Source organism: uncultured Microbulbifer sp., assembly GCF_947489355.1.
Lineage (GTDB): Bacteria > Pseudomonadota > Gammaproteobacteria > Pseudomonadales > Cellvibrionaceae > Microbulbifer.
The window spans coordinates 1-49,891 of the sequence record NZ_CANLDD010000029.1 but is presented as its reverse complement, the minus strand read 5'-3'; the positions used below and the strand labels follow the sequence as shown (position 1 = coordinate 49,891).

Here is a 49,891-nt window from a genome sequence, read left to right as displayed (position 1 = left end):
GGGAGCCGTATGACGCGAGAGTGTCACGTACGGTTCTGCGAGGGGCTGGCGGTGAGACTCCGCCGGTCTACTCACCCGTTTCTGACGTCCAGTTTCCGCGGAGCCTTTTACCGGCTGTACCTGGTTCTAGACATCTTTACCCGCAAATTTGTTGGCTGGGAAGTGCATACAGAGGAATCCGCCAATCATGCCATTACCCTGATCCGCAAAGCTTGCTTCGCTGAGGGTATCATCAGGAACGGTTTGGTGCTGCATTCGAACAATGGCGGACCAATGAAGGACGCCACCATGTTAGCTGCCCTACAGAGGCTCGGAGTGGTGCCATCTTTCAGTCACCCTTCAGTGAGTGAAGATAACCCCTATTCGGAGAGTCTATTCTGTACAATGAAATACGGTCCAGGCTACCAGAGCAAGCCGTTTGCAGCTACTGAAGTAGCCAGAAAGTGGGTAGGTTGCTTTGTGTAGTGGTATAACAACGCGGGTCGCCATAGTGCTACTTGTTATGTAACACCGAATCAGCTCACAGTGGCGAGGAGAAGCCACTGTTTCAGCGACGACTAGTAGTGATGAGAGGGCCAAACAGCTTACACCGGAGCGCTGGTCAAGTCAGATCAGGAATTGGGAGCTTGTGGGCGAAGTATGGCTGAACCCCAAAAAGAAAACCAGAAGGCCAGCGAGCGAAAATCCATGGTCATCTGATCAGTGAGCGCGACAGCTTTGTTGACAAACACCGACATACGTAAAACAGGAGGTCACGTATAAATGGATAATTCGAATACCGATGGGTCTATGGCTATAGCATTGGTTTATGGCTCGAGCATAATAAGAGGCACTTTTTTCTCAATTATTTTTTTTACAATAAATCTATTGACTGGGTGTGGCGATCTTCCCGATGACGGAGATAATATTAAGCGCCAATGGGTCCTATCTATAACCCCTTCAAAGCAAACCAGTTATATTCGACGTCACTACTTTAACGGCAGGGTTAAATTTCACCAACAAGTCAATATAGGATTTGAGCAAGACGGTCAAATCAATGAAATGCTGGTTAATGAGGGAGATGTGATTGCGAAGGGGCAGCCTTTGGCCAGGTTAGATCGGAAAATCCTAGATGCACAATCAAAACAACTTAAGTCGAAGCAGGATGACTTAGAGTTTCAATTGGAGTTGGCAAATAAAAGCCTCGATCGCCAGAAATCCCTTCATAGCGTTGGTCATTCTGCGCTGCAAGCACTAGATGAATTTAAATCCAGACAGTATTCGTTACGTGCATCTATAAATCAACTACAGCAAGAGATCAATACCAATCAGATTCGTTTAGCTAAAACTACGTTGCTTGCTCCGTTCGATGCCGTTGTTACCCGTGGCTATATTGATACAGGGTCAGTGGTTAACCCAACCGTGGCGGTATTTCAATTATTGGAAACCGAAACTGTTGAGTTATACGCCGGGATACCTATTCGGTTAATCGATGAAATACAGATCGGTGATTACTATCCGGTAACGATTGCCGAGCGTGAATTAAGCGCAAGAGTCATTGCGGTGGGGGCACAGGTTGAAACTGCTACGGGAATAGTCCCGGTTCGTTTTGCTATCGATGACCCGTTATTACGTCATGGAGAATTGGCTATGATTCGTATCGATGAAGTTTACTCAGAGGAAGGGTACTGGATACCTATTACAGCAGTCACTGATGGTTTGCGTGGAACGTGGAAGGTGCTCACGTTAGAAGCAGGTAATTCCCCTAATTCATTAACGGATATAAAACGCATTGGTCAAGTTAATGTCACTATTCAACATATTTCAAATGATAAGTTATTTGTTTCAGGCGATTTGGAAAATCGAAAGATTGTACTCGATGGATTGCATAGGCTTGCTCAAGGGCAGTTAGTCGTAGTGACGACCGATAATCAGCCAAAGCCTGGATTATTACAACAATGATCGCTCGATTTATTTGCAACTACCGCTTCATTTTACTCTCAGTCGGTGTGTTGTTCATTGCGGGGCTAGGCGCATTGAAGTCTTTACCTCGAATGGAAGACCCGCGGGTTATCAATCGATTTGCTACCTTTCTTGTTGCATTTCCCGGCGCAACGGCAGAGCGTGTTGAAGCATTGGTCACCCGTAAACTCGAAAATAAGCTCAAAGAAGTCGCTGAAATTGCATTGATTGTATCTGACAGCCGCCCAAATGGTGCCGTTGTGACCATCGAGCTAGATGATGCTATTAACAACCCAGAGCCTGTTTTCTCTGTAATCCGAGATAAGGTAAAAGATATCGCTGCTGACTTTCCCGCAGAGGTATTACCCCCCAAATTTGAAGACCAGGCTTTTGCGGCACTTACCTGGATTGGCGCACTTCAATGGCGTGGAGCAGGTGAACCTGATCTTAATTTGTTAGCTCGTTACAGTCATGAATTGGAAAATCGTTTACGAAATTTAATGGGTACGGAATACGTTGAGACATTTGGCCTGCCGGAAGAAGAAATAATCGTTGACGTTGATCCAGTGAAACTTACCTCCATGGGATTGAATCTGCAAGATGTCGCTCGTGCAGTAGAAGGGGCGGATGCAAAAGTAGCGGCAGGCCAACTAGAGCATGCTCGTTATCATTGGCAAATAGAGGTGGCGGGGAAGCTTGATACGGTAGATAGAATTCAATACATACCCTTGGCAATTTCTTCCGATAGACATTATGCAGGATTTATTACTCGATTGGGCGATGTTGCCAGTGTTCATCGAGGTTTAAAAGAGCCACAACCTGAACAGGCAATCATTTATGGTAAGCAAGCGGTTGTTGTTGGTGCACGTATGCAGCCCACTATTCGAGTTGATCGCTGGACATTGACCGTAGAAGATTTGATAGAAAATTTTCGACATGAATTGCCTGAAAATATCATCATCGATCCACTGTTTAACCAGACTCAATATACAGAAACCCGCCTTCATGATTTAGTCATGAGTATAGCGGTCGGTTTTATTGTTGTTATTGTGGTGTTATTGCTTACACTCGGGTTAGCATCGGCGATCGTTGTGGCCCTTTCTTTACCCCTAACAGTTGCTTTTACGTTGTTTTGCATGCAGTTGCACGGTTTGGAAATTCATCAAATATCGGTTACGGGGCTTGTGGTGGCATTAGGAATTGTAGTGGACAATGCCATTGTTTTTTCAGATGCTATTAGCCGCTACCGAGCCGAAGGTTTATCTGTTAAAAGCGCTGTATCCAAAGCACTCTATCATTACTGGGTTCCTCTTGGAGGATCAACTATTACCACCATTCTGGCATTTATGCCGGTTGTTTTGATGCCAGGGCCTGTAGGTGAATTCGTTGGTCCGCTTGCCCTAACGGTCATTTATTCTCTTGTGGGTTCTTATCTTATTTCCCATACCATTGTGGTGGGTTTGGCAGGTCGTTTCTCAGCAGCACCTAAATCTTCTACAAGCATGTGGTACGACACAGGGGTGTATTCACGGACGGTAAAGTACGGCTTCATCAACAGTATGCGCTGGAGTCTTGCTCATCCTAAAACGCTTTGTGCATTGATTGTTATGCTTGCGGCAGTTGGTTTTGCCAGCGCTCAGCTATTGACTGAAAGTTTTTTTCCGCCAGCTGATAGAAATATGTTTCATATAGAGGTCTATAATTATCCCGGCAGCAGTCTGAAAGATACCCGGGAATTAACAGAGCGTATCAGTTCGGCAGTTTTTAATCATGAAAACCTTGCTGCAGAGGATATAACCAGTTTACACTGGTTTATAGGCAACTCGGCCCCCAAGTTTTACTACAATATGTCCAGTGGTAATGATGGCATGCCTCATTATGCCCAGGCAATGGTAACGACGACAGACTTTCGTGCAGCTAATCGGCTTATTCCAGTATTACAGGAAAAATTGGATAAGTATTTTACTCAGGCACAAATATTTGTTCGCAAGTTGGAACAAGGTCCGCCCTATGATGCACCAGTAGAATTGCGTTTGTTCGGTGAAAACTTGCATACTCTTCGTGATATAGGCGAACAGCTCAGAGCTTTTTTAGCGAGTACACCCTATGTGTTACACACCAAGAGTACCCTCAGTCCGGCGACACCAAAGATTACTGTGCAGATCAATGAAGCTAAGGCTTCATTAGCAGGTTTATCCCCGCGTGAAGTAGCACAGCAATTAGGATCTGCTTTGACAGGAGAGATTAGGGGGGCAGTACTCGAGGATACGCAAGAAATTCCGGTACGCGTTCGAGTCCCCACTGAGGATCGAGCCAGCCTGGAAACGATCTTTGCGCATTCATTGGGCTCAGCGCAATTGACCTCGACTCAGGATATTGCTGATTTATCACTTACTATTGACAACTTAGGTGATTACAAAGTTGTACCTTCACGTTCAAATATCAGTCGTCGTAATGGTGTTAGAATCAATACAGTTCAAGCTTTTATCGATAGTTCAGTATTGCCCAGTACGGTGCTGCAAAGTCTTGAATCAACATTATCTGCTGAAAATTTTATGTTACCGCCAGGGTATCGAATGGAGATTGCCGGGGAATCAGCTGAGCGGGACGAAAGTGTAAAAGAGCTGGAAACTTATGTCAGTGTTATTGTTGCACTATTAGTTATTGTATTGGTGTTATCCTTCAATAGTTTTCGTCTTGCAGGTTTACTATTTATCGTAGCTGCCTTTTCGGCATGCATGGGAATTTTTTGTGTATTTTTGGCTCAGTTTTCATTTGGTTTTATCGTCATCTTTGCACTAATGGGATTGATGGGGCTGGCCATTAACGGAGCCATTGTCATTTTGTCTGAATTAAGAAAGTCTGACTGTGCTTGTAGAGGGAATAAGACAGCAATTATCGAAGGAGTATCTTCCTGCTCTCGACATATCCTTTCAACGACGTTGACTACCGTTGGAGGTTTTATGCCATTGATTTTGGGTGGCGGTACATTTTGGCCTCCGTTTGCTATCGCCATAGCGGGAGGCACATTATTTACCACATTACTATCATTGTATTTTGTGCCCTCGGCTTTCTTTCTTATGGCCAGGAAGCAAAAATTTGAGCCCAATGATCAGGAAATATACGATGTTCCCTAGCCCGAATTTTGCATGATTCCAGACACAGAGCGGCGGAAAGTCTTATCATTACCGGTGTATACGGCAGTCCAATATGAAATTCCACAGTGACAGAATGCTACCAACCTGAACTCCGATTTTCATCTTTTTCCCGCCGTAAAATCACTGCAGATTTCACTGGTGGTGATTTGACCTCCAATGCTGGGTCTCTGCTTTTACGTGAGTGCGACCAGCGCCTTGGTTTGTCTCGCTCTGTGCCCGAAATCGTGAATGACCCGCACCGCCCAGCCTGTGTCGAGCACGGCACTGAACAGCTGGTGCGCCAGCGATTGCTGGCCATTGCCGCCAGCTACGAAGGCCTGAATGACCACGATCAACTGCATTTCGATACCGTACTCCGTGTAGGCAGCCAGCGTTTGGGCCCTCTGGCAAGCACGACCACACTGTGTCGCTCTGAACAACAGCAGGACCGCTCCATCGCCACTGGCCTGCACAAGGCACTCTTCGACCAGTTCGTGACTCACCACAAGAAGCCGCTTAAACGGTTGGTGTTGGACTTTGATGCCACGGACATCCCGGTGTACGGGGAGCAGGGGCAACGTTTCTTTCACGGCTATTACGACAGCTACTGCTTCATGCCGCTCTATGTCTTCTGCGGTCGGCATCTACTGGTGAGTTATCTACGCCATTGCGGCAGGATGCCGCCAAACACTGTTGGGCCATCCTCGCCCTGCTGGTAAAAGCACTACGTCAAGAATGGCCCAAGGTGGAGATTGTCTTCCGGGGAGGCAGCGGTTTCTGCCGCCATTAACACTTCCTCAGTGGCGAGCTGATTTTCCAGTGGAGGATTTAGCCATACCTCACTTACTTGATTCCAGTTCCTAGTATGGCGTGCCCATCGCTGTGGATTGCATCGTTTAGCCTCTTCATACACGGCATGGCGATGCTTCAATAGTGAACTTTTCTCGCCACTGTGGCGCTGATTCGGTGTCACATAGCGAACAGCACTGTGGCGGTGATGGTTGTTGTACCACTGCACAAATTTATGTACCCATTTCCTGGCTGATCCAATGCTTTCAAACGGCTTGTTCGGATAGCTTGGCCCATACTTTCATAGGCCCGCCGTTATCCGAGTGCAATACCAGCCCGCGCTTTATACTGCCCTCCGCAAGCTGGGCTTTGCGGATCAGTGTGCTGGCATGGTCAGCAGATTCCTCAGTGTGCACTTCCCAGCCAACGATCTTCCGGCTGAAGACATCAAGGATCAGATACAGCCGGTAGAGGGCGCCACGCATACTGGACGCCAGGAAAGTAATGTCCCAGCTCCAAACCTGATTGGGCCCCTCAGCCCGGTATCCCTTGGGTTTGGCGACTGTACTTGGTACTTCTGCTTTACCGCGCCGGTGCAGCTGATCCGCTTCACGTAATATCCGGTAAAAGCTCGACTCAGAGGTGATATACTAACAAGGTGGAAGGGAAGAATACTCTTATCTCGGGACCGTATGATGCATGGGCGCCGATTACGAGCGTACAGGGAGGTATTCACAGCGTGCCCCGAGAGGAGGGTATTCTTTGCTTCCGACCCGGTATAAGTCCCTTGGTCTGCCAGAAGCGGGACTATCTGTGATCGCGGCAGGCTTTGGTATTCCGGCTGGTTGCAGATATTCAGTACCTTTTGCCGCTCCTCGACACTGAGCTTGTTACTGGGAGTTCGCAACCGGGCGGTACTCTTACGTTGGTCCACGAAACTTCCTTTCTGCAGAGCTTTATTCCAGCGTTGCAGTGTTCGCACAGTGATATCCAATCGGCGCAGGCCTTATATCGGGTAGCTCCTGCGGCTAACGCTTCTTCGATCGAATCAATGGCCATCTGACGGTCTTCCAGAGCGACTATTCGTCCCCCGCTTTCCCCCAGATGGCTTGGGCCTTTTTTTGCAACACCAGTAATGCTGCGGCCTCGGCCAGTGCCTTCTCTTTGCGCTTGAGGTATTTCTCCAGCGCGCGGCTCTTCTTGCGTTCCTGCTGCAGTTCCCGACGCTCCTCTACAGACAAGCGGTCATGGCTGCTGGCTCCGGCGACGGCTGCCTCGCGCCAGCGCTGCACCTGCTCAGCGTAGAGCCCCTTACGGCGACAATACTCTGCCAGCTGTTCTTCATTCAGGGCCGCAGTCTCGATCACTACGGCTAACTTGTTCTCCCCGCTCCAATTCTCGGGGTTCTTCGGATCAGCTGGCACCGCTACGCCCTGGTTGCGAAATTGATTACGCCAATTGTACAGGGTTGGCTCGGAAACGCCGGTCTTCCGGCTGACTTGAGCTACTGACATGGCATTTGGCGGCATCATCATTTGGGCCGCTCGCTCTTTAAAGCCATCGTTATATCGTGACATTCTCCACTCAATTACCGTCCCCAAATACGCTATTGATTAAAAAGTGGACGCGACAACTATGCTGACATAGGCGGGGTGCAGGCGCAGCACCGTGAAGTACATTGCAATATGGTTATCCTGATGCCAGGGCAAGCCGATCACAAGTCCTTGCAGCTGCTCCGGGGTCAAGGTAAGGCGTTCGCCCTGCCAAGGTTTGTCCCAGATAAAGCCGCCCTGGTGCAGGCGACGGTCAGAGAGCCACAGACCAAAGCCATCGTGTACCAGCACCTTCGTCCGATTGCCGCGCTTGTTGGTAAACAGATAAGCGCAGTGAAACTTGGCCTCACCAAACACCTGGACGGCACGGCACGCATATCCAGCGGCTCGGTGGATATCCAGATATCATCGACCGTGGATCACGGCTGCAGGGCCTGGAGCCAGGGATGGCGCGGTCAATTTGGGCAAGTGGCCAGCGTACATTGATTACGGCCCCCCGTACTGGGTTTAGATGAGGCGGAGCTGCAGGGGCATTAATCCGGCACTGCGCGTGAAATTTGATCGGCCGTAATTTTAGTCGACTCATTAAGGCTCATTTCGCGAAATTGTAGATTGGCCAGACGGGCGTAGAGTTCGCAGTTGCGCAGCAGTTCCTGATGTGTACCAGTGGCGATGACCTGGCCCTGATCCAGCACGGCAATTTTATCTGCATGCAAAATAGTGGACAGGCGGTGCGCAATGATGACAGTTGTGCGGCCGTGCATTAGTTCCTGTAGTGCCAGTTGAACCTGGTGTTCACTCTCGGTATCCAGCGCACTGGTAGCTTCGTCCAGTAATAATATGGGGGGATTGTTGAGGATGGCTCGGGCCAGTGCAATGCGTTGGCGCTGGCCACCTGAAAGGCGAACACCCTGTTCCCCCAGATGGCTTTGGTAGCCCTCAGGCAGCGCGCTAATGAATTCGTGAGCGTGTGCGGCACGGGCGGCGGAAATGATCTCTTCATCGCTGGCATCGAGTTTACCGTAACGAATGTTGTAGCGGACATCGCCGGTGAACAGCGCCGGCTGCTGGGGTACCAGCGCCAGGTTTTCTCGCAGCTGCTCCAGGCTGAGGGTGCGAATATCGTGACCGTCTAGTTCAATGCGGCCCTGCTGTGGGTTGTAAAAGCGCTGAAGCATTTCGAATACAGTGGATTTTCCCGCACCGGAAGGGCCTACCAGTGCAAGGCTTTTGCCTGCTTCTATGGTGAGGGAGAAATTGTCCAGCGCGCGTTGATTGAGTCGGGTCGGGTAGCTGAAACTGATGTTGGTCATGCGCAGTTCGGGCTGCTTGCTGCGGGCAATAACAGCGGGTTCTTCTGGCGATGAAATGAGGCTGGGTGTATCAATAAGCTCTACTAGCCGTTCGGCGGCGCCCGCGGCTCGCAGTAAATCACCCCAGACCTCGGATATTGTCGCGAAGCCTGATCCAACCATGATTGCGTAGAAGACAAAGGCGCCGAGTTCGCCGCCACTCATGCGTCCGCTCAGCACATCCTGCCCTCCTTCCCAAAGCATGCCCGACATGCCAGTAAATAGCAGTAAGATTGCTCCACAGATGAGCAGTGAACGCTGCCAGATGCGTCGTCGTGCAATGGCAAAGGCGATTTCAACTTCGCGCGAAAACGCGCTGCTTTCGAAGTTCTCCCGGGTGTAACTTTGCACCACACGAATATGCTGAATCACTTCCCCTGCATAGCTACCGACACTTGCGATACTGTCCTGGCTTTCGTTAGAGAGTTTTTTAACCCGGCGGCCAAACACGAGGATCGGTAGCAAAATCAGCGGTACCCCGACGGTGATAATGAGGCTGAGCTTGAGATTCGTGATAAACATCATCACCAGCGCCCCTGTTGTGGTGAGGCTGCTGCGCAAGGCCATGCTAAAAGAGGAGCCAATAATGGTTTGCAGTAAGGTGGTGTCGGTGGTCAGCCGAGACATGATTTCGCCCGAGCGATTCGTCTCGAAGTAGCCCGGGTGTAACCGGACGATGTTATCGAAGACGGCTTTGCGAATATCGGCACTCACTCGCTCTCCCAGCCAGGACACAAGGTAAAACCGGATAAAAGTGCCCACAGCCATCGCTGTTGCGATCATAATCAGCAAAGTAATGGCGCTCTTCAAGTCGGCGCTGGAGTCACCGTTAAAGCCGTTGTCGATGAGTACTTGCACGCCCCTACCCATAGAGAGCGTCGCGCCCGCAGTGAAGAGAAGGGCAGCGATGGCAGCCACAACGCGCAGTTTGTAGTGGGCGAGAAAACCTAATACCGGACGCAGCGAGCCAACGCCTTGAGTCTTGCCTTCGCTCACAATGTGTATCTCCGTGTCTGTGGCAGATCAATAGTTTGGACTGATTGGGGCTTTATCACTGCTGTGGTCACTGCCGGTTGGAGGGCGTGCTAGTGTAATGACTTCGCTCGGCTATTGATACTCGTTTAATATTCGCTTGGTATGCGCTGAACTGATATTCCAGGCCCGGTCCAGAGGGAGCACACCGCATGACAGGGCAGTTTGAAGACATGGTCGTCATAGTTTCAGGCGACAGTAGAGAGCTGGGTCAGGCAATGTCCCTGGGTTTTGCCGTGGAGGGGGCAAGCGTCTGGCGGCGTTGGAGAAGAATCAACCATAGACGCCCACAAATTGAGAGGGTCGGCCTTAGGGCTGTTTTTTTCTCCTCGACAGGCCTATAGACCGTTAAGAAGGGTATATCCGATTAGCTTCTGACGTTGATTGACTCAGCTGTCTTAAATTTAAGCATAAGGAGGTCGCAATTGGTACGGATACCCGCTTAATAGCGGTTTGTAATCGATTCAGATACTGGCGGGAAGGTGGATTTTACAGTTTCCCAAGCTATGTACCCAGCGTATCAGCAAGCCGAGCCTGCCCAAGCGGCATAATTCCAATCAAATTGCCTCCGGCAAACCCAGGGTGATTCAGCCGGTGTCCTCCAGAGGCAATAGGATACGCTTTCCAGCAAGCTCCTGGTTTAGGGCAAAGAAAGGCATCTGGTGACTGCCTTTCCGATATCCCTCAAGCTTGGCTAAAAGCTTGGCCTTTTTATTTGGCTTGCTATCGACTGTTGGTTTAACCTAATTGGCCTAGAATTTTTCCGGGGATTGCTTAGCAACTGTGCTTGCAGCAGCTTCTACCGCTGCCAGCGCGTTAATAATGCCGTACCCGTAGAACCGGTTTGGGGATGCCGTATTATCGGCAGTATTGCGTAGAATATCCCGAACTTGAGACGCGCTAAGATTGGGGTTGGACTGGAGTAATAACGCAGCGACCCCCGCAGTTAATGGGCAAGAAAAAGACGTACCGTTGGCATACGAATAGCGGGTATTTGAGCTTGAACTGGCGACGCGTACGCTTGAACCCATCGCCATAACGTCCGGTTTGATTCGACCGTCAGCCGATAACCCGACCGAGCTAAATGATGAACGCGAACCTGACGAAGTCACCGCGCCAACCGCCAGGACAAAATGACCGTCGGAAGGCGCACCTAAGGTATTTTGGCTTGAGTTTCCACCATTACCTGCAGAGTTAATTACCACGATACCTTTTTCTGCTGCGAGGTCGGCACAAATTGTAACGATGGCGGTGTCACCGTCCATATCCGACGGAGAGTAGTCGCCGCCGGAGTCAAAGTCATTGTAACCTAGAGAGCTGGTAATAATTTGCGCACCGTTTGTATCTGCCCACTCAGCCGCTGCGCACCAGTTATCTTCTTCGACGTGTAATTCTGATTCGGTATTTTCGGTTTTGGCCAAATAATACGTCGCGCCGTACGCCGGGCCGATTAAATCGCCTGGGCTATAACCACCGACGGTGCTGAGAGTGTTGGTACCATGACTACCGTTGCCCATGCCGCCGTCACCCACATCTGGGTCACCGTTGACAAAATCCCAGGTGCCGGCGATATACATTTGATTAAAAGCTTCATGGGTTAATCGATTGAAGCCTGAATCAAAAATAGCCACGATGACTCCGCTACCGTTATAGCCCATATCGTGAACAGGGGGTACGTTGATTTGATTGTTCTGGGTAAAAGAATTGCCATAATCTAACGAAGTAGCCACCTCAGGTTGCGCCAACAGTGGCTGCTGCGTGTCTTTAAGTTGTTGCGGCGGGCTAACTGGATCGGGTTTACGCTTGATTGATTTCACCAAGGTGATTTTCTTAATGAATTTTAGTTTGGATAATTGCGCTAGCACTATCGGTGTGGTTTCTACGGAGACGGCATTAAGCGCTTTTAAGGGATGTCTTATTTTACTCACTTTAGCTTTGACCGAATTAAGGTACTCAGGATTGATCGGTATATCGGTCAAGTCGACCAGGTTATCGACGCCACGATTGACGATCCGACGCTGTAAAGCGCGCGATGAAAGAGACTGCTTTGCTGCTAACAGTTTTGCATCGAGATTGGCTCCTTTATCTTTAAAATAAATAAAGGCCGAAACTTGCTGTTGCGCTTTTTCTGTCGACAAAAAAGTTTGTATTTTGTGTGAGAGTATCTTTGAGTTGGTTTGTGCTGTCAGGCTCGATGGTAGAAAAACTAATAGCGCAGCTAGGCCGAGTAAAAATTTATTCTTACTTATATTGAGCTGGAACATTAGTTTAGCTCCTCCTTATAATAGTCAATTAAATTGGCTTTATATATCTGAATTTTCACATGCCTTTTTTGAATAAGATCCAGGCTAGAAAACTTTCACCCTCAATTAAGTGTTTATAATTCAGGTACAGGTAACTAAATAACATTTATACCTTAAACTATTATTGGAATGAGGTATGGCCGTAATAGATCAAAAGAGGCGTAAGGTAAGATCTAGGCAATCAATGAATGCCGAACACCTAGAATCGTGCCTTTGATATTAAACGGATATATTCTATTTAGTTAAAAATTGACATCTTCTCCATCCTCAAGGACGGCGATGCCCAGCCGCAAAACTTTCAGGCTACTGCCGGGTATCGTCGGACAATTATAGACGCCCATAAATTGAGAGGGTTGGCCTTAGGGCTGTTTTTTTCCTCAACAGCTCTTTAGACAGTTAAGAAAGGTATAACCGATTAGCTTCTGACGTTGATTTACACAACTGTCTAAAATTTAAGCATGAGGAGGTCGCAAAGGGGAGCCCTTTGGGTATATTTAGCCGCGCCGGCAAAGGGCAGAAGGTTTTACGGCTGTTGCGCTAATACGTTGCCGAATTGAGGTGTAATTGGGCTTAGCGCTTGGTGCGGTTAGCTTTTTATCTTTATGTGACTGGCGATCCTGACAGAAACTGGCGGTTTGTTTAACGGGTTATGGGCGATCAAATACGTTTTCCAAGCTATTTGATCGCCGCTACACTAGGGCCGCTGTTTTCTAGGAATACCCTTCATTTCTAGCCGTGAGGAATTTCTGATACTGGAACGCCGCTCCCAGCATACACAACCCCACCAGCATGCAGACCACAATCTTCTGTATCAGAGAAAAGTCCTGCATATCCCACAACACAATTTTCAATGCGCCAGCACCGTACAATAGCAATGACAACTTCAGAAGCTTGTGGGTGTCCGGTTTCAGGGTCTGGAATAGTAACAGTGTCGCGTGACCCACCAGGGCGAAAGATATCGCCGGTAGCCACATGGTTTCTAACAGTTGAGCCAGCACGGCGATATAAACCGGGATTGCTGTCAGGTGCAGTGCCCACAGGTTAAACAGCCGGCGACCGGGCCATACGGCTCGATTGGCGAAGAACCGGTGGTAAACCAGCAATGAGGCAATGCCCAGGGCGGTCAGATTATACAGCCCCAATAGTGGCGCCTTGCTGGAGCCGGCAATCACAGCGACAACTTGTAGCAACGTAATACACTCAAACAAACGCAGGCTCAGCCTGTAAAACGGCGTTAGCTGGTTGCGCAGCGGTGCCAGCCTCGGCTTAAAGGCATACAGGCTGGCGAAGTACAGCTGGCTCAGCAATAGGGTCAGACCAAAGTCCTGGCTCAGGGCGTAACCGATAATAAATAGCGTTGCGGCGAGATAGTAAAAGGCCAATGGAAAGATCGGTTTGAGTGCCTGGTGCAGGGCCAATTGCCAATCCGGGCCAATGGGCTTTCGCTGTAATCCCCGACCAATCCACATAAGGCCAGCCAGTGATGCCAGCCCCAAGAGCAGTCCACTTGTGGCCATACCCTGCCAGTGCCCAAACTCCCGCAGGACGCAAGCGAAAATGGCCACAAGGCTCGCGCCAGTAATCAGAACACGCAGTTCCTGCTGCAATAATTCCAGTCTTAGGCGGGTGTAGAGGAAGAGGGTAATGGCGCAGGATAGCCACACGGCGATGGGGAGGTAATCGCTGGCTTTATGGGCGACTGTCGGCAGGAAAAATAGCGGTAACAATGCGTAAAACAGCTTGCGCAATTTCAAAGACAGGGAGAAGCCGCTGGATTGCATATTCGAGCGATAATAAAGCACCGCAATCAGCCAAAGGCTGAGGAAGGCTTCCACACTGGCAATCTTTCCATAAGATATCTGGTCGTAGAAGTGGAAGTTACCCACAATGGATGCACTCACCAGCAACGGGATAAACAGCAGCAGGTAGTGACTGAGCCCCAACCACTCGCTAAATGCGGAGCCTGTGCGCTGTCCTCGCCAGATCAGGAAACCCATGGGTAGCAGGGCGAGCAACCACATGCCCTGGGGCCAGAGGATTGCGACTGACAGCAGGAAACTTGCGGATAAAAACAGGGCAAAGGCGTTATCTGCGAGAGCCGCTAAATAGTGCTCTGCTGGGGTGATCTGGTCGGAGCAATGGCGCAACAACCGGGTGAGTGCGAAGGCAGCGGCGCAGAGTGCCAGCCAGTTACCCCAGCCCGCGTCTGCGTTCAATGACAACAGCAGTGGTGCGGGAGCGACTCCACCGGCTACCCAGGCCAGAGCTTGCCACAGCATGGTCAGACCCGCGGCGGCGAGGGCGATGTAGCCCTCGCTGCGCACGCTGGTAAAACCAAAACGCGCCCCGAGAAAAATCAGCAACAGCCCTTCAAGGCACCATACGATCCCCAATAAAGCGGGGCTGCACAGCGCCAGGACTGCCAGGCCAGCCAATAATCCACCGTGTAGCAAAGCCATATTCTGGACTGCGCGAGCGAAATCACTGCAGGCGCTGTAACCAAACAGCCAGCGTGAATAAATGGCGAAGGCTACCCAGGGCAGAAGATTGAGCAGCCACACCAGGCCCAGCACATTGCTGCTCGGTGCCAAAGACCAGCTGATATGGATAAACAGCACCAGGTTCGAGGCAATAATAACTAAGCGACTTCGCTCCAGCCCTTTCGTGCTTAGCCCTCGCAGGGCGTGGTGGGCGAACCCGTAAAAGAAGCCGTGCAGTAGCAGCAGTGGCCCCCAGGTGGGGGCTGTTTCGTCGAGGTTTGAGATCGAAAACTCAAACATACCGGCACTCAGGGCCATGGTCACCATCGCCAGCTGCGGCCAGCGTATCCGCCTGGACAAATGTAGCATGGCGAGCGCGAGTGCGAATAAATAGCTGAGGTAAATAACTGCCGATGGGTCCAAATGATTCGTCACCAGCGGCATGGTGGCGCCCCCCAGCAGGGTCACCATGGACACTACCCGGGTTTCAAACAGCAGGGCGAGTAAATACGACAGCCCTGTTGTCACCACTAGCAAGCCCACCCCAATTGGAATAGGAACCAGCTGGTAATAGGGCCCGGCAAAGTAACCACACAGGTAGAGAAGAATAACCCCGAGCGCAATCAGCCCTGAACCATAGTCCGCCATATGCGGCATGCGCCGGCTGAAGGTCACACCGCCAAATGCCGTTGCGCCCGCAATCAAAAAGCCCAGGGTAACTTTGCCGGCCGGACCCAGGTAGGCGTTGAAAGAGAATTGCAGCAGGTAGGCAAAGCCAAGTACCAGCGCCAGAATGCCGGCTGCGGTCATAAAGAATACTGGCGCCTTGCCCTGGCGCTGGTAGTGACGATAAAAGCCCACAAGGGGCTCCCATACCCGATTGAGCGGTTCCAGAGCCGGTACCAATAGGCCAACCCCCTCCTGTAACCATTCGGAGGATACTGATGGTTTACTTTCTTTTTTTTGGGGGGGGCCGGGTTCGGGGGATTTAAGCGCGGGCGATGCCGCCGCAGCAGCTATGGCTGCCGGCTGAGTTTGCTCTACGGCCCGGCGGGCCTCGGGATGTGTGCCCATAAGAAGGGCCAGCTCATCTTCCAGCTCAGCAGTCACCTCGGGCAACGCTTCTTTTTGCGCTGCATTAGCCCGCTGCAGCTGCGCCTCAAGGGCCGATAGCCTGCGCTCAAAGGTATCGAGGCGGTGCTGGTTATCCTGTTCCAGTAAAGCCAGATCCGCACGAAGCGACAGTAGCTCACTTTCCATACTTACCCCATTTTAATATGGCTATTGGGAAACATAGACTTACCATTCAAAGCAGCGCTTTAGTTGGTTTCCCAGGAGGGGGAGGGTGGGGAGGGAAAATCGTTATCCCCTTTGATGATTTTCTCGCGAGTCGAGCATTGTACGGCTTTTCCAGCCACTAGTTAAGTGTTGTCTAGTTCTAATTTCTCGGCCATACGGTATCGTGTCAGTTCATTTAAGAGCCAGGTTTGAGACTTTTCCTTTGGCTGGTTTTCGCACTTGATATGGTAAGGCTGACCGCTAAAGGTGCTTTTGCTGGCGCTCAGTTCGATAAACGCCTCGGCGCTGTCAATTTTGCTGGAGAAATATTGATATTTTTTCTTCATATGCTCCACTGCTTCCAAGCTGCTGTGTTCGCTGCCGTTTCGGATGAATGTACAGCCAGAGGTGGATACAAATTGAATCAGATGTTTTATCTCCTTAGGTGCGCTATCTGCCTGTACTGAAAGAGGGGCTAGCATGGAGGAAATAAAAGCAAGGAAAATGGCCAAGTGTCTTGTCATTTTTCTATCCTTGGGCGGTGAAATTTTGCGAGGGGTGAATAGCGTTATAAATCAGCATTGCATTAAATTCCTCCCCTCATGGCCCCGAACAAAGTCAGCTGATCAGGGCTTTAGGTGCGTGACTACAGCCTCTAAACCTATAGTGTCGAGGCTATATACAGTATACTTTATTCTGGGAGACTTCAGGTACTTTTACGTACTACTGCCTTCACAGTGCACTGTACGCTTTTACGCTCGTCTTCCCCTACAATTTCCGAGGACTCGGTCAGTATCTTGGATACGGTGAGTTCAAAGGCAGAAATAACCTCCATCATTTCCTTTTTGCAATTAGTGATATTGACTGCATTAGAGATAGCTGAGTTATAGCTTATTTTGTGCGAGAAATTACGCTCATCTTCACCATTTCGGCTTCTTTTGATGCTTTGGTAGACCTCCTTGCCGGCATCTACGGTATCCCCAATAATGCCGTCAGGTTTTACTTCGAGCTTCATGCAGGAAGCGGTGGCAATGGCTAATACAATAATGGTAAAAACCTTGTTCATTTTTTCTTCTGACTGTGAAAGGAAAATAATTTTAAGTCTGAAGCAGTACTTAATTCCGTTGAGGGTTAGCTTTCCGAAAAAGCCCCTCACTATCCTCACTAAATAACTGTTTGATTGTACTTTGGCGTTTTTCAGGGTTAATTTTTTAGCTTCTTATGCAGATTCCCTTTAAAGTCAATCGATAGCCAGCCTTGTGTCGTCTATTTTTTCTCAATCTGGTCGAGTGGTGACCAGCCGGCCCGGCCCGATTGCGGCCAATTAAAGCGAAAAATCGGCGTCAGTACGAGATAGACCGGCAACCGTGCGAAAGACCAAGAGTGCTTCATTGTTTGCTTGCCCTCAAAATTGACCCACCTGGATGGCCGGATTATGGTCTAACGGGAGTTTCTTTTGCCAGCCTTCCCCTCTGCTTGTTGAGTGCCGGAAGCGATAACTGTCATTACCTGTTTCGATACGTTGGCAATGATGAGTGAGTGAATTCAGTCGAGGCTAGTTGGCTGGCACAGAGGTTTGAGCAATCTCGTTGCGGACCTTGTGTCGATAACAAAATCATCGCCCCCGCGCTTATCTTCAACCGCATCAGGGTTGTGGTAGGGGCTCATAAATCCCTATAGGAGCCAAGCTGCTTACTGAACTGCTTGGCCAAGTTGGCTTCTATGCCCTTGAGAGTTTCTGTATCGTGAACCAAGTTAGCCACGCTGTCGTTATCAACAGAATCCTCATTGAGGGTGATGATATCACTCAAAGTCAGGTGGCCAAATTCACTATTCCACTACACTTCGTTGAGTTAGCTTTCTGTCTCAGTTTGATTGCACATAAACCTTTCAAATAGCGAGATAGTCTCCGCTGAAAGATAGGGATGCTGAATTACGGAAATGCGGTTATGGAAAACTTCTTTGGCAGTCTCAAACAAGAGCAGATTCAGTGGTGACACTATCAAACCCGCTGCGAGGCCCAGCAGGGTGTGTTGCGTTACATTTCGATGTGGTGCAACATCCAGAGCCTGCATTTGTATCTGGGATACCAAAGCCCAAATCACTATGAATCAGAAATGGCGAAGATCAGAAAAGCGGCTTAACTCGGGTGTACAGAAATGCTGGACCACGTCAATTGTCGACAAAACAGGCGAAATCAGGCAGGTTGCAGCGGATAGGGCCCCATAGAAGCAATGGGGTCAGGATCCTAAATCATGTATTAGAAGAGGACGGTCAGGTGGTGTCTAAGTGGATGAAAATCCTGGCACTTGGGGCAGTATTGTCACTGGCAGGCTGCAGTGGGGCCAAGACGCCAGACTTGAGTGAGAAGAGCATCGCTGAATTGCAGGCGATGATGTCCGATGGACAACTCAGCTCAGTGCAGCTGGTGGAGTACTATCAGGCGCGTATTGCTAGGTACGATCATGGCGAAAAGGGCTTGAACTCAATTATTGTGGTCAATCCCGATGCCCTGGATATCGCCAGACAATTGGACCAGGAGCGTGTACAAGAAGGTAGCAGGGGCCCTCTGCACGGTATCCCGGTACTGCTAAAAGACAATATCGATACCGCCGATAAGATGCCAAATACCGCAGGGTCGCTGCTGCTGAAGGATAACCTGCCCAAGCGGGACGCCCCTCTGGTGGAAAAACTGCGTGCGGCGGGCGCGGTTATACTGGGCAAGGCGAATCTGAGTGAGTGGGCCAACTTTCGCGCGCATCCATCCAGCAGTGGCTGGAGTGCGGTGGGCGGACAGGTTCGTAACCCCTATCAGGAGGGTGCCAACCCCTGCGGCTCCAGCGGTGGTTCGGCCGTGGCCGTGGCCGCGGATTTGGTAGCCGTATCAGTGGGCACCGAGACCGATGGTTCGCTGACCTGCCCGGCAGCCATTAACGGCATTGTCACTATCAAGCCAACCCTGAACCTGATCAGCCAGGGTGGCATTATCCCTATCGCCCATAGTCAGGACACCGCCGGACCAATGGCACGCACCGTTGCCGACGCTGCCCTGTTGCTGGAATCCATGATCGACACTAAGTTGAACTACAGCTCAGCGCTTCAGAAAGACGGTTTGCATGGGAAGCGTATTGGCGTGGTACGCAATCTGATGGGCTACGACCAAAACCTGGACAACACCTTTGATGCGGAATTGAAAGCGTTGCAGGAACAGGGCGCGGAGCTGGTCGACAGCTGTGACATCGCCACTGTCGGGCAGTTTTCAGAGCCGGAATTCACCGTCTTGTTATCGGAGTTTAAGGCGGGCATCAATGCGTACCTGGAGCAGGCTGACCTGCCTGAGGTGCATAACCTGAAAGCGCTGGTTGAGGGCAATAAGCAGCTTGCGGACAAGGAGCTTGTCCACTTTGGGCAGGAGTTGTTCGAATACGCTCTGCAAGCCCCCGCATTGACAGATTCCGCCTATATACAGGCGCAGGAAAGTGCCAGGCGCCTGGCCGGTAAAGAGGGGATTGATGCCGCCCTCGATCGTTGCGATGTGGACCTGTTGATTGCTCCGACTGTGGGGCCGGCCTGGCAGACCAACTATGCGCGTGGCGATCAATTCGAAGGCTCGGCCAGCAGCCCGGCTGCAGTAGCCGGCTACCCACACATTACGGTGCCAATGGGTTATGTGGAGGGATTGCCGGTCGGGATCTCCTTTTTTTCCGGTGCCAATACCGAGTCGCTGTTGATCGGGGCTGCCTACAGCTATGAACAGGCAACCCATCACCGTACTGCGCCAACCCTGGAGTGGATCACCAGTGCCGCTGAAACTGAGTGAGCGGATGTGCGAAACACGGTGGAATAATGGTAAGTGCCTCGCCAGCCCCAGGCTTTCCAGGCCAGTCGATATGTCGTAGTGTACCCCCTTTTTAAAAGGGGTTCTATGAACAGACGAAGCTACAGACACAGTACGGGTCCGTGTGCGTTAGTACCCCGTCATGATGAGTACCCCTGCCCCCGGCAGGGCCTCAGACGAATCGACATTGGTTGGCTGAATCAACGCGTTGATCGCGGTCCCACACTGATCCCCAGTCAAGCCGTTATTGAGTAAGACCTGTACAGGTCGCGAACTTCTGTACTTCTCACCTGCCCCCGCATCGGAAAATAACTGCAGTTCTATCAGATAGGCACCGGTTGATGGATTGCCAGTGTGCCCAACCCCAGGGAGCGCACAGTCACCATCGGCGGCTTCCACACAGAAATCCAGGTGCGAATGAATGCTGCCGTCCTGCGCAGCCTGGTCGATTGGTGATTCGAGGGGGCCTTCGAGACCGCCGTACGACCATATCGTTCCCTGTTTGTAGAATGCCAATTCAACCGGATCGTTTCGCAAAAAAACTTCGAAAGGAATATTGCCGAAATACCGCACGCGCTCCCCGTTGACGGGGCCTATCCACGCCTCGATAGTTGGATCCCAGTAGCGGAGCGCTCCCAAAGCACGAAACCACAGGTTCTCGCCATCTAAAAGGCCGCCGGTATTTACCACCCAGCCAGGATCATCCGTTTTGTGTGGTCCACCACCAAAGTCACCAAAATTTGCCGGCACCACGATGTTGCCGGTATCCGCACTGAGCGGAAAAGTGCCCGCAGAGTCGACCAGGATTTTAGCGCCTACTGCAGCCGGTGGGACAATATCGATGAAGAGGTCAAAGTGTCCAAAGTCGTTACAGCTGCTGTATTGAGCGCTCACCTTCAGGCTTGTTGCGACCAGCAATAGCACGCCCACTAAGTTCCGTAACTGCCTATAGCAGCAAACCACGCATCGCATTCCCATCTTACCACTCCCAGCTGAGCCCCAGCTCCAGGGAACGACCTGGCTCCGGAGCAAAATTTCGAATAAATGATGTAGCATTGTGAATTTCCTGGTCACTCAAATTCATGCCTTTGAGGAACACGCTGGCGTTGTCAAGCCATCCCGTCAGCTTGTAGTGCAAACTCGCATTCACTTCAAGATAACTGTCGGTCTCTGTCTCGAAGGCACCGGGGTTGTTTTGCGCAGCCACATAAGTTGCTGTGATATCGAACAACCATTGCATCGAAGACCATTCAGCCCCTGCGCCAAGACGCCAGGGTGGCATTCGGGGAATGTCTTCATTACCAGTGCCGCTGCCACCAGCACCTTCTAAATGTCCCTCCACGTAGTCTACAAACCAGTCGACTTGCAAGGTACCGCGAGCGACAGAAACTCCAGGCCAAAACCATTGAACCTCGCCACCCTGTATCACTGCATCATTCTGTTGGTATTCATAAACGGGCAGGCACTCGGCTAGCCGAACGCAGTTAATGCGAAACAGTTGCTCGGCGAGGTCGTAGAAAATCCCTGTATTATTCTGATAGATAAACCCGTCCACTTCACTGCGAAATAGCCTGATTTGGGTACTGCCCAGGCCGTGCGACCAATCCCACCCCAATTCCAAGCTGTTAAACAGCTCTGGATCTGGAATGTTACCATCGGAGCGCAGCAGCAAACCGAGGTCGAAACTGCGGGTCGCCAAGTGTGGCCCCAATGACAAGAACTCATGGACATCTGGCGTACGCTGATGTCTGCCGAGTGCTGCGAACCATTGATGATTCTCCAGCTCATAGTCAACACCCAGCTGGAAACTGCCGGTCTTATATTCCATGGGCGCGTGCATGAGCTGATAATTATTCGGGCGAAGGGGAGCTGTTAGTTCGAGTTGGCGAATCTCCGTGATATCGAAACGCCCGCCCGCCTGAAAGGTCCAGGCCCCGTGCTGCCATTTTTCTACCAGGTAGATGCCAAAACTGGTCACATCCGAGGGGGGCACAAAGTTTTCATCGCCCGTAGAGGAAAAATAGCGATCAATGGCTTGTATCCCGATCACCCCCTCAAAGCCTGCAGCAAGGTTGTGCTCAAGACTCAGTTTAGCTTCGGTAACATCATTGACAAAGTGCGTACCCGAAAATCCGCTCTCCATTTCGAAATGTTCGTAGTTGACTGTCGCTATTTGCAGCTCTAGCTGCTGCAAAACGTTTTGCTGAAATCGGTAGCCCCCTCTAAAGTCGTAACGCTGTTGTTCGAGATCAATACGGATCAGCGGATCACCGTCTTCGCCCGCGCCGTGGTTGTGACCACTGTCTCGAGGTTCTGTATGACTTCCCGGTGGTATGCCGTAGTCGTATTTCATATTCCGGGCCGAAGCGCCGATGTACCAGTGCTCCTCGGTCAATGCGGCACCGATCGAATAGCCCTTCGCCTCAGCATCACTGTTGGCAATATAGCCACAGGTATTCGACTGACTTGCATCAAAACCCAACTGACGATTCACCTGCACGACATCAATGGCGCAAGCGGGGATCTCGACATCATCATGATTTCTGTTGTACCCATCAATATGAAAACCGAAGCGCTCATTCTCAATGTTGAACTTTGCAGCAGTGGTTGTTTGAGCGTGATCGTTAATAAGTTCTGTTCTCCACTCAATAGCACCAGAGTGTGATTGCCCTGATTTTGTAAAGGGGATACGCTGTGTATCCACATGTACGACGCCCCCTACCGCAGCATTACCAAACTCAATACTTGAAGCGCCCTGGAGTATCTCTATGCGTTCTGCTAGTAGGGGCTCTATGGCGACAGCATGATCTGGACTGAGCGATGAAGCGTCCCAGCTTCCGATGCCATCTTCTATGATCCTGACGCGTACGCCAGACAAACCACGCAATACTGGCAAACCAACACTGGGTCCAAAGGTGGCGTTGTGAACTCCTGGCTGGTTTGCCAATGTCTCTCCCAAGGTATTGCTGATCTCAAGGCGAAGTTCATCGCCAGCCAGGATTACGCCAGACTGACCGGTTCGAAACTGGTCATGGGCTCCCTGTTCTTTCTGGCCAGAGACAATGACCTCTTCGATCTCTTTATGTTCTTTGTCCTCGGGATCTTCTGCTAGCCCCGGCTGGGTGATAGCCAGAACGACGAACCAACCTGCTACCTGCCTAAACGCCTTCAGCACTTGATACCTCATGTATTTAGTTGAGTGAATGAGTTAAAGGGCCCGCAGGGCGGGCCAGATGTCTGTCAAGCAGACTGGAAGACAGGGGGTCGGTGATTTAAACCTCTTGTGCGCACCAAGCCCCCACGCGTAACAGTACAGAGAACATCATTATTGCCGCTGCACTACAGGAGAGGCATTGGCAAGGAAAGCGTCGATACTCGCTTCATAGGCCGCTTCATCTAAACCAAAGTTGAATGCGATGTAGTAGCTTTCAGATGCGCCATAAACTTGGTTGCTGCCCGTGCTGTCAAAGCCCAACAGCTGCATTTCAATCAGGTAAGCACCCATCGCTGCATCCGGGTTGATCTTATAATCGATATGTGAATGGAAGCCACCCACAGCATCTGCAGCACCGACAAAACCAGAGCTGCCAGCTACTACGCCTGCGGAACTAAACACAGTCTCTGCACCAAAAGTATCGATCACAGTCACCTGGTCAGCTGTCGTCGTCGTCCAGGCAGTGCCGTCCCAGAACTGCAAGGTAGCGACACCGGAGAAACCGATGATATCGCCGGGGTTCAACACGCCACTCTCTTCATGGGAAGCGTATCCCGGATTGTCTGTGGCAAAGGGGCCTTCATCGAAATCGAAGAAGTCGGCTTCAAACAACAATACCTCTCCATCGCTGGTAAGGACACCCCCTTCGGGGGCCTCGCCTTCACCAGATTCGTGCATATGGTCCTCAAGCTCGATAACAATCTGACCATTGTCAACGTCAAATACAACATCGTTGTGTTGCGCGTGGGACAGAACAGCCAGGGCGCCCAGTACACCTGAGGCAATCCACTTTAAAATACTTTGCATGAAAGATCTCCTTACATCCCTTATAAGAGTTAGTCGATAATTTATGAATTATTCAAACAACAAAACGTCGTACTTTTCGCAAGTGCTCGCTGGGACAACACTGTTCAGATACGATCCGTAGATGCTCTTGCAAGATTGCCCAGGCGGTAAAACTGGTATACTATATCATATCATTTTCTGATTGCCATCCTTGCTAAGTCACATTTTACTGTCTGTAAAGACACACATAAACCTGTAAGGAATGCATCATAGCTCGCAACAAGTTAAAGTTTCAGAAAGGTATCAGTTTGACCAAATTCCTCACCGCCATCTCAAATGGCTTCGCATGCTTCAAAGCCGTTACTAAGGCAAGCTGCACACACAATCAGGTTGTCTATGATGGTGACCGCGCTTGTGTCGAAGCGTCCGCGTTTTGTTGGGTGAATACAGTACTCGGTAATTTAAAGAGTGCCTTACGCAGCAGCTACGATGTATTCGGCCCTAAATATACGCAGTGCTATTTGACGAAATTTCACTGCCGATTTAACTGTATTTTCGATTTTTTGCACTCTTATTCTCCGGCCCACCTATGTGTCTCTGCGCACTCCATTATTGCCGGAAAGATTGCTGAAACTCGGTTTAGATGATAATTGGGTATTTTTTACAACTATTAATTTGAGCACACTATAAAATGTTCACTACCATCTCGAAGACTAAAAGGGTTTTGTTCCACCTTTCTGTTGCAGCATGTGCAGCCATATCGATTACTGCCTGCAGTGGATCCGAGTCTGGCGGAGAAGTCACTGTTGTAACTCCAGACACCCAGACGCCGCCGCCCCCAAGCGCACAAACCTATGTGGTGGATGACAGCCAAGCACTGCAGGATGCGCTGAATGAAGTGCGGGCAGGCGATACTATCCTTATCAGAGGCGGTCGCCAATACAGAACTAACTATCGCTTCCCCGGTGAAACCATACGAGGATTTACACTGGCCAACAGCGGAACGGCGGATGCCCCGATCCGTATTGCTGGTGATACAAGTAACGACACCTCTGCACCGGTTATTGATCAGGGCATTACCTCGACCGACGAAGACAGCGTGGTTGGCATTTACCTTTTGTGCGCCAGCCATGTTGTTATTGAAAACCTTGAGATCAAAAATGTACACTCATCTGGGATTTCATCATCGCTCGGCGACTGTGAATCCAACGGTATCAAGATCCGCAACACTCATATCCACCATGTATATGGCGACAGAAATGTTGGCGGTATAAGGTTGTCGCGTGCCAGCCAGGTGGCGATCAGCAACAATTTAATCCACGACATCTACCAGAGCGATAGGGAAAGTAACACTCCCATCGTTACCGCAGACAGCGGTGACATCACGGAGATAGCCATCAGGCAGAACCACTTCTCCAATTCCGACACCGGTGTTCGACTCCAGGCCCAAAACGATAAACACTTGTCAGGTATCCTTATTCAAGACAATCACTTCGAGCTGCTCGACAAGGCGATTGTCGGAACAACGAATTCACTGAATGGCGCCTCCACCGCAGACAGCAAGATGAGCGAACTGCAAATCCAGGGCAATTTATTCCTTGAAACAGCCAGTGCCATTAACCTGGACACAGGAAACACCAGTGAGCAGTCGCAAGATCTCAGTATCGCCAATAATACCTTTCACGATATCGAACGTATTGCAGTAAACCTCTCAGGTATTATAGATATCAATATCTACAATAATATTTTCAGCCATGTGGGAAGAGACCTTCTGATAACCCGCCCATCCAGCCAAGTGAATATTTCAACCGATATCAGCGAGATGGATTACAACCTTTTCTGGCACACAGACTACACTGCCTCAACGGGCCCCGAATGGCTACTGGACCTTGGAGGCGAAAATCCTCAAACGTTTAATAGCTTTAACGATTGGACGAGTGCTTTCACCGACACGCTTCATGCACATTTGCAATCTGATCCTGACCAGGTCTCGCAGTTTGTTGATCCTCTGTTTTCCGATCCAGAAAATGTGGACTTCACTCCACAGGGTAGATTTGCAATAAATGGTGGGCATCACGGAGAGACTTTAGGGGCATTCACAGACGTAAAGCGGCCAGGGCTAAGCAACGAAATTCCATAGCCACTGAGTGGCGACCTATTCCTTCGCTACAATAACAGCGCACGCGAGGTTCTTCCCAGCCTTACAAATGGTAGTTCAGTAAAAATTTTTTGAGTAGTGTGTAACGTTTTACTTTGTGACCGTAGAATTTCCCAAGTGATTGGTCATAAGATTCCGACCTGAGCTGAATTAGCTACAATAGCGTTCAAATTGAGCATTGCTGCTGAACGTTTGGCATTCCGATCCCTGTGGTCTATGTTGAAGGTTTATGGAATGCGTTCTGGGGGGACACAACCGTGAAGAGAAGGGAGTTTCTGCAGAGGGCGGGGCTGGCTATCGGCGCCGTCACAATGAACGGCACCGGCGCAGCGCAAGCTGCCCCAACGAGCATCGGTGCTGCCGCGACAAATTGGAACGCATTTCGAGACTTATTTCCACTGACCCGTGACTACATACAGTTGGCTACATTTCTGCTGGCTTCGCACCCGCGCCCGGTTGCCGAGGCGATCGAAACGCATCGTAGGGCCTTCGATGAGAACCCTGCCGACTATTGGCACCGCCACTACAAGACCATCGATGGCAAGATCACCGACAGTGCGGCGCGCTACATGGGCGGCATCGGCAGTCACATCGCGCTCACCGACAGTACCACCATGGGCCTGGCCATGGTTTACAGTGGGCTGCAGCTCGCCCCCGGTACGGAGGTACTGCAAACCACCCACGACCATTATTCCACCGACTTATCGCTGCAGCTGCGCGCCAAGCGCACTGGGGCCAGCGTTCGTCAGATCTCGTTGTACGACGATCCGGCCCTGGTGTCGGTGGACGGCGTCTGCAGCCGATTGCACGATGCCATTAAATCCGAGACTCGGGTCTTCGCCTGCACTTGGGTGCACTCCTCTACCGGCGTCAAGCTGCCGATCAAGGCCATGTCCACCGTCATCGACGAGATCAATTTCAAGCGCGACAAGGACGATCAGATTCTGTTCTGCGTGGACGGCGTGCACGGATTCGGCGTCGAAGATCAAGATGTCAGCCAGCTGGGTTGCGACTTCTTTATGGCCGGCACCCATAAGTGGATCTTCGGCCCGCGCGGCACTGGCGTCATCTGGGGCAACGAGCGCGCCTGGTCTATGGCTCGCCCCGTCATTCCCAGCTTTAGCGAGAGCTACAGCGTCTGGTTGGGCCAGACCACGCCGGATAAGGTGCCGGTAGGCCAGCACATGACCCCGGGCGGCTTCCATTCTTTCGAGAGCCGCTGGGCTTTGCCCGCGGCCTTCGACCTGCACCTCGCCGTGGGCAAGGCGCGGGTGCAGAAGCGCATCCACGATCTGAATACGCAGACCAAGCAGGGACTTGCCGAGCTGGACCACGTCAAGCTCTACACGCCGATATCACCGGAACTGTCATCCGGCCTGGTATGCTTCGATGTTGATGGCGTGCCCCAGGTGGAGGTTGTCAAACGCTTGCGCGGCAAAGGGATCATTGCCAGCGCTACACCCTACCGCAACTCCTACGCCCGCTTCGCGCCGAGCCTGCTCAACGCATCTGCAGAGATTGACACGGCCGTGGCTGAGGTGAAGGCGATGGCTTGAGCTGCATACGTGTTTCACTCTCGCCCCTCTGTGCGAGAGCGAAACGCTATATCCGAGTTCAATAGGGTTACCGTGGACTTCTTGTCGCAGTGAGGGTAAGTGTGATTTCGCTAGCAGTGAATCACCCTGGGTTTGCCGGAGGCAATTTGATTTGAGTCATGCCGCTTGGGCAGACTCGGCTTGCTGATAATACAGCTTTTCGTATTCGGCTGGAGGCATATCGCCAATTGGCCTGAGAATGCGGCGATGGTTAAACCAATCGACCCAGGTCAAGGTTGCGCGTTCAACCTCATCCAGCCCTTTCCAGGGGCCTGTTCTGTGGATGACCTCCGCCTTAAATAAGTCGCTTATGAAGCTTTTGCTTCAATGGGATTTTCTGAGAAGAAAGGAATATTCGACTCGAATGTTTTCCCTAACTCACTTGCCTTGACTGGCTGCTACGGTGGTTTTGCCGGCCTCCTGTGTCAGCATAGTTGCCGCGTCCACTTTTTAATCAATAGCGTTTCATTCATGCCCCAAAAAAATCGTACACCCAAGATAACCGATTTAGAACATAAATCGAACAGTTTGGCAGTGCACTGAATAACTACATTCATTATAAGTCAAAATTTTTTTATTAAATATTGTTCATAGATTTCCTGCCAAAGTGATTGTTGTTATACGATGTAATTTGAAATAGCTTACTCCATAAGTATACTTCAGTGCATTTTTCCCCATATGCGCAAGGGGAGATTTTTTGCTAATAAAAAGGTATGAACTCTGTGTCCCAAGGTGTTAAAGCATTCTCCAGCACTTGGCTGTCTGGATTGCTTTTTTTCTTACTTTTTTTGTCCTCTCTGGCCTTTGCCAATATTTCAGGTCCTTCAACCAGTTCTACTGGGAGAATTGACCTTACCTTCAAAAAAAATTCTTCGAGGCAGGACGGTGAAATTCGGATTTATAGGAATGGGGTTTATCGCTCAACCTATACGGTTAGACCTTCAGTGGGTAGCGCAAATTTTTATTTTGGAAGTGGAAGCTACCGATTTGACTACTATACTGGTACGAAATGCGAACTGAGTGGACCGGATGGCTTTTGTACAGATCCAGGCTTTTTTAGAAAGATAGGTAGCCATACAGTATCGGTACAATTGGCAATCCCCGGGTCAATTAGTTTAGGGGCCACAAATACATCTGGTAGTTATACGGTGAGCTGGGAGGCAGCATCCGCAGCTCCAGACAAATACGAGCTTTGGGAGCGCAAGGATAGTGGTTCCTGGAGCAGCGTCTATGCCGGATCCTCTCGTGCCAAAGCGTTTTCCGGACGTTTAACAGGAAAGTATGAATACCGAGTACGTGCGTGCTTCATAGACTGCAGTAGCTATACTTCCATAAAGCCCATCACAGTGGTGAGAACGCCGGGTTCAATTACTGTACCGGCTTCGAGTACAAATGGTAGCGTCAACATTTCCTGGCAGTCAGTTTCCGGGGCGTCCAAATACAGTCTGCATGAGCAAAAGAATGGCGGTTCTTGGAGTGAAGTTTACAGCGGTACTTCTACTGGCAGAACGATTAGTGGGCGAGGAACAGGAACCTATCTCTATCGAGTTGCCGCGTTTGAAGGCAGTACCAAAGGTGCCTATAAAACTTCCTCTACTGTCACTGTCTCACGTGCGCCATCTGTGCCTAAGAATTTTGTCTTGCCAGGCAATAGTTCCAGTGGAAGTTATACAGTCAGCTGGGATGCAGCTTCCGGCGCAACGAGATATCTTTTGGGGCAATCTGGCAGTGCCACTGGCAGTTGGTGGCTTACGGGTACAAGCAAGACGTTTATCAGCAATAAGAACAGCAGTTATACTTACCGAGTAAAATCTTGCAAGACCTATAATGGAGTTGAGTCTTGCAGCGCCTGGTCAAGTGCTAAAACAATAACGGTAGAATTGGCAATTCCCGGGTCAATTAGTTTGGGGGCCACAAATACATCTGGTAGTTATACGGTGAGCTGGGGGGCAGCATCCGCAGCTCCAGACAAATACGAGCTTTGGGAGCGCAAGGATAGCGGTTCCTGGAGCAAGGTCTATGCCGGATCTTCCCGTGCCAAAGCGTTTTCTGGGCGTTTAACAGGAAAGTATGAATATCGAGTACGCGCGTGCATCATAGACTGCAGTAGCTTTACTTCCATAAAGTCCATCACAGTGGTGAGAACGCCGAGTTCAATTACTGTACCGGCTTCAAGTACAAACGGTAGCGTCAATATTTCCTGGCAGTCAGTTTCCGGAGCGTCCAAATACACCCTGCAAGAGCAAAAGAATGGCGGTTCTTGGAGTGAAGTTTACAGCGGTACTTCCACTGGCAGAGCAATTAGTGGGAGAGGAACAGGAACCTATCTCTATCGAGTTGCCGCGTTTGAAGGCAGTACCAAAGGTGCCTATAAAACTTCCTCTACTGTCACTGTCTCACGTGCGCCATCTGTGCCTAAGAATTTTGTCGTGCCAAGCAATAGTTCCGGTGGAAGTTATACAGTCAGTTGGGATGCAGCTTCCGGCGCAACGAGATATCTTTTGGGGCAATCTGGCAGTGCCACTGGCAGTTGGTGGCTTACGGGTACAAGCAAGACGTTTATCAGCAATAAGAACAGCAGTTATACTTACCGAGTAAGATCTTGTAAGACCTATAATGAGGTTGAGTCTTGCAGCGCTTGGTCAAGTTCTAAAACAGTCAATATCACACTTCCTGGTTTGATGGCACGGTCTGCCTCGAATGATGGCAGGGTGGTCTTATTATTTAATACCGGGTGGAAGAACCTTGGCCAGTGTGTCCTGAAGCGTAACGATATATCTGTCAGTCAGGCTACTTTTGTGGACGGTTCAAGCTTTACAGACTTGCTGTCTGAGAGTGGGGACTATCGTTATACCTATACTTGTCACAAGTGCCTGCAAGGCCAGTTCCCCAATTGTGAATACTCCGAATTGGAAGGGAGGGTCTCTGCAACGGTGACAGTTGTTATTGCGCCCAGTAAAGCGACTCTCTCTATTGCTAGCACAAAATCCTATGACGGCAAGGCCAATCTGACTTCCAGCAGCAGCGGACCCATCCAATCAGTGCGTTGGCAAAAGCGCAAAGCAGGTAACGCCTGGCCTGCGGACAGTACCTACAATACAACGGGAGCCGTTGGGTATACAGCGACCGGTTTGACTGATGGCAATTGGGAATTCCGCTGTAAAAACTGCAACAGCGCCGGCTGTAGCACAAACTGGAGTTCTCCAGTTGGGATTGCTGTTTGGAACCAGCCGGTGCCAACCGCGCCGGTTTTGCAAGCTATCCAGAACAGCAGCAATGGTGATGTCCAGTTGAGCTGGAGTGATCGTTCCAGTGAATTTGTCTACAAATACAAAATCTATGAAAATGGTAACCTTTCAAAGACGATTACCACCAGTTCCTCCAATCCCACTGTACGTTCGGGCACCACGCTCAAACGCAACGACGGCAGCTACCGGTATCATCTGGTTGCCTGTAATCTGCGCACCTGCTCCGGTTCCGGTAATACACAGTCGGCGATTGTGGCCAAAAGACCGGGCACCCCAGGCAACCTGAATTTGTCCCCGCTCTTTTCCCGCACAGGCAGTGTCGATTTGAGCTGGGGTAGCAGTAGTGGTGCATTGGTACGCTATGAAATTATTGCCGGTACGGCAAACTCGGTCAGTGGCACAGTCTCCTGGCAGGAGTCAGCCGTCACCAGGCATACAGATCTGGAAGACCTGACTCAGGGCTTTCTGCTCGACAGCGGATTTTTTGCTTATAAGGTGCGGGCCTGCAATCAGGTTCTCAGTTTTAGTAGCTGCTCTGCAACAGTGGCTTCGGAGATTGTTGAGGTGGATCTCTCCTCGCCGCCGGTCTCTGTGGAGACACCTCCGCACAGCGCAACGGCACCGGAAAATACCAGCCCGAGTGTGCTCGCATCCGATCGTGTCGGTGTGCTGCCGGGCGAGTTCAGGGTCAGCGAATCCGGCGCGGCGACCTATACAATTCCGCTCCAGGCCGGTCCCGCCTCCGGTGGCAGCACCCCGGGACTTAGCGTGACCTACAGCAGTTCCGCCAGCAATGGCCCTCTGGGGGTCGGTTGGGGTATCAATGGACTGTCCGCAATCACCGCCTGCCGCAGAACTTTTGAGGAGGATGGTGCCAATGGTAGTGCCTTTGATCGGTTCTGTCTGGATGGCCAGCGCCTGAAACTGGTGTCCTCCGGCCAGTACGGCAGCTTCGGCAGCGAGTATCGCACCGCTGTGGATGGCTTTGTGCGGGTAAGGCTGGTTTCCAGTACCGTCGACAGTGGTCAGGGGTTTGAGGTGTACCGTAAGGATGGCTCTATCTCCTATTACGGCATGAACGCGGATGCCCGGCAGGAAAAGGAGTGGTACATCAATGCGCAAGAGGACAGCGCGGGCAACCGCATTGCGTACACCTACCTGAAAGACACCGCGATTGGTGAGCATCTTATCGAAACTGTTGAGTACTCCAGTAACAGCTACGATGCCCCGCTAAACCGTATCAGGTTCCAGTACGACACAAGCCGCGCGGATACAATCCACGGCTACCGTTTTGGGCAGAAGCGCGCTTCCACCAGAAGGCTCACCACCATTATCTCCAGCGCTGATTCCGTAGAGTTGAGACGTTACAATTTCTCCTATAAGAGCAGTGCCACAGGACGCTTGCTGCTCGCAGCAGTTGAAGAGTGTGTAAACAGCAACTGCCGCAGACCCACGATATTTACCTATGCGGAGTCTGAAAGAGCGGGGTTGGTCAGTGGTACGGCTAACCCGGCTATATTTCACTCCGGTTACGAGGGTGGCAAATACGCCGATATCAATGGGGACGGGCGCACAGACCTGGTGTTTATCCGCTATGACGGCAGCCACGGCAAGCGTTACATTCGCATCGCGTTGGGTACCGCACAAGGGAGGCTGGCCCTGCAGTCTGCCCAGATGCGGATTCGTGCCAACGAGCGAAAGGAATGGCACCTGCTGGACTATAACAATGATGGCAAGGATGACCTGTTGCATGCGCCCATTGAAGACGATGGTACTCACTGGCAAGTTAACTTTTCCAATGGCACCGGGTTCAGTACCACCGATACCCCCACAGCCATCAGCTACCAAGCAGACCAGTTAGGACAAATGCATGATTTCAATGCCGATGGTCTGCCGGATTACCTGAAGCTGGATTCATCTTTAACCGTGCAAGGAACACCCCGGTTAAGAATCAGGAAGCTACTCAAGGACCACTCAGGGCGCCTGTCTTTTGATACAACGGAAGAAGTTCGTTCTCTTGATGTGCCTATTTCCAGCCCGCCAGGTGGCAAACAATTTCTATACGCCCGTACAACCAGTGTCCAGATTCGGGATAAGGACGTAGTGGCAGATTTTAACGGGGATGGCAATGCAGATATGACTGCTGTTGTTTCCAATACCTGGAGGTGTGTCGAACCCTCTGCCGACTGTTATCAAGGCATCAAAGAAAAAACTGATTATCGATTTGTTGTCTTGATTTCCTCTGAGCGGGATCAATACGTCACAGCATATTCCCGTGAATTTACAGCAAATCCGAACCCGGTTTCACCAATTGTTGCGGACCTAAATAGCGATGGCCTGCCAGATTTCCTGTTGCGATATCATGTCGGTAGCAATTGGGAAGTGTTTTATAACAATGGGGAGAACTTCGTTGTATCGCACAGCCTGCCTTCAGAGGTGGGTGACAAAATCCAGCTGTACGACTGGGATATGGATGGCCTGGTGGATATTCTCTACCCCAATGCCAACGACAAGGAGAAAGAGAAATACCAGTATCTCTATGTTCTGCCCAACCGCTCCAATGGTTTTGGCAGTCCCATAGATACTGGCCTGCTGTTTGGTGTTGATAAAAATGACCACAGCCACTATGTAATGGATTTGACCGGTGATGGCCGCCCCGAAATTGTTGAGAACTGCGCTAACCGGGATGAGGAGGACAACCACTGCGACGATATGCGCAACCGCGTGGGTTTCTTCAGTGGTTCGGGCCTTACCGACAAGTACGTGCGCGTCCTCAAGCCCAAGCATGCTGACAAACCGCTAGATGTACTGACCGAGATTGAAAATGGCTTTGGGGTAAAAACCGCCATTCACTACGCGCGTCTGAACGACGACAGCGCCAATGTCTATACCCGCAAGCAGGGCTCCTTCGAACTGAACTACGGGCGCGGCTCGCCGGTATTCGATCTCTATTCGCCCATGTACGTGGTGCAGAAGGTGATCTCCGACGCCCCTGCGGCCAACGACAACGACAACACCGTTGAGGCCCGCTACCATTACGCCGGAGCGCGTATGCAGAGTGGTGGTCGCGGTTTCCTCGGCTTTGAATCGGTCACCACCTACGATCCGCAGAATCAGGTAAAAACCACCACGCATTACCGCCAGGACTATCCCTTTATCGGCATGCCCGCGCAGACCGCCAAGGTGATTGAGCCCAATGCCGACAAAATCAGCACTCCGGCTTCCTGCAGCGGCTCCGGCCTGACCCTGATTGGCTGTGCCATTAACACCCTGGCATCTATTGAGCCGGTGTCCGGTAAAACCGTGATGCCCTATACCCAGAAGGCCGAGGACCGGTCCTATAGCCTGGGCGGACGCTATTTGGGCAAGGTGATGACCACAACCGCCTACAGTGCCGCCAAGGATATTCAATATGGCAATGCCACATCGGTAACGGTGCAGTATTACGACGCCGCCAACAATGAGGTGCAGCGCAAGGCCACCAGTAACCAATACAACAATGTGGTTGATAGCAGCCGTTGGCACCTGGCGCGCCTGAGCCAAAGCACGGTGACCACCCAGCGTTACGGCGGCCTCGCCTCGCCGCAGATTACCCGCACCGTGCACTTTGCCTATGACAGCCAGACCGGTTTGCTGACCGATGAATGGATAGAAAAGCATACGCCGCTGGCACAGCATACCCACTATGAGCATGATCGCTTCGGCAACCGAATGGTAACCACCGTAACGGATGCCGCCGGTAACAGCCGCAGCAGCCGCACCGGTTTTGACGGCTACGGCCGCTATGCCTTGAACCGGGTCAACGGGCTTGATCAGACCGCCGAGCAGTACCAGGATATGGACCCCTTCGGCCAGCCGCGCAGGGTACTGGATATCAGCGGTGTAGCCACAAGCTACGCTTACTCCCCGTTTGGCAACCGCTATTTTGAACACCACGAAACCGGCAGCCACGCCACTACCCTGAGTGCACTCTGTACCGACAGCAGCGATTGTCCCACAGTGGCAGGCGTACCGGCCCACTTCAAGGTGACGACTACCGGTATTGATCAGACCCGAACTGTGATGTACCACGACCGCCTCGGTCGGGAAATCCGTAAACAGACCCAGGACTTCCACGGCAGAGCGGTATTTGTGGATACCCAATACGACGCGCAATCCCGCGTCAAGAAAGTCTCGGACCCGTTCAGTGCCGGGCAGACCCCCCGCTGGACCAGCTACAGCTACGACATACTCGGCCGCACCTCCGGCATCGATGCCCCGGCGGGCCAGTGCGACAGCACCGCCCGCTACGATGGCCTCACCGAGACCACTACCAACTGTGCACAGCAGACCAAGATAACTCAGAAAAATGTGCTGGGGGAGCTGGCGCAGGTCACCGACAATATCGGCGGCAGGCTTCAGTACACTTACTACGCCGACGGCAATCTCAAGCAGGTGCGCACGCTAAACAGCGCTGGCGGCGAGCTGTCGGCAACGCGCATCGAATACGACATTTTAGGCCGCAAGACCCGCATGGTGGACCCGGACAAAGGCACCTGGACCTACGGTTATGATGGTTTTGGTGAGCTGGCCTGGCAGAGGGATGCCAAGGGGCAGGGCACCGCCATGACCTACGACACTCTTGGCCGTATGGTAACCCGCGCGGATTACACAAACTTTGATACCAGCAGCCAGGACGGCAGCCTGCAACACTTCAGCCGCTGGTACTATGACCAGGACCCCGGCTGCGACACGAAATACCGCTTTGATGGCAAGCTGGTGGCTGTGGCCCAGTCTCCAGTCGCCATTAATGGCGACTGCAATGCCAATCTGGAGGATATCGGCTACCTCAAGCTGCTGCACTACGACCGCTATGGCCGCCTCGGCGAAACCACCACTGTACTCGGTGTACTGGATGGCGAAGGGGATTTCTACGAGAAGGTCACCTACGACCAATACAGCCGCGTCAAGCGCAGCTTCGACGCCAGTAACCAGCAGGTGGGCCGCCGCCAGGATTACCTACACGGCGTGGAGACGGTGTACAACCCCTTCGGCTTCAAGGTGGGGGTGCGCGATGTGCGTACTCCCGCGGGCCAGGGCTACTATTACCGCGTAAAGCGCATGAACCTGCGCGGCCAGGTGGAAGAGGTGCTGCTCGGCAACGGGCTGACCACTACCTACGCCTACAACCCGCAGCACCACCGTCTCACCGGTATCCTCACGGATATTAATCCCGATGTGGGCCAGGTGCAGAACCTGCAGTACGACTGGTCTGCCATCGGCAATCTGTTATCCAAAACCGACCGCAGCGGCGACGGCAGCTACAGCAAAAACCTGCAGGAGCGCTACGAGTACGATGGCCTCAACCGCCTGCGCTACGCCCACCTCTACCGCGCGGGCAGCCAGGCCGGCACACAGGAGGTGCGCTACGATAACACCGGCAATATCACCTTCAAAACCGGTGTGGGTAATTATACCTATGACGGCCCCCGCCCCCATGCCGTGACCAAGGCCGGCAGCACCAGCTACCACTACGATGCCAATGGCAATATGACCAGTGACACGGGCAACCGCACACTGGAATACACCGTGTTCGACAAGCCCAGCCTGGTTACCGAATGCAGCCACGATACCCGCTTCGACTACGGCCCGGATCGTAGCCGCTACAAGCGCGTGGATGACAATGGCAGCGGCACGGTTACTACCCTGCAAATTGGCAGCGTGGAGAAAGTCATTGAGCGCAGTACCTCTGGTGCCACTATCAAGAGCTTTTATCGCCGCACTATCGCTGGGGTTGCTATTGAGCGCATCGAACTTGATGCCTCCGATGCAACTGCCAGCATTACCATCCAGTACCTGCACAAAGACCTGCAGGGCTCACTGGATGTGATTACCGATAGCCATGGCCAGGTGGCAGAAGATGAGAGCGGCAACAAGTTGGTCTATAGCTTTGATGCCTGGGGCAAGCGCCGTAACGCGCTGAGCTGGCAGCAGATTGCCGGTTCGCCTTCGAGCATGGTTAGCGCACTCAGGGTGGGTATCTTCAATCATCTGAGTAGCAATCGTGGTTACACCGGCCATGAAATGCTGGATGAGGTGGGCCTGATCCATATGAATGGCCGGGTTTACGACCCGATCCTGGCCCGCTTTGTGTCTGCAGACCCGATGATCGATGGTGTCACTTCGGTACAGGGCTACAACCGCTACGCCTATGTGCACAATAATCCGCTGGCCTATACAGACCCTTCGGGGTACAGTTCGTGGAATAAATACCGGGACTCTGTAGTAAAGCCGGTCATTGCACTGGCTATTACCATCTACTCAGCAGGTACTGCTTCTGGACTAGCTTGGGGGTACTTTGGTACCGCAGTTACCCACTCTCAAGCTGCGGCAGCTTTACTCATTGGGGGCGCTGCTGCGGGCGCAATACAGACCGGCACAGTTAAAGGGGCCTTTTTTGGTGCCTTCAGTGCTGTTGCGTTCTCTGGAATGCCTGGAGGGTGGAGCCCCACAAACATAGCGATTCGGGGTGTAGCGGGGGGGATATTGGCAAAGCTGGGCGGAGGAAAGTTTGCCCACGGCTTTGTGTCCGCCGGTGTAGGTGGAGGCTTTGGCAAGGATACCCATATTGCTGTTAGGATGGTGGTAACGGGCCTGGTTTCTGAGGCAACAGGTGGGAAGTTCGCAAATGGTGCCGCTACGGCTGCGTTTGCTGCGATTGTTAGTGAAGCTGCAAGGGAATCACAAAAAGAAAGCATTGCTCGAAGAGGTGGTGTTTTAAAAGCCGCTAAAGGCGGCAAACCAATTACTCAAGAGCAATTGAATCAAGCACTGTCAGAAATGCGATCAGGGTACTTTGATGGAAAGATAGCAAGCGACCTTACGATAAATATTTCTTTTGGCTCTATATCTGATATGGGCCAAGCACCAGACCAAAATACGATAATTATTTCTGATGAACTAGCCATCTCGCAAAATTTGATGAAGTTTGTTAAAAGTACAATAGGTCACGAATTGGTGCACATTATGGATCATATCCAATATGGAGGAATGACCCCAGGGACGGTTACACATTATCAAAGTGAAATTCGAGCATATAACTGGAATTTAAAAAATGATCCCAGCCTTGGAATTCCACTTCATGAAGTTGCTCTAGATTATTACAACCTAATAGATGAATACAAAACAGCTATTAAAAATGTTGAGCGACAGCAGCAACTTATGGAAATGATGAGATGAATAACCTAAAAAATATCTCCCTTTTTCTAATATTTACCTTTAATATTACTCATGCAAGTGCAAACTATAAAATACCTATTTTTTCAAATTTAAATATTAGCGAATTCAAAGATGTATATGATTTAGATGATGGTAAGGTTCTCGTCTCTCTTGCAAAAAATGGCACCTTAAAGGTTGAGTTTTTCATAAATAATAAAATCTTTGAACTTAAGGAAAATCTTTCTGATATTGAAAGGGATGTTGATGTAAATAGCTATAGCTTAAGTCGTTCAATATCTAACCCTGAGAAATTTAAACTTCTCATCCCGTTTGGAAATCCTAGGGAGGTTAAAGTAGCGGGAGCGAAAGTGATAGAAAGAAATTTTATAGATATCAGAGTTGATTTAGATGGAAGGGTAAAAAAAGAGATTTTTTATTGGCCCGAACCACAAGGATAATCAAGGCAGCGGAAATTATTGCCATCAAAGATTCGGTGGAACCAACCAACCCGGAGCTTCGTCCTATCTGTCTTTCCCGCTTTAGCTGCTATGTACCTCTAATGGTGAGTCTGCCAACGCTCTCAGCAGTTGACTCTGACTGGGGTTTTGGTGTCTTCAGCCAGCGCGAGTCCAGCGCCGGACCTCATACTTGAGAATCATTCCCTCCAGTACCTCCCGAATAATTGCCTGCTCCCCGTCTTGAAGCTGTTCGATGGCCTCGAACAGTAGCCGGGTCTTATTGGAGGGGCCGCGCTCGCTCTCTTCGAATACCAATTCATCCAGGCTTACATGCAGTGCCTTGGCCAGCTTTACCAGCCCTTCCAGGGTCGGCTGTGCCGCCCCGGCTTCATATCGTCGAACTTGGTTGATGTGGAGGCTGGCGGCATCTGCCAGCCCTTGCTGGGTCAATCCCTGCCTCCTGCGAATCTGAATTAGTTTAGCCGGAAAGTTCATGGATGCAACTCACGCGATGGAAGTGGCCATGAGCTTAATCCTCCAGCCCAAAACAGTTTGACAAGAATACCTTAAGAGGATTTAAATAAAAACCTAGAAAGAGTATTGACAGGATTTTGCCAAAATGGGGAAAACACCATGGCACGCATCGCAGATGAGGTGATCGAACGAATCAAAACAGAGGTGTCATTACAGCGGCTGGTGGAGTCCTACGGGGTCGCGCTAAAAAAGCACGGCGCCGACCGGATAGGCCGCTGCCCCTTCCACGACGACAAAACCCCCTCGCTGGTGGTAAGTCCCAAAACCAACCTATGGCACTGCCTGGGCGCCTGTCAGACAGGCGGCAGTGTGATCGACTGGGTAATGAAAACCGAAAAGATCAGCTTGCGCCACGCGCTGGAAAAGCTGCGCGACGACATTCCCGCCTTAGCCGCCTCATCCACCCCGCCCGTCGCTAAGCCTGTTGCCGCTACTGCCCCGAACCCTTCCGCACTCTCCGCCGACTTGGAATCCCACCACCTGCTGGGCCAGGTGATCGACTATTACCGCCAAACCCTGCTGGCCAGCCCGGAAGCGCTGGACTATCTGCAAAGCCGTGGTTTGGGCGACCACGAACTGATCGAACGCTTCAAACTCGGCTACGCCAACCGCACCCTCACTTACCAACTGCCCCCCAAACGGCACAAGACCGGAGCGGAGATCCGCGCGCAACTGCAAGCCTTGGGTATCCTGCGCCAGAGCGGCCACGAACATCTGAACGGTTCTCTGGTTGTGCCGGTGTTTAACCGGGCGGGCCAGGTGGTGGAAGCCTATGGCCGCAAGCTGCGTGACGATCTTAGAAAAGGCACACCCAAACACCTGTACTTGCCCGGTCCGCACCGGGGTGTGTGGAACGGGGAGGGCCTGCAAGATCATCGGGAAGTGATACTTTGCGAAGCACTGATCGACGCCATGACCTTCTGGGTCCACGGCTACAAAAACGTCACCGCTAGCTACGGTACGGCGGGTTTTACCGATGACCACCTGGCACTGTTGCAGAAACTGAATATCCAGCGCCTATTGATCGCCTATGACCGCGACCAAGCCGGCAACAGCGCCGCGCAGCAGCTGGCCAAAAAACTCCAGGCCGAGGGCGTTGCCTGTTACCGCTTGCTGTTCCCGAAAGGCATGGACGTAAACCAGTACGCACAGGAAGTGACCCCGGCCAGTAAAAGCCTGGGTATGGTGATCCGCGCGGCGGAATGGATGGGAGCAGGCCCGGCACCGGAGTGGCAGCTGGATATTGAAGCTGTCCAGCCACAGCAAGACCCCCAACCACAAACCCCGCCCACTTTGGCCGCCAACCCGGAGCCCAACCCGCGCTTTGATGCACAGGCAGAAGTACCGGTCGCAGAGACCCCGGCAATACCAGCCACCGCCGTACCACCCACACCGAAAAACCTGCCCGAACCCCAGCAATCCGAGCACGAAATCACCATCATCTTCGGAGAGCGTCGTTACCGGGTGCGTGGTTTACAGAAAAACACCAGCTACGAAGTTTTAAAAATCAACCTGTTGTTACAGTGTGACGAACGGGTTCATGTAGATACCTTCGACCTGTACAGCGCTAAATGCCGGCAGGGGTTTGTACGCATGGCGGCTGCGGAATGTGGTATTGAGAACAAGGTGATCCAGCGCGACCTGGGGCAGCTGCTGTTGCAGCTGGAAACCCTGCAAGACCAGACCATTCAGGAGGCACTCAAGCCGAAAGCGCTGGCCAGCTACCGGATGGAAGACGATGACAGGAAAGAAGCATTCACGCTGTTGCGCGATCCCACCTTGGCACAGCGTATTGTGAGCGACTATGCCCAAATCGGATTGGTAGGTGAACCGGCCAATGCCTTAATGGGCTATCTGGCCGCCGTCTCACGCAAGTTAAAAACGCCGCTGGCAATCATTGTGCAGAGTACCAGTGCCGCCGGCAAAAGTGCCCTGATGGATGCGGTATTAAAAATGGTGCCGGAAGAGGACAAAGTGCATTACTCCGCCATGACCGGGCAGAGCCTGTTTTATTTGGGGGAAACCAACCTCAAACACAAAATACTGGGGATTGCCGAAGAGGAAGGGGTCCGGCAGGCCGCTTATGCCCTTAAGCTCCTACAGAGCCAGGGCGAACTCACCATTGCCAGCACAAGCAAAGACCCGCACAGCGGCAAGCTGGTGACGGAGGAATACCGGGTGGAAGGCCCGGTGATGCTGTTTCTGACCACCACCGCTATAGACCTTGACGAAGAGCTGTTAAACCGTTGTGTGGTGCTCACCATTAACGAAAGCCGGGCGCAAACGGCGGCGATCCAGCAGCGCCAACGCCAAGCGAGAACGTTAGACGGCCTGCTCGCCAATCATCAAGCTGACCGGCTGATCCGGCAACACCAAAACGCCCAGCGGCTGCTCAGGCCCCTGGCGGTAGTCAATCCCTATGCACAGCAGCTACGCTTTGCCGACAGTCGCACCCGCACCAGAAGAGACCATGAAAAGTACCTCACGCTCATCGACAGCATCACATTACTGCACCAATACCAGCGTGGAATCAAAACTGTTGCGCACAACGCGCAGCAGATCGACTACATCGAGACCACGCTGGACGACATCGCCCTGGCTAACGACCTCGCCCACGACATTCTCGGTCGCTCCCTCGACGAACTGCCACCGCCCACCCGAACACTCCTGCAACACCTGCACACGCTGGTCGCGCAAAAAGTCAAAACCGAAAGCCTGCGTCAGACAGAGGTACGCTTTACCCGTCGGGAAGTGCGCGAAGCAGCGGGACTGTCGGACAAGCAGGTACGGGTGCACCTGGGTCGGCTAGTGGAGTTGGAATATGTGCTGGCCCATCACGGCAGAAACGGCCAGCGCTTTGTGTATGAGCTGGTGCTTGATGGTGAACTGGAGACCAACCAGGCGCAACTCATCGGCTTAATCGATGTAGAGCAACTCCGAAAACACAAAAAAACTGCTCCTACGACTGACAACCTCGTGGCCTCGGGCAGCAACCTCGTGGGCAGCTCGTGGCCTGCTAGTGGTCAGCTAGTGGCCACCTAGTGCATAGGGGAAAACCCCCTCTAGCCCAGTGCTGATAAGGCTTTGGGGCAAGTGATGGTGAAATCCGGAAAAAATGCACTAATACGGGAAAAAATAAAAACCAATCGTACCGTACCAGCAGACTGGTCAGTGAGGCATGCTATGCCCTATCTCGAACGCACACCAAAAAAACCCAGCGACCCCCGCGCACTGGAAGCCTACGCCCTGGCTTACAAAGAACAACTGCAAGCCCGGCACTACGCCAGCCAAAGCGTACAATACAAACACGCCGCCCTGGGCTGGTTTATCGACTGGTGCCACGAGCGCGGAGTGGATCGTATCGAGCAAATCACCCGGCCGGTGCTGCAACGCTATCAACGGCACCTGTACCACGCCATCAGCCGCACCGGCAAACCCCTATCGGTGGTGAGCCAACGCAACCGCTTAACGGCGGTTCGCACTTGGTTCAAGTTCCTGATACGGGAAAACCTGATCCTGTACAACCCGGCCAGTGAATTGGAACTGCCCAAAGCGGAAAAGCGCTTGCCCAAACACACCTTGACGACGGAAGAGGCGGAGCTGGTGCTATCACAGCCGGATATTGAAACGGATCAAGGCATCAGGGATCGCGCCATGCTGGAAGTGTTATACAGTACCGGCATAAGGCGGCAGGAAGTGATTAACCTGGCCTTGCCGGACATCAACACCGGTGCCGGTATACTGTCGGTACGACAGGGTAAGGGCAAGAAAGACCGCTTTGTCCCCATCGGTGAAAGGGCGCTGATCTGGATTGACAGATATCTGGAGACTGTACGCCCACAGTACAGCTTACCGAGCAGTCCGGACGCAGTGTTCCTGGATGAAAATGGCAAGCAACTCGACCCGCACAAAGTCAGCCGCGCGGTGAAAAAATATGTAAAGCAAAGCGGCATTGACAAGGTGGGCTCCTGTCACCTGTTCCGGCACACCATGGCGACGCTGATGCTGGAAAACGGCGCGGACATCCGCTTTATCCAGCAGATGCTGGGCCACGCGATGCTGTCCACAACCGAGATTTACACCCATGTAGCCATCCACAAGTTAAAGGAGATCCACACCGCGACGCACCCGGCGCGGGCCGACCAGTACCACAATGAGGGTAAGCCGGAGCCGAGCGAAAGCGACCTGCTTGCCACCTTGGCCGCTGAAGCTGCCGAGGAAACAGGCGAGGGTTGAGTGTACGGCTGCTGGACTCAGTGTCACCAATCCGCCTGTCACATGGCTTGCAAAAACGGCAAGCCAAGGTGCCAGGCTCGCCCCATGCCGTTGGATAGCACAAACCGTCCGTTCAGCCTCCGCCACAGTCGTGGCTCCGGGCAGCTCTCCGCTTCGCTACGAACTGCACAGGAAAAAGGCCGCAGCTAACGCAAGCTCGTGCCTGTCACCCTGCTTGCAAAAACAGCGCAAGCAGGGCGCCAGCCCCAATCTTGCCTTAGCAGCCCTGTCCTAGCCATGCCTCCCCCGGCGCGCAAAAAACGCGCACCTCCCCGCCCGAAAAACCCTGCCCGCCGGCGCGGGCGAGCCCTACGCCGGCTGGGGGGCCGCTGGCCCCAATAAACGCCGTGCCCGCGTAAAGTCTTTAAGCGGGCAGGTCGGGCTGGTCCCATGGTGTTTACCCCCCGCCTGTCGGCGCGCCCCCAAGGGGGCTCACTGCGTAGTGGGTTTATCCAGTATGCGCGGAATAAAGCCCGGCGTCCTTGCCACCATCCACCGCCGCGCCGGAGTGCCACACAAAAAACCGTGAGCACTGTTTGCCCTCCCATTGTAACGACGTGCTCACACCGTCAAGGGCAAGGCAAGTCGCAAAAAACGCGACCCTTGACGGTGCTGTGCGCGACGTTCCTGGGAAGGGCAAACGGTGCTCACTCCGAGGACTGTATCAGCAAAAGGGTAAACCCCATGCACATCACCATAAACCCCGAAATACTGAAAGAGCTGGAATACCTAATTGAGCTGCACCAGCAATATGGCGCAATAGAGCAAATGGACAGCGTTGAATCCCTGATCCGCTATGTCATGACCAAAGTGGCCGATGGATCGCGCAGGCCGGGCGCCTGGGAGCGTCAAATGCTGGACATGATGGGGCTGGTAGCCGACTGTGACGCGCACAATTACTACCGGGCACAGTACGGCAAGTAATGGCTCAAGTCGCTTCACAGCGGCTTACCCAGTGGGCGCTGCGGCGTCCACTACTCGCATGCTGCCCATCCCACCTTCCAGCGCCACGCTCAAGCTAAGGCCGCGGCAAGCCGCGAACGCTGTTTACCTTGGGCTCCGTGCCACCGGGAAACCCCGTGTCTGCTGTGTGTCTCCTCAGCATAACCCCGTGCTCAACCTGTAAAGGCCAAGCCGCTGCGCGGTGCTGCGCAAAAGACGCTACGCAGCCTTGACAGGTCTGCGCGCGAGGTTGTGCCCGGAGCCCACACAACAGCCACTCAGGAGAAATGGCTATGCAACAGAAACTCCAAGATCAAATAAACCAGTTGCCGCATCCCTTAGACAAAATCCTTAACACCGCCTACAGCTTGCTCTGTACCGAAACAAACGGCGCCAGTACCAGTGAGCAGATTGCCGCTGCCTTCGTACTGGAGCGCATGGAATATCTGCCGCAAGACTGGGACGTTATCGAAGCCTGGGAGCGCCTGAATATTGAAAGGCAGCTCTACGTCAAGCACTTGAGGCAGGAATACTGGCATCTGATCGAAGCCATCGAAGAAGCGGCACCACCGTTTTAGCCGCCAAACAGGAGGGGCCAGGCCCCTCCGCTTTAATCGCTTGCGGGCAAAAAAGTGCCTCAAGGGAAATTTTTTGGTAAGGTCGATCTTTGACAGGGAAAAATTGCTGCAAGCGCTTGATCCCTCAAGGGAAAATCGCTTCCGCACTACGACTGCACGTCAGGCGCACCCATCTTCTCAAATGGCGCCGCAACGGTTGCGTTTGCGGCGGTTGTGAGTTCGATGGGTAACGGTGACAATGTTTTAGTTACTGGTGAGTGTGGTGGGGATGCTCCACCAACTGATGCGAGTGATCCAAGAGTTGTTCGACCAGAAATAAATTTTGATGAGTCCTTCTTAGATTCTGGTTCAGCTAGAGAGGCATTGAATACAGATATTATGGCTGCAAAAGATGCCGGTAACCCTAGGTTAGAATATGGGGGGATTACGGTTTCGCAAACAATCGACGGTCAAACCCTATACTACAATTCGAATATTGTGACCAGTGGCAGCTCCAGTTGGATCGCTTGGAGTAAAACGCACTTATTAAACCTGAATGTAAATACGCCTCTGATCGCGTTAGATCATTTTCACCCCTTAGTTAGCAGTGGACGGGGGATAAATCGTATTAAAGCAGTGCCGAGAGCATTTTCAGATGGAGACATGGTAACGTACCGTGGGTTAGTAACTGGAGGTGCAACTCACTTTAGTCGCTAGACTGGAGGCTGCATCCCCAGTCGTGAGATGAAGTGCCTCAAGCTGCAATCACAACCCGGCGTCTGCCCAGTCGCTTCCCTTCGCGAACACTACACTCATCCAGTTTGCTAACTTGCCCTGTTCCAGCGCTTCGACTTATTCTTCTGGATAATCGCGTCCAGCATCTCAGAGACCAGTTTCTGCTCAGAACGAGGCAGTTGTCGTATCTGCTCCACCTGCCGCAGCAGTTTGGGCGCTGGGCCGCGCTTCGTTGGCTTATCTTCCATCCCCACCAGCGTATCCACAGATATACCAAACAAAGTGGACAGCTTCGGCAGCATTGAGACGGACACCTTACGTCGCCCCACCTCGAAAGCCTGCATGTACTGCTGGGAGATCCCCAGGTACTCCGCCAACTGCACCTGAGTAATACACAACTCCTTGCGGAGGCCGGCGATACGCTGGCCGAGCTGTTTAAGGAATACCTGGTCGTCTTCAATCATTTTGGCGAGTTCATGGTCAGTCGCTGATGATATAAGCCTACCCCTCGTTTTAGTAGTGTTTTGGGTGGTTGTTGCAAATACTTCTAATGGGAGTATTATGCCTCCAGATTATTTTTTTGCAAAACCTCTTGACAGGATTTTGGCCAAAATGGGGAAAACACCATGGCACGCATTGCAGACGAGGTAATCGAACGCATTAAAATAGAGGTGTCATTGCAGAGGCTGGTGGAATCCTACGGCATCGCGCTTAAAAAGCATGGTGCCGACCTGATAGGCCACTGCCCCTTTCACGATGACAAGACCCCCTCGCTGGTGGTTAGCCCCAAAAGTAACCTCTGGCACTGCCTGGGCGCCTGCCAGACGGGCGGCAGCGTGATCGACTGGGTGATAAAAACCCAAAAGGTCAGCTTCCGCCACGCGGTGGAAACGCTCCGTAAAGACATTCCCGCCTTAGCCGCCTCACCCACACCACCCGCCGCCACTACTGCCCCGAACCCCTCTGCACTTTCCGCCGACTTGGAATCCCACCAGTTGCTGGACCAGGTGATCGACTATTACCACCAGACCCTGCTGGCCAGCCCCGAAGCGCTGGACTATTTGCAAAGCCGGGGGATCGGCAACCGCGAACTGATCGAGCGTTTTAAACTCGGCTAGTGGTCTTGACAATCTTATTATTACGCAAACTATAGTTAATGGTGAGGGGGCTATCGTTAGAAGGCAGCAAGGTCCACCGGGGTTTTAATTATTATGAAACCTGTATTACTTTATTTAAAAGAGCTTTTTTCATATCGATTTTTCTTAAGTGGTTTTTTTGGGCTGGTAGCGTATTCAACCTATTTTTTTAGAGTTGAGTTGGGAAGGTTCGGCTGGATTCCTCTCGTAATTTTGGTGGTATGGGTAATCTCTAGCATAATTTTTTTTGTAGCCAAAAAAAGAAAGTTTATGTAAAGCTTTGGAAGAGTCAGCTATCGGGGCACCTATTGCAACTTCTAGCAATAACCCTCTTTTCCGTCAGTTAACAGTATTAAGATCCCGGCAGAGCAATCTACCGGGGCTTTGATATTCTGAGAAGAGGCTTGTCAAGAAGCCTGTTGCTGCTTAATCAGTGCCTCCAGCATCTCTGAAATAAACCTTTGTTTGCTTCGAGGCATCAAGCCAATCTGTTCAATCTGGCGCTGTAGTGTGGAGGCTGGGCCGCGCTTCTTTTTAACTGCCGATGCAGAACCTTCAATCAGTTCCTCGAAAGATGCTCCTAGTGTCGTGGCCAATGGCCTCAGCAGGGATACGGCAACCCGCAAGTTACCACCTTCATAGTGCGCCATGGTCTGCTGAGCGATCCCCAATATCTCGGCAAGTTGAACCTGAGTTAACCCCTGATCCTTCCGATATTGGGAGATTCTTTGCCCCAGTGCCCGGTAAAACTGCTTATCCTCTGGCGTCATGCTATGAACCCACTTTTGATTGACCGCCATAGGATATCCCCCGGGTTTTAGGCTGGAGTTGACAGTACCCTAAAACAGAGTACCCTGCAACAGGGTTATTTTTACTCTTTTGGGGTTGACAAGGTTTTAGCCAAGTGGGGGAGCAGCTATGGCGCGCATCGCAGGCGAGGAGATCGAGCGAATCAAGGCGGAAGTGTCCCTAGAGCGGCTGGTGGAAGCCTACGGTGTTGAGCTTGCGCGCCACGGCAAAGACAAGGTGGGCCGCTGCCCCTTCCACAACGACAAGACCCCCTCGCTGGCCATTAGCCCCAAGACCAACCTATATCACTGCTTTGGTTGCGGTGCGGCTGGCAGCGTGATCGACTGGGTGATAAAAACGCAGGGGAAAAGCCCCGGCAGAGCCATCTGCCGGGGCTTGTTATTTAACCCCTTCAATCAGCGCAATGTCCTTCTTGAGCAGGTCATTGACCAGGACATTGAGCTCAACCCCCTTGGCCTTGGCTCTGGCCGAGAAATAATCCAGCACCTCGGCATCGAGGTAGAGGGGCAGATGCATCTTGGCGCCGGCATCGTAGAACTTGCCGCGCTTACCTTTGGAAAAATCGTACTCGTCACGCATGCTGTTCACCCGTTCTGATACTGCGTCATCTCGTGTCTGGTGGCGTGCCTGGCGGAGATCAGGCGGATCACCACCGCATCGTCCGCCTGTTGCTGGCGGTAAGTATGTACCACCACCAGGTAATGCTGCCCGTTGACCTGCCCGAGGGTAACCCAGCGGTCTTCCTCGTGGCTGGAGTCGTCCTCATCGTAGATGGTCAGGGCCATGGGGTCCCGGAACACCTCGCTCGCCAGCTCGAAGCTGACGCCATGCTTGCGCAGGTTGCCGCGGGCCTTGGCCGGGTCCCACTCGAAATTATATTGCATCCCTCAGCCTCTCCTCGGCGCTCAGGCGCGCTTGTTGCCGATGACCTTGCTCATCTGCGACTTCTTCACAAGGCTGTCGATCACCAGGATCAGGGCCCGTTGTTCTTCGTCGGAGAGGTGATCTACTTGCTGGTAGAGACTGTAGAGCTCGGGGTTGTGGATCTTGGGCTCGCTCGGTTCCTTGCGCCCCGCCAGCTCATCCAGGCTCACCTGCAGGATATCGGCGATCCGGATCACCGTATCGAACTGGGGGGCGGCGGAGCCCTTCTCCCAGCGGTTGTAGACCCGGGGGTCCACTTCCAGCAGTTCAGACAGGCGGGCCTGGGTGATATTGCGGGCGGAGCGCAGCAGCTTGAGCCGTTCGGAGAAGACCGACATATCCAGTAAACCGATCCAGGAATGAGGTGCCGGCATTGTAAGACCCCCTGCGGATGTGCCTTGCTTAAAATCTACCAATAAGTTTATAGTTAAATCTATCTAAAAGTCTATTGACGGGTTTTTGGCGAATCGGGGGAAGCATGGCGCGTATCGCGGACGAGGTGATCGAGCGGATCAAGGCGGAAGTGTCTCTGGAGCGGCTGGTGGAGCAGTTCGGCGTCGAGTTGAAGAAACGCGGCGCGGACCTGATAGGCCGCTGTCCCTTCCACGACGATAAGACTCCCTCGCTGGTGGTGAGCCCCAAGAGCAATCTGTGGCACTGCCTGGGCGCCTGCCAGACTGGCGGCAGCGTGATCGACTGGGTGAGGTCAGCTTCCGCCACGCGGTGGAAAAGCTCCGTGACGACATTCCCGCCTTAGCCGCTTTATCCACCACCCCCGCTGCCAAACCTGCCGCCGCTACTGCCCCGAATCCTGCGGCACTCTCCGCCGAACTGGAATCCCACCACCTATTTACGCCAAGTCATCGACTATTACCACCAGACACTACTGGCCAGCCCGGAAGCACTGGACTACCTGCAAAGCCGAGGTCTCGGCGACCGTGAGCTGATCGAACGTTTTAAACTCGGCTACGCACGCGGATTATTCCATAATAAACTCGAATGGAAAGATTATTAGAACGAGCAATCCACTAAGGGATCACTTTAATTCCGACCACTTCTCATCTACAGATTTTAGAGGGATTGCGACGGATGCAGGTACGAATGCTGCATATCGTGGATATTTGGGCACCCCAAGCGGAGTATTTAGGGCCTATGATCCGGTTGGTCAACGGGAGTACATATTAAACCCATGAACGTCGTACGAATGGTGGCTATAGTAGCGTTATTTATTAGCGGTTCTATAGTCGCAGCAGACCAAGAGGTTAGTGTGTTGAAGAAAGAAATATCTTTGACTGGAGAACAGCTTGTTGCCTTTAAGCTCGCTCTGGATGAACTAAAAAAGCGTAACCTTGGCACTCAGAATTATAAAGGTACGTTGTATAAATTTGGAGAAAATTACGTTGTGATTTTTGAAGATCCGGCGTCGCCTACCGGCCAAAGAGGAAGTGCAAGTAAAGTACGAACCTTTGAAGTTGAGCTAAGCCCAAATCATGAAGTGGTAAGAGCCAGCTTCTCTAAGTAAATATCTTTAAAAAAGATGAAATGTAGTAGTTCAGACTTGATCTGACAGTTACCGGTTTTTCTGACGGTGGTCTGTCAGGTCAGGTTCAGTTCACGAA

37 protein-coding genes and 2 pseudogenes are annotated in these 49,891 nt (G+C 52.0%); 20 read left to right on the top strand and 19 right to left on the bottom strand.

The annotated features are described in order from the left end of the window. From Q1A48_RS12650 to Q1A48_RS12635, 4 genes are all read left to right on the top strand, one after another. A partial coding sequence (locus tag Q1A48_RS12650; RefSeq protein WP_299945359.1) for a DDE-type integrase/transposase/recombinase occupies positions 1-465 on the top strand: 465 nt, incomplete at its 5' end. 297 nt (positions 466-762) lie between these two features. After that, positions 763-1,941, top strand: a complete 1,179-nt coding sequence (locus Q1A48_RS12645) for an efflux RND transporter periplasmic adaptor subunit (protein ID WP_299945357.1) — start codon at positions 763-765, stop codon at positions 1,939-1,941. Beyond that, a complete protein-coding gene (locus Q1A48_RS12640) occupies positions 1,938-5,078 on the top strand; it encodes an efflux RND transporter permease subunit (RefSeq protein WP_299945355.1) in 3,141 nt (1,046 codons plus the stop codon). The genes Q1A48_RS12645 and Q1A48_RS12640 overlap by 4 nt, the downstream gene beginning before the upstream one ends. A gap of 86 nt (positions 5,079-5,164) precedes the next feature. After that, the gene (locus Q1A48_RS12635; RefSeq protein ID WP_299945353.1) at positions 5,165-5,797 is read left to right on the top strand and encodes a transposase; all 633 of its coding nucleotides are present in this window, start codon (positions 5,165-5,167) and stop codon (positions 5,795-5,797) included. A gap of 5 nt (positions 5,798-5,802) precedes the next feature. Here the strand turns inward: Q1A48_RS12635 and Q1A48_RS21845 are convergent, their stop codons facing one another. The 10 genes from Q1A48_RS21845 to Q1A48_RS12590 all read right to left on the bottom strand — a co-directional run bounded on the left by Q1A48_RS21845 (position 5,803) and on the right by Q1A48_RS12590 (position 17,676). Then, positions 5,803-6,096 carry a hypothetical protein gene (locus tag Q1A48_RS21845; protein ID WP_366523411.1) on the bottom strand — a complete coding sequence of 98 codons (294 nt, stop codon included), beginning with the start codon at positions 6,094-6,096 and terminating at the stop codon, positions 5,803-5,805. Positions 6,097-6,133: 37 nt separating this feature from the next. After that, complete coding sequence (locus Q1A48_RS12630) at positions 6,134-6,466, bottom strand: DDE-type integrase/transposase/recombinase (RefSeq protein WP_299945361.1); 333 nt, start codon at positions 6,464-6,466, stop codon at positions 6,134-6,136. 480 nt (positions 6,467-6,946) lie between these two features. Next, on the bottom strand, positions 6,947-7,444 hold the full coding sequence (locus tag Q1A48_RS12625) for a transposase (protein ID WP_299945351.1): 498 nt from the start codon (positions 7,442-7,444) through the stop codon (positions 6,947-6,949). Between the two features lie 36 nt (positions 7,445-7,480). After that, the gene (gene tnpB, locus Q1A48_RS12620) at positions 7,481-7,777 is read right to left on the bottom strand and encodes an IS66 family insertion sequence element accessory protein TnpB (RefSeq protein WP_299945349.1); all 297 of its coding nucleotides are present in this window, start codon (positions 7,775-7,777) and stop codon (positions 7,481-7,483) included. 176 nt (positions 7,778-7,953) lie between these two features. After that, positions 7,954-9,768: an ABC transporter transmembrane domain-containing protein gene (locus Q1A48_RS12615; RefSeq protein WP_299945346.1), complete on the bottom strand. Its 1,815-nt coding sequence runs from the start codon at positions 9,766-9,768 to the stop codon at positions 7,954-7,956. 788 nt (positions 9,769-10,556) lie between these two features. Continuing rightward, positions 10,557-12,068, bottom strand: coding sequence for a S8 family serine peptidase (locus Q1A48_RS12610; protein ID WP_299945343.1), 1,512 nt, complete (start codon positions 12,066-12,068; stop codon positions 10,557-10,559). A gap of 749 nt (positions 12,069-12,817) precedes the next feature. Beyond that, the gene (locus Q1A48_RS12605) at positions 12,818-15,847 is read right to left on the bottom strand and encodes a DUF2339 domain-containing protein (RefSeq protein WP_299945340.1); all 3,030 of its coding nucleotides are present in this window, start codon (positions 15,845-15,847) and stop codon (positions 12,818-12,820) included. Positions 15,848-16,008: 161 nt separating this feature from the next. Next, a complete protein-coding gene (locus Q1A48_RS12600) occupies positions 16,009-16,389 on the bottom strand; it encodes a DUF5329 domain-containing protein (RefSeq protein ID WP_299945337.1) in 381 nt (126 codons plus the stop codon). A gap of 182 nt (positions 16,390-16,571) precedes the next feature. Then, positions 16,572-16,931 carry a hypothetical protein gene (locus tag Q1A48_RS12595; RefSeq protein ID WP_299945334.1) on the bottom strand — a complete coding sequence of 120 codons (360 nt, stop codon included), beginning with the start codon at positions 16,929-16,931 and terminating at the stop codon, positions 16,572-16,574. A 598-nt stretch (positions 16,932-17,529) separates the two neighbouring features. Further along, the gene (locus Q1A48_RS12590) at positions 17,530-17,676 is read right to left on the bottom strand and encodes a hypothetical protein (protein ID WP_299945331.1); all 147 of its coding nucleotides are present in this window, start codon (positions 17,674-17,676) and stop codon (positions 17,530-17,532) included. A gap of 123 nt (positions 17,677-17,799) precedes the next feature. Here Q1A48_RS12590 and Q1A48_RS12585 point away from each other — a divergent pair. Both Q1A48_RS12585 and Q1A48_RS12580 read left to right on the top strand, forming a co-directional pair. Then, a pseudogene (locus Q1A48_RS12585) lies at positions 17,800-18,009 on the top strand (IS3 family transposase); the annotation flags it as partial. Between the two features lie 137 nt (positions 18,010-18,146). Next, positions 18,147-19,685 (top strand): amidase, encoded by a 1,539-nt coding sequence (locus Q1A48_RS12580; RefSeq protein WP_299945328.1) that lies wholly within the window; start codon positions 18,147-18,149, stop codon positions 19,683-19,685. Positions 19,686-19,832: 147 nt separating this feature from the next. On the opposite strand, the gene Q1A48_RS12575 is transcribed toward Q1A48_RS12580, so the two are convergent. From Q1A48_RS12575 to Q1A48_RS12565, 3 genes are all read right to left on the bottom strand, one after another. Further along, on the bottom strand, positions 19,833-20,627 hold the full coding sequence (locus Q1A48_RS12575) for a hypothetical protein (RefSeq protein WP_299945325.1): 795 nt from the start codon (positions 20,625-20,627) through the stop codon (positions 19,833-19,835). A gap of 55 nt (positions 20,628-20,682) precedes the next feature. Further along, positions 20,683-22,878, bottom strand: coding sequence for a TonB-dependent receptor (locus Q1A48_RS12570; protein ID WP_299945322.1), 2,196 nt, complete (start codon positions 22,876-22,878; stop codon positions 20,683-20,685). Positions 22,879-23,028: 150 nt separating this feature from the next. After that, a complete protein-coding gene (locus Q1A48_RS12565; protein ID WP_299945320.1) occupies positions 23,029-23,724 on the bottom strand; it encodes a hypothetical protein in 696 nt (231 codons plus the stop codon). Between the two features lie 287 nt (positions 23,725-24,011). On the opposite strand from Q1A48_RS12565, the gene Q1A48_RS21840 reads away from it, so the two are divergent. The 3 genes from Q1A48_RS21840 to Q1A48_RS12555 all read left to right on the top strand — a co-directional run bounded on the left by Q1A48_RS21840 (position 24,012) and on the right by Q1A48_RS12555 (position 27,417). Continuing rightward, the gene (locus tag Q1A48_RS21840) at positions 24,012-24,350 is read left to right on the top strand and encodes a transposase (RefSeq protein WP_366523410.1); all 339 of its coding nucleotides are present in this window, start codon (positions 24,012-24,014) and stop codon (positions 24,348-24,350) included. A gap of 44 nt (positions 24,351-24,394) precedes the next feature. Further along, positions 24,395-25,843 carry a right-handed parallel beta-helix repeat-containing protein gene (locus Q1A48_RS12560; RefSeq protein ID WP_299945318.1) on the top strand — a complete coding sequence of 483 codons (1,449 nt, stop codon included), beginning with the start codon at positions 24,395-24,397 and terminating at the stop codon, positions 25,841-25,843. A gap of 275 nt (positions 25,844-26,118) precedes the next feature. Next, positions 26,119-27,417, top strand: a complete 1,299-nt coding sequence (locus Q1A48_RS12555; protein WP_299945315.1) for an aminotransferase class V-fold PLP-dependent enzyme — start codon at positions 26,119-26,121, stop codon at positions 27,415-27,417. Positions 27,418-27,573: 156 nt separating this feature from the next. Here Q1A48_RS12555 and Q1A48_RS12550 read toward each other — a convergent pair. Continuing rightward, a pseudogene (locus Q1A48_RS12550) lies at positions 27,574-27,768 on the bottom strand (IS3 family transposase); the annotation flags it as partial. Positions 27,769-30,254: 2,486 nt separating this feature from the next. Between Q1A48_RS12550 and Q1A48_RS12545 the strand changes: the two are divergent. Then, on the top strand, positions 30,255-37,922 hold the full coding sequence (locus Q1A48_RS12545; RefSeq protein WP_299945311.1) for an RHS repeat-associated core domain-containing protein: 7,668 nt from the start codon (positions 30,255-30,257) through the stop codon (positions 37,920-37,922). Beyond that, positions 37,919-38,359, top strand: a complete 441-nt coding sequence (locus Q1A48_RS12540) for a hypothetical protein (protein ID WP_299945308.1) — start codon at positions 37,919-37,921, stop codon at positions 38,357-38,359. Before Q1A48_RS12545 ends, Q1A48_RS12540 begins: the two co-directional genes overlap by 4 nt. 156 nt (positions 38,360-38,515) lie before the next feature. Here the strand turns inward: Q1A48_RS12540 and Q1A48_RS12535 are convergent, their stop codons facing one another. Beyond that, a complete protein-coding gene (locus Q1A48_RS12535; protein ID WP_299945305.1) occupies positions 38,516-38,854 on the bottom strand; it encodes a helix-turn-helix transcriptional regulator in 339 nt (112 codons plus the stop codon). 138 nt (positions 38,855-38,992) lie between these two features. On the opposite strand from Q1A48_RS12535, the gene Q1A48_RS12530 reads away from it, so the two are divergent. The 5 genes from Q1A48_RS12530 (at position 38,993) to Q1A48_RS12510 (ending at position 45,384) form a co-directional block, all read left to right on the top strand. After that, a complete protein-coding gene (locus Q1A48_RS12530) occupies positions 38,993-41,935 on the top strand; it encodes a CHC2 zinc finger domain-containing protein (RefSeq protein WP_299945303.1) in 2,943 nt (980 codons plus the stop codon). 141 nt (positions 41,936-42,076) lie between these two features. Beyond that, entirely contained in the window at positions 42,077-43,129 is a 1,053-nt protein-coding gene (gene xerC / locus Q1A48_RS12525) for a site-specific tyrosine recombinase XerC (RefSeq protein ID WP_299945300.1), read from the top strand. A 723-nt stretch (positions 43,130-43,852) separates the two neighbouring features. Then, a complete protein-coding gene (locus Q1A48_RS12520; protein ID WP_299945298.1) occupies positions 43,853-44,092 on the top strand; it encodes a hypothetical protein in 240 nt (79 codons plus the stop codon). Positions 44,093-44,403: 311 nt separating this feature from the next. Next, a complete protein-coding gene (locus Q1A48_RS12515; protein WP_299945296.1) occupies positions 44,404-44,688 on the top strand; it encodes a hypothetical protein in 285 nt (94 codons plus the stop codon). Positions 44,689-44,910: 222 nt separating this feature from the next. Continuing rightward, positions 44,911-45,384, top strand: coding sequence for a hypothetical protein (locus tag Q1A48_RS12510; protein ID WP_299945294.1), 474 nt, complete (start codon positions 44,911-44,913; stop codon positions 45,382-45,384). 107 nt (positions 45,385-45,491) lie between these two features. Here Q1A48_RS12510 and Q1A48_RS12505 read toward each other — a convergent pair whose 3' ends face one another. Next, the gene (locus Q1A48_RS12505; RefSeq protein ID WP_299945292.1) at positions 45,492-45,866 is read right to left on the bottom strand and encodes a helix-turn-helix transcriptional regulator; all 375 of its coding nucleotides are present in this window, start codon (positions 45,864-45,866) and stop codon (positions 45,492-45,494) included. A gap of 162 nt (positions 45,867-46,028) precedes the next feature. Between Q1A48_RS12505 and Q1A48_RS12500 the strand changes: the two genes are divergently transcribed. Then, positions 46,029-46,520 (top strand): CHC2 zinc finger domain-containing protein, encoded by a 492-nt coding sequence (locus Q1A48_RS12500; RefSeq protein WP_299945289.1) that lies wholly within the window; start codon positions 46,029-46,031, stop codon positions 46,518-46,520. Between the two features lie 425 nt (positions 46,521-46,945). Here Q1A48_RS12500 and Q1A48_RS12495 read toward each other — a convergent pair whose 3' ends face one another. Continuing rightward, the gene (locus Q1A48_RS12495; RefSeq protein ID WP_299945287.1) at positions 46,946-47,338 is read right to left on the bottom strand and encodes a helix-turn-helix transcriptional regulator; all 393 of its coding nucleotides are present in this window, start codon (positions 47,336-47,338) and stop codon (positions 46,946-46,948) included. Positions 47,339-47,456: 118 nt separating this feature from the next. On the opposite strand from Q1A48_RS12495, the gene Q1A48_RS12490 reads away from it, so the two are divergent. Beyond that, positions 47,457-47,945, top strand: coding sequence for a CHC2 zinc finger domain-containing protein (locus Q1A48_RS12490; RefSeq protein WP_299945285.1), 489 nt, complete (start codon positions 47,457-47,459; stop codon positions 47,943-47,945). Here the strand turns inward: Q1A48_RS12490 and Q1A48_RS12485 are convergent. After that, positions 47,933-48,232: a BrnT family toxin gene (locus Q1A48_RS12485; RefSeq protein WP_299945283.1), complete on the bottom strand. Its 300-nt coding sequence runs from the start codon at positions 48,230-48,232 to the stop codon at positions 47,933-47,935. The genes Q1A48_RS12490 and Q1A48_RS12485 overlap by 13 nt on opposite strands. A gap of 21 nt (positions 48,233-48,253) precedes the next feature. After that, entirely contained in the window at positions 48,254-48,646 is a 393-nt protein-coding gene (locus tag Q1A48_RS12480) for a helix-turn-helix transcriptional regulator (protein WP_299945281.1), read from the bottom strand. 104 nt (positions 48,647-48,750) lie between these two features. Here Q1A48_RS12480 and Q1A48_RS12475 point away from each other — a divergent pair, with 104 nt between their 5' ends. Beyond that, positions 48,751-49,029, top strand: a complete 279-nt coding sequence (locus Q1A48_RS12475) for a CHC2 zinc finger domain-containing protein (protein WP_299945279.1) — start codon at positions 48,751-48,753, stop codon at positions 49,027-49,029. Positions 49,030-49,461: 432 nt separating this feature from the next. After that, positions 49,462-49,794, top strand: a complete 333-nt coding sequence (locus Q1A48_RS12470) for a hypothetical protein (RefSeq protein WP_299945277.1) — start codon at positions 49,462-49,464, stop codon at positions 49,792-49,794. The last annotated feature ends 97 nt before the right edge of the window (positions 49,795-49,891 follow it).

Coding starts and splice junctions, on each gene's coding strand:
- Q1A48_RS12490 (WP_299945285.1), top strand. CDS start 47,457: ATGGCGCGCATCGCAGGCGAGGAGATCGAGCGAATCAAGGCGGAAGTG.
- Q1A48_RS12510 (WP_299945294.1), top strand. CDS start 44,911: ATGGGTAACGGTGACAATGTTTTAGTTACTGGTGAGTGTGGTGGGGAT.
- Q1A48_RS12500 (WP_299945289.1), top strand. CDS start 46,029: ATGGCACGCATTGCAGACGAGGTAATCGAACGCATTAAAATAGAGGTG.
- Q1A48_RS12505 (WP_299945292.1), bottom strand. CDS start 45,866: ATGATTGAAGACGACCAGGTATTCCTTAAACAGCTCGGCCAGCGTATC.
- Q1A48_RS12520 (WP_299945298.1), top strand. CDS start 43,853: ATGCACATCACCATAAACCCCGAAATACTGAAAGAGCTGGAATACCTA.
- Q1A48_RS12600 (WP_299945337.1), bottom strand. CDS start 16,389: ATGACAAGACACTTGGCCATTTTCCTTGCTTTTATTTCCTCCATGCTA.
- Q1A48_RS12485 (WP_299945283.1), bottom strand. CDS start 48,232: ATGCAATATAATTTCGAGTGGGACCCGGCCAAGGCCCGCGGCAACCTG.
- xerC (WP_299945300.1), top strand. CDS start 42,077: ATGCCCTATCTCGAACGCACACCAAAAAAACCCAGCGACCCCCGCGCA.
- Q1A48_RS12540 (WP_299945308.1), top strand. CDS start 37,919: ATGAATAACCTAAAAAATATCTCCCTTTTTCTAATATTTACCTTTAAT.
- Q1A48_RS12625 (WP_299945351.1), bottom strand. CDS start 7,444: ATGTCACGATATAACGATGGCTTTAAAGAGCGAGCGGCCCAAATGATG.
- Q1A48_RS12470 (WP_299945277.1), top strand. CDS start 49,462: ATGAACGTCGTACGAATGGTGGCTATAGTAGCGTTATTTATTAGCGGT.
- Q1A48_RS12480 (WP_299945281.1), bottom strand. CDS start 48,646: ATGCCGGCACCTCATTCCTGGATCGGTTTACTGGATATGTCGGTCTTC.
- Q1A48_RS12515 (WP_299945296.1), top strand. CDS start 44,404: ATGCAACAGAAACTCCAAGATCAAATAAACCAGTTGCCGCATCCCTTA.
- Q1A48_RS12565 (WP_299945320.1), bottom strand. CDS start 23,724: ATGCAAAGTATTTTAAAGTGGATTGCCTCAGGTGTACTGGGCGCCCTG.
- Q1A48_RS12560 (WP_299945318.1), top strand. CDS start 24,395: ATGTTCACTACCATCTCGAAGACTAAAAGGGTTTTGTTCCACCTTTCT.
- Q1A48_RS12595 (WP_299945334.1), bottom strand. CDS start 16,931: ATGAACAAGGTTTTTACCATTATTGTATTAGCCATTGCCACCGCTTCC.
- Q1A48_RS12475 (WP_299945279.1), top strand. CDS start 48,751: ATGGCGCGTATCGCGGACGAGGTGATCGAGCGGATCAAGGCGGAAGTG.
- Q1A48_RS12535 (WP_299945305.1), bottom strand. CDS start 38,854: ATGAACTTTCCGGCTAAACTAATTCAGATTCGCAGGAGGCAGGGATTG.
- Q1A48_RS12645 (WP_299945357.1), top strand. CDS start 763: ATGGATAATTCGAATACCGATGGGTCTATGGCTATAGCATTGGTTTAT.
- Q1A48_RS12495 (WP_299945287.1), bottom strand. CDS start 47,338: ATGGCGGTCAATCAAAAGTGGGTTCATAGCATGACGCCAGAGGATAAG.
- Q1A48_RS12530 (WP_299945303.1), top strand. CDS start 38,993: ATGGCACGCATCGCAGATGAGGTGATCGAACGAATCAAAACAGAGGTG.
- Q1A48_RS12640 (WP_299945355.1), top strand. CDS start 1,938: ATGATCGCTCGATTTATTTGCAACTACCGCTTCATTTTACTCTCAGTC.
- Q1A48_RS12605 (WP_299945340.1), bottom strand. CDS start 15,847: ATGGAAAGTGAGCTACTGTCGCTTCGTGCGGATCTGGCTTTACTGGAA.
- Q1A48_RS12610 (WP_299945343.1), bottom strand. CDS start 12,068: ATGTTCCAGCTCAATATAAGTAAGAATAAATTTTTACTCGGCCTAGCT.